Origin of the sequence: Pseudoxanthomonas yeongjuensis (assembly GCF_010093345.1) — a bacterium.
GTDB lineage: Bacteria > Pseudomonadota > Gammaproteobacteria > Xanthomonadales > Xanthomonadaceae > Pseudoxanthomonas_A > Pseudoxanthomonas_A yeongjuensis.
The window spans coordinates 1,323,777-1,381,447 of sequence record NZ_PDWT01000001.1; the positions used below are offsets into that span (position 1 = coordinate 1,323,777).

Annotated in this window: 49 protein-coding genes (2 of these 49 cut by a window edge); 17 read left to right on the plus strand and 32 right to left on the minus strand. The window is 64.7% G+C overall.

Annotated features, from left to right (window positions below):
* From CSC74_RS05920 to CSC74_RS05955, 8 genes are all read right to left on the minus strand, one after another.
* On the minus strand, positions 1-499 hold the 5' portion of the coding sequence (locus tag CSC74_RS05920) for an RNA polymerase sigma factor (protein WP_162313443.1). 167 nt of this gene lie to the left of the window's left edge; 499 of the gene's 666 nt are visible here — the first part of the coding sequence; the start codon lies at positions 497-499; its stop codon lies beyond the left edge, outside the window.
* 783 nt (positions 500-1,282) lie between these two features.
* On the minus strand, positions 1,283-3,418 hold the full coding sequence (locus tag CSC74_RS05925) for a prolyl oligopeptidase family serine peptidase (protein WP_162313444.1): 2,136 nt from the start codon (positions 3,416-3,418) through the stop codon (positions 1,283-1,285).
* A gap of 34 nt (positions 3,419-3,452) precedes the next feature.
* Positions 3,453-5,597 carry a TonB-dependent receptor gene (locus CSC74_RS05930; RefSeq protein ID WP_162313445.1) on the minus strand — a complete coding sequence of 715 codons (2,145 nt, stop codon included), beginning with the start codon at positions 5,595-5,597 and terminating at the stop codon, positions 3,453-3,455.
* 151 nt (positions 5,598-5,748) lie between these two features.
* On the minus strand, positions 5,749-8,067 hold the full coding sequence (locus CSC74_RS05935) for a TonB-dependent receptor (protein ID WP_162313446.1): 2,319 nt from the start codon (positions 8,065-8,067) through the stop codon (positions 5,749-5,751).
* 74 nt (positions 8,068-8,141) lie between these two features.
* The gene (locus CSC74_RS05940) at positions 8,142-9,215 is read right to left on the minus strand and encodes a FecR family protein (RefSeq protein ID WP_162313447.1); all 1,074 of its coding nucleotides are present in this window, start codon (positions 9,213-9,215) and stop codon (positions 8,142-8,144) included.
* On the minus strand, positions 9,208-9,792 hold the full coding sequence (locus tag CSC74_RS05945) for an RNA polymerase sigma factor (protein ID WP_162313448.1): 585 nt from the start codon (positions 9,790-9,792) through the stop codon (positions 9,208-9,210). Before CSC74_RS05945 ends, CSC74_RS05940 begins: the two co-directional genes overlap by 8 nt.
* A gap of 170 nt (positions 9,793-9,962) precedes the next feature.
* Positions 9,963-11,249, minus strand: coding sequence for a histidine-type phosphatase (locus tag CSC74_RS05950; protein ID WP_162313449.1), 1,287 nt, complete (start codon positions 11,247-11,249; stop codon positions 9,963-9,965).
* A gap of 327 nt (positions 11,250-11,576) precedes the next feature.
* Positions 11,577-13,937, minus strand: a complete 2,361-nt coding sequence (locus CSC74_RS05955; RefSeq protein WP_162313450.1) for a TonB-dependent receptor plug domain-containing protein — start codon at positions 13,935-13,937, stop codon at positions 11,577-11,579.
* Positions 13,938-14,182: 245 nt separating this feature from the next.
* Here CSC74_RS05955 and CSC74_RS05960 point away from each other — a divergent pair, with 245 nt between their 5' ends.
* The gene (locus tag CSC74_RS05960; protein ID WP_162313451.1) at positions 14,183-16,234 is read left to right on the plus strand and encodes a phytase; all 2,052 of its coding nucleotides are present in this window, start codon (positions 14,183-14,185) and stop codon (positions 16,232-16,234) included.
* A 276-nt stretch (positions 16,235-16,510) separates the two neighbouring features.
* Positions 16,511-17,044, plus strand: coding sequence for a GspH/FimT family pseudopilin (locus CSC74_RS05965; protein ID WP_162313736.1), 534 nt, complete (start codon positions 16,511-16,513; stop codon positions 17,042-17,044).
* Positions 17,045-17,211: 167 nt separating this feature from the next.
* On the opposite strand, the gene CSC74_RS05970 is transcribed toward CSC74_RS05965, so the two are convergent.
* From CSC74_RS05970 to CSC74_RS05995, 6 genes are read right to left on the minus strand one after another with little or no spacing between them, the layout of a single operon-like run.
* The gene (locus CSC74_RS05970; protein ID WP_162313452.1) at positions 17,212-17,622 is read right to left on the minus strand and encodes a type IV pilin protein; all 411 of its coding nucleotides are present in this window, start codon (positions 17,620-17,622) and stop codon (positions 17,212-17,214) included.
* A gap of 20 nt (positions 17,623-17,642) precedes the next feature.
* Positions 17,643-21,272, minus strand: coding sequence for a pilus assembly protein (locus tag CSC74_RS05975; protein WP_162313453.1), 3,630 nt, complete (start codon positions 21,270-21,272; stop codon positions 17,643-17,645).
* Positions 21,273-21,283: 11 nt separating this feature from the next.
* Positions 21,284-21,823: a pilus assembly PilX family protein gene (locus CSC74_RS05980; RefSeq protein WP_162313454.1), complete on the minus strand. Its 540-nt coding sequence runs from the start codon at positions 21,821-21,823 to the stop codon at positions 21,284-21,286.
* On the minus strand, positions 21,820-22,866 hold the full coding sequence (locus CSC74_RS05985) for a prepilin-type N-terminal cleavage/methylation domain-containing protein (RefSeq protein ID WP_162313455.1): 1,047 nt from the start codon (positions 22,864-22,866) through the stop codon (positions 21,820-21,822). Before CSC74_RS05985 ends, CSC74_RS05980 begins: the two co-directional genes overlap by 4 nt.
* A complete protein-coding gene (gene pilV / locus CSC74_RS05990) occupies positions 22,863-23,309 on the minus strand; it encodes a type IV pilus modification protein PilV (RefSeq protein WP_162313456.1) in 447 nt (148 codons plus the stop codon). Before pilV ends, CSC74_RS05985 begins: the two co-directional genes overlap by 4 nt.
* A 1-nt stretch (position 23,310) precedes the next feature.
* Entirely contained in the window at positions 23,311-23,874 is a 564-nt protein-coding gene (locus tag CSC74_RS05995) for a GspH/FimT family pseudopilin (protein ID WP_162313737.1), read from the minus strand.
* Positions 23,875-24,083: 209 nt separating this feature from the next.
* On the opposite strand from CSC74_RS05995, the gene CSC74_RS06000 reads away from it, so the two are divergent.
* Positions 24,084-25,094 (plus strand): sensor histidine kinase, encoded by a 1,011-nt coding sequence (locus CSC74_RS06000; protein ID WP_162313457.1) that lies wholly within the window; start codon positions 24,084-24,086, stop codon positions 25,092-25,094.
* 383 nt (positions 25,095-25,477) lie between these two features.
* Here CSC74_RS06000 and ppnN read toward each other — a convergent pair whose 3' ends face one another.
* The 5 genes from ppnN to grxD all read right to left on the minus strand — a co-directional run bounded on the left by ppnN (position 25,478) and on the right by grxD (position 32,184).
* Complete coding sequence (gene ppnN, locus CSC74_RS06005; RefSeq protein ID WP_162313458.1) at positions 25,478-26,860, minus strand: nucleotide 5'-monophosphate nucleosidase PpnN; 1,383 nt, start codon at positions 26,858-26,860, stop codon at positions 25,478-25,480.
* A gap of 219 nt (positions 26,861-27,079) precedes the next feature.
* Entirely contained in the window at positions 27,080-30,253 is a 3,174-nt protein-coding gene (locus tag CSC74_RS06010) for a TonB-dependent receptor (RefSeq protein WP_162313459.1), read from the minus strand.
* A 238-nt stretch (positions 30,254-30,491) separates the two neighbouring features.
* A complete protein-coding gene (locus CSC74_RS06015) occupies positions 30,492-31,094 on the minus strand; it encodes a YhgN family NAAT transporter (RefSeq protein WP_162313460.1) in 603 nt (200 codons plus the stop codon).
* Complete coding sequence (locus CSC74_RS06020) at positions 31,091-31,837, minus strand: SDR family NAD(P)-dependent oxidoreductase (protein ID WP_246192952.1); 747 nt, start codon at positions 31,835-31,837, stop codon at positions 31,091-31,093. The genes CSC74_RS06015 and CSC74_RS06020 overlap by 4 nt, the downstream gene beginning before the upstream one ends.
* Positions 31,834-32,184: a Grx4 family monothiol glutaredoxin gene (gene grxD, locus CSC74_RS06025; protein ID WP_162313461.1), complete on the minus strand. Its 351-nt coding sequence runs from the start codon at positions 32,182-32,184 to the stop codon at positions 31,834-31,836. Before grxD ends, CSC74_RS06020 begins: the two co-directional genes overlap by 4 nt.
* Before the next feature lie 141 nt (positions 32,185-32,325).
* Between grxD and CSC74_RS06030 the strand changes: the two genes are divergently transcribed.
* On the plus strand, positions 32,326-32,913 hold the full coding sequence (locus tag CSC74_RS06030) for a superoxide dismutase (protein WP_162313462.1): 588 nt from the start codon (positions 32,326-32,328) through the stop codon (positions 32,911-32,913).
* 160 nt (positions 32,914-33,073) lie between these two features.
* On the opposite strand, the gene CSC74_RS06035 is transcribed toward CSC74_RS06030, so the two are convergent.
* The 3 genes from CSC74_RS06035 to purE are packed head-to-tail and all read right to left on the minus strand — an operon-like array spanning position 33,074 to position 35,119.
* A complete protein-coding gene (locus CSC74_RS06035; protein ID WP_162313463.1) occupies positions 33,074-33,412 on the minus strand; it encodes a carboxymuconolactone decarboxylase family protein in 339 nt (112 codons plus the stop codon).
* A gap of 34 nt (positions 33,413-33,446) precedes the next feature.
* Positions 33,447-34,589: a 5-(carboxyamino)imidazole ribonucleotide synthase gene (locus tag CSC74_RS06040; protein WP_162313464.1), complete on the minus strand. Its 1,143-nt coding sequence runs from the start codon at positions 34,587-34,589 to the stop codon at positions 33,447-33,449.
* Entirely contained in the window at positions 34,586-35,119 is a 534-nt protein-coding gene (gene purE / locus CSC74_RS06045) for a 5-(carboxyamino)imidazole ribonucleotide mutase (RefSeq protein WP_162313465.1), read from the minus strand. The genes CSC74_RS06040 and purE overlap by 4 nt, the downstream gene beginning before the upstream one ends.
* Positions 35,120-35,208: 89 nt before the next feature.
* Here purE and CSC74_RS06050 point away from each other — a divergent pair, with 89 nt between their 5' ends.
* From CSC74_RS06050 to CSC74_RS06060, 3 genes are read left to right on the plus strand one after another with little or no spacing between them, the layout of a single operon-like run.
* On the plus strand, positions 35,209-35,478 hold the full coding sequence (locus CSC74_RS06050; RefSeq protein WP_162313466.1) for a Trm112 family protein: 270 nt from the start codon (positions 35,209-35,211) through the stop codon (positions 35,476-35,478).
* Complete coding sequence (gene nadC / locus CSC74_RS06055; RefSeq protein ID WP_162313467.1) at positions 35,475-36,329, plus strand: carboxylating nicotinate-nucleotide diphosphorylase; 855 nt, start codon at positions 35,475-35,477, stop codon at positions 36,327-36,329. Before CSC74_RS06050 ends, nadC begins: the two co-directional genes overlap by 4 nt.
* Positions 36,330-36,338: 9 nt before the next feature.
* The gene (locus CSC74_RS06060) at positions 36,339-36,668 is read left to right on the plus strand and encodes a DUF3301 domain-containing protein (RefSeq protein WP_162313468.1); all 330 of its coding nucleotides are present in this window, start codon (positions 36,339-36,341) and stop codon (positions 36,666-36,668) included.
* 97 nt (positions 36,669-36,765) lie between these two features.
* On the opposite strand, the gene CSC74_RS06065 is transcribed toward CSC74_RS06060, so the two are convergent.
* From CSC74_RS06065 to CSC74_RS06090, 6 genes are all read right to left on the minus strand, one after another.
* A complete protein-coding gene (locus CSC74_RS06065) occupies positions 36,766-37,206 on the minus strand; it encodes a ClpXP protease specificity-enhancing factor (protein WP_162313469.1) in 441 nt (146 codons plus the stop codon).
* A gap of 126 nt (positions 37,207-37,332) precedes the next feature.
* Positions 37,333-37,968, minus strand: coding sequence for a glutathione S-transferase N-terminal domain-containing protein (locus CSC74_RS06070; RefSeq protein ID WP_162313470.1), 636 nt, complete (start codon positions 37,966-37,968; stop codon positions 37,333-37,335).
* 151 nt (positions 37,969-38,119) lie between these two features.
* Positions 38,120-38,863 (minus strand): cytochrome c1, encoded by a 744-nt coding sequence (locus CSC74_RS06075; protein ID WP_162313471.1) that lies wholly within the window; start codon positions 38,861-38,863, stop codon positions 38,120-38,122.
* Positions 38,856-40,124, minus strand: coding sequence for a cytochrome b (locus CSC74_RS06080; protein ID WP_162313472.1), 1,269 nt, complete (start codon positions 40,122-40,124; stop codon positions 38,856-38,858). Before CSC74_RS06080 ends, CSC74_RS06075 begins: the two co-directional genes overlap by 8 nt.
* A 3-nt stretch (positions 40,125-40,127) precedes the next feature.
* Complete coding sequence (petA, locus tag CSC74_RS06085) at positions 40,128-40,748, minus strand: ubiquinol-cytochrome c reductase iron-sulfur subunit (RefSeq protein ID WP_162313473.1); 621 nt, start codon at positions 40,746-40,748, stop codon at positions 40,128-40,130.
* Between the two features lie 163 nt (positions 40,749-40,911).
* Entirely contained in the window at positions 40,912-41,895 is a 984-nt protein-coding gene (locus CSC74_RS06090) for a lytic transglycosylase domain-containing protein (protein ID WP_162313474.1), read from the minus strand.
* A gap of 196 nt (positions 41,896-42,091) precedes the next feature.
* On the opposite strand from CSC74_RS06090, the gene miaB reads away from it, so the two are divergent.
* Positions 42,092-43,495 carry a tRNA (N6-isopentenyl adenosine(37)-C2)-methylthiotransferase MiaB gene (gene miaB, locus CSC74_RS06095; RefSeq protein ID WP_162313475.1) on the plus strand — a complete coding sequence of 468 codons (1,404 nt, stop codon included), beginning with the start codon at positions 42,092-42,094 and terminating at the stop codon, positions 43,493-43,495.
* Positions 43,496-43,598: 103 nt separating this feature from the next.
* Here miaB and CSC74_RS06100 read toward each other — a convergent pair whose 3' ends face one another.
* The 4 genes from CSC74_RS06100 to CSC74_RS06115 all read right to left on the minus strand — a co-directional run bounded on the left by CSC74_RS06100 (position 43,599) and on the right by CSC74_RS06115 (position 47,596).
* The gene (locus CSC74_RS06100; RefSeq protein WP_162313476.1) at positions 43,599-44,684 is read right to left on the minus strand and encodes an ABC transporter permease; all 1,086 of its coding nucleotides are present in this window, start codon (positions 44,682-44,684) and stop codon (positions 43,599-43,601) included.
* A gap of 142 nt (positions 44,685-44,826) precedes the next feature.
* On the minus strand, positions 44,827-45,750 hold the full coding sequence (locus CSC74_RS06105) for an ABC transporter ATP-binding protein (protein ID WP_162313739.1): 924 nt from the start codon (positions 45,748-45,750) through the stop codon (positions 44,827-44,829).
* Between the two features lie 180 nt (positions 45,751-45,930).
* A complete protein-coding gene (locus CSC74_RS06110; RefSeq protein ID WP_162313477.1) occupies positions 45,931-46,902 on the minus strand; it encodes an HlyD family secretion protein in 972 nt (323 codons plus the stop codon).
* Positions 46,892-47,596, minus strand: a complete 705-nt coding sequence (locus CSC74_RS06115; RefSeq protein WP_162313478.1) for a TetR/AcrR family transcriptional regulator — start codon at positions 47,594-47,596, stop codon at positions 46,892-46,894. Before CSC74_RS06115 ends, CSC74_RS06110 begins: the two co-directional genes overlap by 11 nt.
* A gap of 139 nt (positions 47,597-47,735) precedes the next feature.
* Here CSC74_RS06115 and CSC74_RS06120 point away from each other — a divergent pair, with 139 nt between their 5' ends.
* The 9 genes from CSC74_RS06120 to CSC74_RS06160 form a co-directional block, all read left to right on the plus strand.
* Entirely contained in the window at positions 47,736-48,035 is a 300-nt protein-coding gene (locus CSC74_RS06120; protein ID WP_162313479.1) for a hypothetical protein, read from the plus strand.
* 9 nt (positions 48,036-48,044) lie between these two features.
* Positions 48,045-49,028 (plus strand): PhoH family protein, encoded by a 984-nt coding sequence (locus CSC74_RS06125; RefSeq protein ID WP_162313480.1) that lies wholly within the window; start codon positions 48,045-48,047, stop codon positions 49,026-49,028.
* A gap of 173 nt (positions 49,029-49,201) precedes the next feature.
* Positions 49,202-49,693 (plus strand): rRNA maturation RNase YbeY, encoded by a 492-nt coding sequence (gene ybeY, locus CSC74_RS06130; protein WP_162313481.1) that lies wholly within the window; start codon positions 49,202-49,204, stop codon positions 49,691-49,693.
* 2 nt (positions 49,694-49,695) lie between these two features.
* Positions 49,696-50,361: a hypothetical protein gene (locus tag CSC74_RS06135; protein ID WP_343037877.1), complete on the plus strand. Its 666-nt coding sequence runs from the start codon at positions 49,696-49,698 to the stop codon at positions 50,359-50,361.
* A 290-nt stretch (positions 50,362-50,651) separates the two neighbouring features.
* A complete protein-coding gene (locus CSC74_RS06140; protein ID WP_162313482.1) occupies positions 50,652-51,527 on the plus strand; it encodes a CorC family transporter in 876 nt (291 codons plus the stop codon).
* Entirely contained in the window at positions 51,502-52,749 is a 1,248-nt protein-coding gene (locus tag CSC74_RS06145) for a lipoprotein N-acyltransferase Lnb domain-containing protein (protein WP_425501419.1), read from the plus strand. Before CSC74_RS06140 ends, CSC74_RS06145 begins: the two co-directional genes overlap by 26 nt.
* Before the next feature lie 46 nt (positions 52,750-52,795).
* Positions 52,796-54,835, plus strand: coding sequence for a glycoside hydrolase family 97 protein (locus CSC74_RS06150; RefSeq protein WP_162313484.1), 2,040 nt, complete (start codon positions 52,796-52,798; stop codon positions 54,833-54,835).
* A gap of 67 nt (positions 54,836-54,902) precedes the next feature.
* The gene (locus tag CSC74_RS06155; RefSeq protein WP_162313485.1) at positions 54,903-55,904 is read left to right on the plus strand and encodes a magnesium and cobalt transport protein CorA; all 1,002 of its coding nucleotides are present in this window, start codon (positions 54,903-54,905) and stop codon (positions 55,902-55,904) included.
* 220 nt (positions 55,905-56,124) lie between these two features.
* Positions 56,125-57,671: the 5' portion of a carbon starvation CstA family protein gene (locus CSC74_RS06160; protein WP_162313486.1), read on the plus strand. The gene runs 520 nt beyond the window's last position; only the first 1,547 of its 2,067 coding nucleotides appear in the window; its start codon is at positions 56,125-56,127; its stop codon lies off the right edge, out of view.

A 57,671-nucleotide genomic window follows, 5' to 3' on the forward strand; every position in this document is an offset into this window, starting at 1 on the left:
CCGCCTGCGACAGCTTGTAGACTTTCCTCAGCACGAATACGCGACGACAGACAGGGGGCAAGCTGTCCACCGCGGCGCAGAATGCTTCGAATCTACGCCGGGCATCCAGTTGCTCTTCAAGCAACGGCATATTGGACGAGACGCCCAAGGCATCGAAATCCGCCACTGCATCGGTGGCGCGGCCCGCACGCCTGCGTCCCACCTCGATCGCCAGATTGTGCGCGATGGTAATGAGCATGGCCTTGGGAGATTCCACCAAGGCGAAATCCTTGATGGCGTAGATGCGCAGATACGCGTCCTGGATCACGTCCTCGATATCGTCTTCCGTATTCAGGTACTTCCGCAGGTAACGCTGCAGCATCGCCCGGTGGCAAAATACCTGATTGAGGAACCATTCGTGGCGGTCGTGCTCGCGCAACATGGCATTGACCCGGCGATTCGATTCGAGGAACTGCGCCGATTGCCGATTGATGCGGGCGAGGCTGGCGTCCAGCTGCATACAACGCCAACCCGCTCGATTTGTAAAGGCTCCAGGCCATTCCTTGTCTGCCTACCGATGGTGAATAGGGCAATTGCTGGAGGCAATGGCGGAAATCCGTTCTTCATCCGTCTTGCCATGGTTCGACTATCCATGGCAGTTGCAACCAGCTCGCTGGATACGCGGATCGGTCGGCGCGCTATGCAGCGCCGGTTGTGCGATGCGGATCTGATTACGTCGCGGACTGAATATCAGGCGTCGCCCGCTGACCGATACCTGCCCGCGCGATCCGCTCCGGACCTGCTGTATGCGAACCCGTTCCGGATCGAAAGCGGGCCCTGATAGGCATGCCCTTCAGGGCACGGTATTGCGGCGTACCGGCTCCGCGAGCCTCGAAAGCATAGTGGACGCTTCGGTCGGTTACGCCGATGGCGTGAACGCGTTGGCGCTGGCGGAAGCGGTGGCGGAATCGGTCAGGACCGGGGCGCCCGTGCGGTTTTGATCATCAGCCGCCACGGAAGGGCCGTAGGAGCGACGCCAGTCGCGATGAAATCCTGGCATTGTCGATTCCGCGACTGACGTCGCTCCCACGGGAGCTGTGTCTGGTGGGCAGCATCAGCTACGTTCTCTCCTGCGCATCGCCCGCGACAGCAAGTGTCCGTGCTATTGCATGATCGAGTGAACCTGGCCCGTTCTTCCCTATGGATGCCATGGCCTGTTTCGTTTCGACCTTGATGACCAGGGTGGAATGACTGGCATGTTGCCGGGAAGCGGGCGACGAACCGATTCGCCGCCCGCCGTTGGTCATGGCCTGGCCATCAAATTGGTCACGAGGAAACTCATCCGCAACGCCATCAGTTCGGGATTGCGGAACGCATCGCTAACCCCGTGACCGCCCTCTTCGTCTTCGTAGAAGTAGGTCGGCGCACCTGCTTGCTCCAATCGATACGCCAACTTGCGCGCATGGCCAGGACCAACCCGATTGTCTTCAGTGGAGATGGTGACCAGGAACGGCGGGTACCTGGTGCCCTTGCGCACGTTCTGGTACGGGGAATACGCCAGCATCGCGGCCGCCTGGACCGGATCGTCCGGGTTGCCGTACTCGTCCATCCACGCCGCGCCCATGCCCATGTGGCGCATGCGGATCAGATCGGTCAACGGCACGTCGCTGACCACTGCGCCGAACAGGTCGGGACGCTGCGTGCCCAGGGTGGCGGTGAGCAGTCCGCCATTGGACATGCCGAAGATGCCGATCCGATCGGGCGAGGTGAAGCCGGTCCTGACCAGATGTTCGGTGACCGCGATGAAGTCGTCATAGGAGTTCTGCCGCTTCTCGCGGATGGCGGCCATGTGCCAGGCCGAACCGCGTTCGCCGCCGCCGCGTATCGCCGGGATGGCGACCGAACCACCACGCTCCAGCCACAGCTTGAGCGCCGGTCCACCCATGACCGCATCGAAGTAGCCAGGGCGGAACGAGAGCCCGAAGGCTCCGTAACCCGTCATCAGCACGGGTTGCGGACCCGACGCCGGCTTGCGTGGTTTGAGCAGGAAGTAATCGATCGAAGTGCCGTCCTTGGACACGGCCGAACCGATCTCGGTGACGAAGCCGCTACCGTCCATGACCACCGGATCCTGCGCCAGCAACGACCGGCCGCCGTCTTCGCGGACCAGGTACTGGCTGCGAGGCGTGACGAAGCCGGCGATCGAGGCTACGAATTCGTTGTGATCGCGCTCATCGCCACGCAAGGTGATGGTTTCGCCTGGCGCGGCCTGCAACACCTGGCGATGCTTCCACTGCCCATCCGCGAACCTGGCGGCAACGACCCGCTGCCTGAGGTTCTGGTCGACCAGCATGAACACATCATCCCGCGTCGCCGCAAAGCCACCGAACGCCGCACCCACGAATTCGCCTTCAGCGGGCGCATACACCGCCGACAAGCGCTGGCCGTCCTGCGCATCGGCGCCGGTGTCGTAGGCCATGACAGTTTCGGCCTTGTAGGCCTTGCCTTCGATCACCGCATCCTGCGCCAGTTGCACGATGATGTGCCGCGAAGACGCGCCCTGCACGCCGAACGATTTCAGCGCGCGGGGAAATGGCAACAGCCGCGCATTCCCGGCGGCATCGATCAAGGCGACTTCGAAGGTGGAGTAATCGATGGCACGGGTGACCACGCCCTGCGTGGCCGCGCCGGTGCCGACGGTGGAGACCTGCAGGATGGCGTCGCTGGATTCGCCGCTGTAGGCAGGCTTCACGGCGTCCAGTGGTTGCCCGCGCGTCCACAGGCCGACCGTCGCCGGCCATCCGGCGATGGTCTTGGCCGCCTGGCCCAGGGTGTGCGCCACCAGCAGCTTGTCCGGCCCCATCCATTCGGCGAAGGCCCGCGACTTGCCCACCTTGAAGCCACCGGCGACGAACTCGCCCTTGGCGATATCGAACTCGCGGATCTCCACTTCGTCGCCGCCACCCGGCGACAGGCGCAGCAGGCAACGGGCGTATTCGGGCGCCAGGCAACTGCTGCCGAAGGTGTAGACCTGCAGTTCGAACGGAATGCCTTCGCGCTCGCGCAGTCCGGCCACGTCCAGCACCGTCTTCCAGCCCGTTGCCGTGCCCTTGGCATCGCGCGGCGCGGTCTGCAGCTGGCCATAGGGATGCGAGGCGTCGCGGAAGAAGCGCACCTTGCGCTCGCCCAGCAGGAACTGGTCGGGCTCGGCGGGCGCCTGCGCCAGCACCGAGGCCAGCTCCCTGGAGATCGCTGCCTTCGAGGGCAACGCACCGAGTCGCTGACGGGTCTTTTCCGTGGCCTCGCGCGCCCACGCCAACGCTTTCGCGTCGTGCGGGGATTCGAGCCATTGCAGGTCGTCGCCGGCCAATGCCCGACCATTGGCGAGGGTCATCGCCAGGACCAGCAGACTGGCGGAAGTACCGATGGATATCTTCATTATAGGTGTCCTGTGATTGGAGAAAGGCCGCGGCTCAGTAGTCGTAACGGAACAGCACGCCGTAGCTGCGCGGCTGGTAGCGATTGGCCGCGCCCAGGCGCAACAGGTTGCCGTCCGGATCGAACTGACTGGCGCTGCGCGCATCGATGGCGCCATCTTCATCGGTCAGGTTTTCGCCATACAGATACACGGCCCAGCCCGCTGGCGACTCCAGTCCGATGCGTGCGCCGAGGCGGGTGCGCGCATCGCCTGGCGTGCCGGCCGTCAGCGCGGTTTCGCGCGCGGACTCGTACTGGGCAAGGCCGGATGCGATGGCGCGCAGGTTTTCGCCCACATCCCAGCCATACGAAGCCGAGGCATTGAAGGTGGTCCTGGGCACGTTGTAGACCGGAGTGCCCTTGAACAGCGGTGTTCCCGGCACGTCGGCCGAATAGGTGGCGTCGATGTAGCTGCCGCCTGCCTGCAGGGTCAGGTTGCCGTTCGGGGTGTAGACGACGTTGAGCTCCACGCCCTTGTTCTTGGTGCCGTCCGAATTGGCCAGGCCGTTGATCTGCGGCGTGATCGGCACGCGCACCGCGACCCCTTCCCAGTCGCTGTAGAAGATGGCGCCTTCGAGCAGGACCTTGCCCTCGGCCAGGATCGACTTGGCACCCAGTTCGTAGGTCCAGATCGTGTCCGGATCGATGGTGGATGGCAATTCGACGCCATACATTTCCCCGAGCAGGATCGAGCTGATCGGCTGCAACTGGCCCGAACGGAAGCCCTTCGCCGCGCTGGCGTAGAAGGTGGTGTCCTCGGACGGCTTGTAGGACAGGCTCAGGCGTGGATTCCAGCTGTCGAAAGTGGCGTCCAGCGTGGACACGCTGCCGTCGCTGGCGATGTCGGCGCCATCCACCTCGTCCTTGAAGTAGCGCAGCCCACCGGTAAGCGCCCATTGCGTATTGAGGTTCAAGGTGGCTTCCCCGAAGAACGCGTAGGCGTCGTTCACCTGGCTCGAGGTACTGCTGAGGATGCCGGGGATATCCACCACATCCTCACGCACGGCCTTGCGCAGGTAGTAACCGGCCGTCCAGTCGAGCTTGCGTTCGCCGGTGGAAGCCCAGCGCAACTCATGGGTGCGCACGCCGATGTCGATGACCGCCGTCAACGGAAGGCCGGGGGCCAGATCGCCGAACTGACCGAAGGTCAGGTCGCCATCGGAGAACACATAAACCAGTTGCGAATTCTCGAAATCGTAGGTGCTGGTCAGGCTGGTGGAATCCCATTCGTTCTCGTTGGAGAGGAACGAATCGTTGGTCATGTCGTCGTAGGCGGCATTGGACGCGGCCTTGCTGTCCGACTTGTACTTCCAGTACGCCAGGTCGATGTTCCAGTCGGCGGTCGGCGCGAAGCGCAGCTTGGCGCGGTGGGTGCGGATGTCGTTGTCGTTGACGTTCTTCTCGCCGGTCGCGGCGTTGTCGATCCAGCCCGGCGTGGTTTCATCGGTGACCGCCACGCGCAGCGCCAGCTTGTCGTCGATCAGCGGCACGTTGGCGTAGGCCTTGGCGCCCCGGCCATCGCTGCCGCCGCTGACCCGCGAGGCATCCAGCTCCACGCCGGCCGCGAAGCGATCGAAATCGGGCTTGCGGGTGATGATGCGCACCGTGCCGCCCATCGAGCCTTCGCCGAACAGCGTGCCCTGCGGCCCCTTGAGGATTTCCACCCGGTCGATATCGAACGAGCGCGCATCCGGATACCACGGCACGGTCACGCCGGTGAACGGGGTTTCGTCGATGTAATAGCCATTGTCGTTGCCACCCAACGAGCTGGAAACGCCGCGGATCTGCACCTGGGTGAAGCCGCCGCCGGTATCGATGGACGAAGCGCCGGGGGTGATGTTGATGACGTCGGTGACGTTCAGCAGCCCCATCGCATCGATCTGTTCGCCGGTGACCGCGCTCATCGCGATCGGCACGTCGATCTGGCGCTCGTCGCGCTTGCGGGCGGTGACGACTACATTGCCCAGGGTGACCGCTTCCCGTGCCTGTCCGGTCGCCGGCGCTTCATCGGAAGCGGTCGCCGCTTCCTGCGCCTGCGCGCCAGGCGCAAGCATCAGGGCGACGACAATGCCCGTTGCCAGTCGGCCAAGCGCAGGAACACCGGCGCGGCGATGGGAGGTGAAGTTCTTGCAGGTGGACATGCGCATGGCTCCGTTGGCTGAGGGATAAGGGAACTGCCGGGGAGTCGGATACCGCCGACCTTGCCCTTTGATTCAGTCCCCATGACCCAGACGAAGCTGTGCCACAAAAGTGAAATGACTGGCCTGCCGCCCGCCGCCAGTGTCGCCATCGTCAGTACGAGTAGCGGAATTCGACTCCGAAGGTCCTGGGCCTGAGCCGGGTAGCGGTGCCGAAGGAAGTCCGGCCGTCCACGGCGCCATCTTCGCCGCCGAGGTTGTCGCCGTAGGCGTACCACGCCCAACCCCGGGGCGATTCGATGCCTATGCGCGCACTTGCCGACAGGATCGGATCGCCGCTGCTGCCGACGGTGAGCGAAGTGGATCGTCTGGAGTTGTAGAGGCCAGAGGCCGAGGCGACAGCGGTCAGATCCCCGCACACCGGCCATGCATAGCTGGCCGAGGCGGAAGCGGTGAACTTCGGAACGTTGTAGACCTTCGATCCCTTCACCAGCGGCGTGTCCGGCACGTCGGCGACATAGGCGGCATCCACCGCGCTTGCGCCCAGCTCCAGGCTCAGGTTCGAAGGTGCGGCGTAACGGATGCCCGCTTCCACTCCCCGGATCAGCGCGCCCTTGGAATTGGCGATGCCGTTGTTCAATTCGTCGATGGGGATACGTACCGGGAGTCCTTTCCAGCGGCTCTGGAAAACCGCTCCCTGCACCAGCACGCGCTTGTGCGCGAGCAATCGCTTGAAGCCGATTTCATACGACCGGATTTCGTCCGGCGCGATGGACAACGGCAGCTCGATGCCGGCCGCCTGGGCGGCGACCAGGGAGGTAACCGGCTGCAGTTGGCCCGAACGGAATCCGCTGGAAGCGGTCGCATACCAGAGATGGTCCGAAGACAGTTGGCGCGCGACCACCAATCGGGGATTGACGCTTTCGAAGGTGGAATCGATGGCTGAATTTCTTACGCCTTCAGTTGCCAGAGCGTTCACGTTGTCGATGAAATAGCGCAACCCGGCGGTCAGCGACCACGCGCCATCGCGGGTCCGCACGGTTCCTTCGCCATAGATCGTGTCGGCGCGATTGGACTGGGCAGCCGCCGATGCCGATCCGGCGACGACCAGGCGATCGGCCCGCGTCGCACGTCGGTGCGAGTAGCCGGCGACCCAGTCCAGACGGTCGTCGATGGAATAGCTCCAGCGGAACTCGTGCGCACTCACATCCACCCGGATCGAGCCGCTGCCGTCCGCACTGGGGGTGAGCTTGCCATCCAGCGTGTAATCCAGGCTGCTGTCGGAATACAGATAGGTGAAACGGGAAGTCGAAGTCAGGTAGCTGGAGACGAAACTGTCGCTCCGCCATTGCGAGCGCGTTCCCAGCAAGGCGGGCGCCTGGCCATCGTCGGCGGCGGCATAGCCGCCGCCCGGCGCATCCGAGATCGAACCAGCATGGTTGAAGTCGGTCAGCCAGTGATCGCCCGGCGACCAGCGCAGGCGCGCCCTTCGGGTGGCATCGTCCTGGCGGTTCACATCGCGTCTTCCGCTGGCTGGATCGTCGATCCAGCCCGGCAAGGTCTCCTGCGTGGCCACCACGCGCAGGGCGAGGCGATCGCGGACCAGCGGTACATTCGCCATCGCCTTGCTGCTGCTTCCCGCTTCGCCGCCCTGGGTGCTCGCATAGCCCAATTCCGCCTTCGCGGCGAAGCGGTCCAGTTCGGGGGCATGGGTGAGGATGCGGATCGTGCCGCCCAGCGAACCTTCGCCGAACAGCGTACCTTGCGGACCCTTGAGGATCTCGATGCGATCCAGGTCGAAGGCGCGCGTATCGGGATGCCAGGGCACGGTAAGGCCGGTGAACGCTACATCGTCCAGGTAGTAGCCGTTGTCGTTGCCGCCAATGGAACTGGAAACGCCGCGGATCTGCAACTGGGTGAAGCCGCCGCCCGCATCCACGCTGGCCACGCCCGGGGTGAGCCTGGCCACTTCCGCGGCGTTCTCCATCCCCAGCGTTTCCATTCGTTCGCCGCTGACCGCAGACAGCGCGAGCGGCACATCGATCAGGCGTTCGTCGCGCTTGCGCGCGGTCACCACCAGGGTCGCGAGGTTGGTGGTGGCGACCGCTGGCGACTCGTCGACCCGCACCGGCGCGCGAGGGACGGGTTCGATCCGCGCCCCCGCCGGCGACACGACGACCATGCCATCGGGCTGGATCGCGAACTCGAAAGGGCTGCCACCCAGCAATCGCCTCAACGCCGACGCCGGCGTCATGATCCCGCTCACGGCCGCACTGCGTCCTGCTTTTCCGAAGTCCCCCACCGCCGCCAGTTCCACTCCGGCCTGCTGCGAGAACGCGAGCAGCGCCTCGTCGAGCGGCTGCGGAGGTATATGGAATTCCCTGCGCGAGGCGCTGCGTTCGGCCGCGATCGCCGGGACCGAAGCAGCGAGCAGGAAAAGAGCGGCGGTTGCGCCGCGCAATCGACGGGTCATGCCGATCGCCCCCATCGAAGCGCCGGCTCCATTGCCATGGGCGACGACGACCGCTGCACCTTCAATCGGCCATGCTATGGCGTTTCCACCGGGGCCGATGGCGACTCCCGTCGCGGCGATCCGCCCTCGGCGGGGCGGCGGCGCGCCGCCCGCAGGGTCAGATCGCCCTGCCTGACCACTTGCAGGTGCAGCGCGCGCGCCAGACCTTCCACCCAGTTATCGATGCTGGCGCTGTCCCAGCGTCCGGTCACCAGCAACTTGCCCATCGAGGCATCCTCCAGCCGCAGCGGAATCCGCGAGTAGCGGTTCAAGTCTTCGATCACGCTGGCAAGGCTTTCGCTCTGATAGACCACGCTTCCCTCCCGCCAGGACATGGCCCGGTCCGCGTCGACCGGCTGCGGACCTTCGAGTCCACCCTCGGCGCTATACCTGATGCGCTCGTTCCTGCCCGCTTCGCGCGGCGCGGGCGGCGTCGAATCCAGGCCTTGTCGCTGGCTTACGCGGACACGCCCTTCATCGACCACGACGGCAATCCTGTCCGCCCCCCGGTAGCCCACGCTGAATCTCGTTCCGATCGCCAGGCCGACGATGCCGCCGGCCTGGACCCGGAACGGCCGCGAGGGATCGTGCGCCACTGCGAAATGGGCGCGGCCGCGCTCGAGCACCAGTTCGCGCCCCGCTCCCGCCAGGTCCACGGTCAGGCGGCTGTCCGCATCCAGATCGACCGCCGATCCATCGGCCAGCACGACATGGCGCCGCTCTCCCTTCTCGGTCGCCAGCACTTGCGGGACCGGCGGGGTCGTGGCCGGACGAAGCTTGACCAGTCCCACCGCGATAACGCCGCAGGCCGCCGCCATCGCGGCGGCGACCCACCAGCCTGTCCGGCGACGGGGATGCCGGGAAATCCGCCGGCTGGCGTTCGATCTGTTCCTGATGGCGTCGTCCAGGGATTCCGAAGTCACCGAGGCCGAGGCCTCCCACAGCGCACTGACGTCATCGAACGCGCGGGCGTTGGCGGGCGAGCGCGCCATCCAGTTGCCCCAGGCCTCCAGTTCCGTATCCGGAACATCGTCCTCCTGCAGCCGGAGCAACCACTCGCTGGCTTCCTGCAGTGCGATCTTCCGGCCGTTGTTGTCCGCTTTATTCATTTCCCTCTCCCGCAAGATCGTCCGTGATGCCGTCCAGGTGTTGCTGGCAGTAAGCCAGGGCCCTGGCCACATGGATCCTCACCATGCGTTCGGTCAGGCCCATCCGCGTAGCGGCTTCGGCGAAGCTGAGTTGTTTGATGCGCACCAGACGGAACGCCTCGGTGCAGTTGTAGGGAAGCTCGGCCAGGATGGCGGGAAGCCGGTCGACGATCTGCGCTACGCGCGCCGAGCGCTCCGGGTTCGCCGCAGGATCGCGCCACAAACCCAGATCGTCCGGCTCCGGCAATTCCATGTAGGCGCGCTTGCGGAGCAGGTCGGTGGCCAGGTTCTGGGCGATCCGGAACAGGTAGGCGCGATGATAGCTGACCACTTTGTCGTTACCCACGACCAGAAGCTTCGCATAGGCCTCCTGGGCGATCTCGCGCGCATCCTCGTAGGAGCCCAGTCGCAATTTCAACATGCGGACCAGCGCCTGGTTGAAGTCCTTCATCAGCTCTTCGGCGGAGACAGGATTCTCCGCCTGGCGCGCCTCCCCGCTAACGGACAGGCCTTCCGGGTTGTCTTTCGGGTTTGTCATGCCTGGAGAAGACGAATGATCGGGCCAAAATTGAAATTCGGGCCGATCGCCAAAAAACAGGACACCCAGGACACCGGGAATTACTCGCTCTTCAATGCCTGGCTTCTACAGGCTTCCTGGAATTGTAGCCATCGAATGACCGCTTCGGGTCGGAAGCCGGCCAGGATGCATCACGCTCCAGGCTTGCGGCGCATTGGCTCGACCAGCTTCGCGCGCACCATGCCTTCGAACTCGGACAGCGGGCACAGCGAAGCGCAACCGGGAATCGGCAGGTATTCGTAGGCAGGGGCATTGGCCGCGGAAAGCGGCTGCAGCTCGCGCACCTGGTCCATGGTCTGCGAACGATAGAACGCACGCACGAATCGGTTTCCTTGCGCGTCCGCCAACACCTCGAAACCCAATGCGCCTCCGGGCGGCGGATCGTCGCGCGGATAGCTGGGCACTTTCCAGTGCAGGTCGAGGAATCCGCCCAGGTCGGCGATGTTGGTGTCGTGCCCGGCCAGCACCGTCAGCTTCGGCCCGTCCAGCATCGCTTCCAGCATGCGCGAGGCGAGCGGCGACGCCGCGCGCGCGGCCACGTACGGCGCGCGGCCTTCGTAGTAGAACTTGAGCGAGTGGAATTCCAGCAGCTCCTCGATCTGCTGCCGGCTCAGCCGGCCCCAGGCCACGTCGGACATCGGCATGCCTTCCAGGTATTCCAGCAGGAAGGTCTGGCTGACGGTCGAGGCGATACCGAACGGATCGCCGACGTCGGGCCGGTCGTTTTCGTTGCGCACGATCGCCGCCGGCATCGCCGCGAGGCTGCAGCCCGATTGCGCACGCGTCCCGGTGCAGCCCAATGCCTGGTCCAGCAACGCGAGCCCCCTGGCATGCGCAACCCGTTCGGCCTGCATACCGCCCGGCGGCGACAGCGCCTGTACCGCGCGCAAGGCTTCATCCGCATCGATCGGCATGGCGCCGGCCTCCAGCGGATGGAATTCCACGTCGTCGTCGGGCGTTGCGGGGAAATCGACCTCCAGTCCGCATTCCGGCGCCATTCCTTCGAGCAGCGCGCGCGCGGTGTCCTGGGTGCGCGGTTTGGAACTGGCCGCGATTTCAATGTCGACCGCCGGCGGGCAACCGTTCATGGGCAGCAGGCCCCGCGCCGCCCAGTGACTGCGATCCCAGTGACCCAGCAACTTGACCGCGTCATAGCCGCGCGGCGTGAGTTGACCGTAGTCCACCGACCATTTCGGCCAGGGCTTGTCGTTCATTCCCGCAGGCACCACCTGAGCCTTGGTCGGTGGACGCACGCCGTGGCGCATCAGCATGACCACGCGCTGCAGCTTGAGCGTGTCGACTGCCGGTGCGGACTCCGTCGATGCAGAGACCGAGGACGCGGGCATCCCGGCACAACCGGGCAATAGCCACGTAGCCAGCATTACGACGACCGTGAGCGAACGCAGGACAGGAATCATTGCTTTTCCTCTTGGGTCGAAAAGAAAAAACGCTCCTCAAGAAATCCGTAGAGCGATGCCGGAGGATCGGATATCCCTTGAGTGTGCTTGCGCTGACGTAGGAGCGACGCAAGTCGCGACTGAAACCCTTCCTCTTGATCAGGCATTCGCCGAACCGTCGCCAAGTCGCGCGGTCCTGCTTCTGGATTTCCCCGAACTGTGCCGGAGCCGGGTGTGGATTCGGTCGCGACTTACGTCGCTCCTACATCGCTCCTACGCCAGCCTTCGTGCAGAAGCGATGGCATCCAGCGGACGCCATCGCTTCTGGTTGCAACCATCAGGACCCGATCAGAACACCGCCCGCAGTGTCAGCGTCCACTTCGGCGAGGATTTCTCGCGCTCGATCTCGTACGCATCCACGTCGTAGGCGGCCTGGTTGGCGAGGATCTCCGCGCCATTGTCGCCATCGAATCCGGCTTCGGCCTGCAGGCTTTCCGAATCCAGCAGATTGTTGCCGGTCAGGCGCAGCACCCAGCGATCGCCCAGGCGCCTCTCGACGAAGAACTCCAGGTTGCCGTCGTACAACTGGCTCTCGATTTCGCCGTAGGTGACGAAACGCGATTCCCCCTGCTTCTGGTAACTGAAACCGAAGCTCGCGTCCCAGCTGGGAAGGTTCTGGGTGATGCCGACGTTGTAGACGTAGTTGGGCTGGTAATCGATCGCGATCTTGCCGCCGCCGGCGGGATCGTCGCGGTCGGACCACATGCGCGTGTAGTTGGCGAACACGCCGGTTTCCTCCAGGCCCATGAATTCCAGCGGCGTGGACAGGTCGAACTCGATACCATGGGTCTTGGCATCGCCGATGTTCTGGTAGGTATAAACATTTCCCGGGAAATCCTCCGGGTCCAGGCCGATCTGGTCGACGCCGAGACCGGTGTTGACCAGCCCTATCAGGTCGGAGATCTGTCGCGTGAACACATTGACGCCGAATACGCCACGGCCGCCGAAGCGGCGCTCGTAGCCCACGTCCAGGCCCCACGAGGATTCGAAGGACAGATCGGGATTGCCGATGGTCACGTCCTCGTCCGCGGGGGATTCCAGTGCGTACGAAGGAATGACCTGGTCGATGCTGGGACGGCGCACCGTGCGCGCCACGCTGACCCGGAACTGATCATTGTCGGTCAGCTTCCACTGCAAGTGCGCGGACGGATTGAGCATGAACTCGCTGCTGTCGGCATCGCCGACGATGGTTTCATCCAGCACCCCGCCTTCGGACAGGTCGTTCTGGAAATTCTGTTCGGTCTTGGTGCTTTCCGCGCGCAGGCCGGTTTCCAGGGTTACCGCCTCGCTGAGCTTCCACTTGAACTGCGCGTAGGCATCCAGGCGCTTTTCCTTGTACTGGAAGCGCCCGTCGTTGCGGGTGTATTCCTCTTCGTCGTCCAGGTCGTCGTCGACGGTCAGGCGATAGTCGCGGTCCTTGATCTTGCCGGACACGCCGAGTTTCATTTCCACCCGGTCGCTCAGCTCGCGCGTGTACGAGGCGCTGCCGGACCATTCGGTGTCCTCGGCGTCGATGGTTTCCTTGCTGATCAGGTTGTCGTTGGTCTCCTCGAACTTGTCCTCCACGCTATCGTCGGTGAAGCTGGCGTAGGCCGCCTGCAGGCTGAACTTGCTCACGTCGCTCAGCTGCTTCTGGAACTCGGCGCCGAAACCGAAGCTGTCCTGCTGGATGTCGGTGTCCTCGAACTCCAGTTCCGGATTTTCCAGATCCAGGCCGCCGACGCTGCCGTCGCCTTCGTAGTTCCAAGTGTCCTGGTGTTCCTTGCGATCGGTGCTCAGGTAGAACGCATCCAGCCGCAGGCTGGAATCTTCCGACACATTCCAGGTCAGATCGCCGTTGAACGACAGGTCGCGCGAATCGCGGCTGTCCTGCTCCTCGGTGCGTTCGATCGCCGACGAATTGGCCGCATCGTCGAAACGGACGAGGCTGCGGCCGGAACCGTGGTTGGCCACTTCCTCGTCGAAACCGACCGAATCGCTTTCGAACACTTCCTGCACCACGTCCTTGTTGTTGTAGCGCTCCTGCGCATCCAGGGTCAGCGAATAGAAGACCGTCTCGGCCTCGTTGCGCCCGGACCACGAAACCGAACCATTGCCGCGGGTATTGCCCGCATCGGTGTTGTAGGTGGCGCCGACGCGCGCGATCACGCCCGGCGGCAGGCTCGCGCCGTCCTTGAGGATGATGTTGATGGTGCCGCCCACGCCCTGGCTGTCGATGTCGGCGCTGGGCGAGCGCACGATTTCGATGCGGTCGATGATTTCGGCCGGAATCCGGTCGACGAACACGGTGCGGTCGTTGCCCGCGCCCGGAATCGGCCGGCCGTTGACCAGCACCTGGGTGTAACCCTGGCCCAGGCCGCGCAATTGCGGGGAATCGGATTCGCCGATGTCGCTGGTGAAGGCCACGCCCGGCACCCGGCGCAGCTGGTCGCCGACCGAAACCGGCTCGAACTGGGCGAAGAACTCCTGCCCGTAGACGAGTTCCGGCGCGGTGGTCTCGGTCCGGTTGCGGTACTGGATCTCGCCGGTCACGACGATCGATTGCAGGTCGGTGACGTCTCCCTGCTGCTGCGCCTGCGCCTGTTCGGCAGGCGACGGCGGGACGTCCTGGGCCAGGGCATAGCCCGGCATGATGGCGAGATTGCTCAAAATCAGCGCCGTGAGCGCATTTCTGTGGAATTTCCGCATGTTCGAGTCCCTCCCGAGGACGTCCGCCAGCGTCCAGAAATGGTCTGGACCGCATGGGCTGGACAGGAGATTACGAACAAACATTCCAAAATGCAACACATTTGGAATTTATCTTGCAAAAACGTATCCGCTATGTGATCTTGCCTGCCACAAGTTGACGCCTGATGACAAAGCACCGCATCGGCACTCATAAAAGGGAGAAGAAAATGAAACCTGGACGCCTGTCCGCCCTGGCCCTGTCCGTAAGCCTTGCCCTGTCCTGCGGCATCGCCCATGCCCAGGAAGCGCCGCTGCTGGCAGCCCGCCTGCAGACCCAGCCGACCGCGAGCGGCGAAGCCAATGCCGCGGTCCTGGTGCGCAACGCGGCCCGTCCCGGGCGCGACCATATCGTGGCCACCGCCGCTCTGGGCGGCCTGGAGATCTACGACCTTGCCGGCAAGCGCATCGGCACCACGGCGTCCGGCGAAGTGGCCGCGCTGGACGTGGCCTACGACGTTCCGCTTGGAAACCGCAGCGCCACGGTGGTCGCCGCGATCGACACCACCACCAACCGCCTGCGCCTGTTCGGCATGGACGATTCGCGTCTGTCCGAAATCGGCGCGCGCGCCCTGCCCCTGGGTTTCGCCGCGGAAGGCATCTGCCTGTATCGCAACCCGCTGGACAGCGCCTTGTATGCGTTCATCGTCGGCGATGGCGGCGAAGTCGACCAGCAGATCCTGTATTCCACGCCCGACGGCAAACTCGATGCGCGGCAGATGCGCCGCATCAACGTGCCCTCGCCGCTCAAGCAATGCGCGGCCGACAGCAAGCATGTGTTCGCCTCGGAAGAAGGCGTGGGCCTGTGGCGCTTCAACGCCGATCCGGAAGCCGACGTCTCGGCCACCATCGTCGATGCGCCCAGGCTCGGCCACATCGAGGAAGAAAGCGGCGGCGTGGCGGTCTACGACGGTGTCGGCACGCAGTGGCTGATCGCTTCGGACACTTCCGCCGGCCAGGTCAACGTGTATGACCGCGCCAACAAGGATGCTTTCCTCGGCGCGTTCAAGGTAGCGGCGCCCGGCGGCACCGGGGCGATCAAGGAACCCGGCCCGCTGTTCGCGACCGGCGCTGCCCATGGCTCGTCCTTTCCGCATGGCTTGTTGCTGGTCGCCGACGAAGACGGCTCCAATTACAAGGCTTTGTCGATGGACGACATCGCCGCGGCGCTGAAACTGGAAATCGGCGATAAGGCTGCCGAAGGCGGCCCCGCCGGATCGAAGGCCGTGGCCGTCACCGCGCTGGTCGAAACGGCTCCGGCCAACAGCTACGGCGATGCGGCGGACGATCCCGCGATCTGGGCCAATCCGACCGATCCATCGAAGAGCCTGGTCATCGCCACCGACAAGAAGGCCGGCATGTATGTGTACGACATGCAGGGCAAGGTGGTGCAGTTCCTGCCCGACGGCAAGATGAACAACGTGGATCTGCGCGAGGATTTCGAACTCGGCGGAAAGAAAGTGGTTCTGGTCACCGCCAGCAACCGCACCGACAAGTCGATCGCCATCTACCGGCTGGACACGGAAAAGCGCGAACTGGTGAACGTGGCCGATGGCGTGCAACCCACCGGCCTGGGCGATCCCTATGGCCTGTGCATGTACCGCAGCGCGAATGACCAGCGCACCTACGTCTTCATCAATGGCGACGACACCCGCAAGCGCCAGTGGGAACTGGTCGCCGGCGCCAATGGCCGCGTGAAAGCCAAACTGGTGCGCGACATGAATTTCGATTCGCAGACCGAAGGCTGCGTCGCCGACGATGCTTCCGGCGCGCTGTACGTGAACGAGGAAGACGTGGGCCTGTGGCGCATGTCGGCCGAACCCGATGGCGGCGATGCCAAGACCATCGTGCAGAAGATCGCCGACAACCCGGCGGTGAAGGACGATTACGAAGGCCTGGGCATCTACGACCTGGGCGACGGCCGCGGCTACCTCGTGGTGTCGAGCCAGGGCAACGACACCTACGCGGTGTACCGGCGCGAAGGCAAGCAGGAGTACCTGGGTTCGTTCGCGGTGGTCGCCGATCCATTGCGCGGGATCGACGGAATTTCGGAAACGGATGGTCTGGAAATCACCAGCCGCAACCTGGGCCCGGGCTTCGAACACGGCGCGATGATCGCCCAGGACGGCCGCAACGTGATGCCGGTGGAGAACCAGAACTACAAGTACGTGCCGTGGGACTCCATCGCCAAGGCGCTGGGGCTGGAGATGCGGGGGAATTGATTCCCCCGTAGGAGCGGGCCTTGCCCGCGATGCTCTTGCGCGATCTGGCCGAAAAGCATCGCGCCCAAGGGGCGCTCCTACACCCGCATCGTAGGAGCGGGCCTTGCCCGCGATGCTCCTGCGCGATCTGGCCGAAGGGCATCGCGCCCAAGGGACGCTCCTACAACAACCCGATCCATCCCCGGGCTTTTCTTACCCATAGCGCCAACGATTCCCGATACCACCGCCAGTCGACCCTATCTACCTTGATGACTCCCCCAGCAAGGAGCCATCGCAATGAACGGCAAGGATGCGGGATTCACCCTGATCGAACTTCTGGTGACGCTGGCCGTCCTGGCGATCGCCTTGTGCCTGGGGGCGCCCGCTCTCTCAAGCCTCGTGCGACACGCTCGCGAATCGAATACCTACCATCTCCTCACCACTTCGCTTGCCGCAGCCCGACTCGCAGCCGTCAAGAACGGCACTCCCGTCACGGTGTGCCCAAGCAGCGACGGAATCACCTGCCGCAACGATGAGATATGGGAAACAGGCTGGCTCCTCTACATCGATCCCGGGCGTACCGACCAACCTGCAGATGCAAAGGCCATCCTGCAGAGCATCGACCGCAGGAGCGGCCACTTGGCCTTGCGCAGCACCCCGGGCCGGACACGGATACGGTTTTCACCCGATGGGTGGTCTTATGGCAGCAATCTCAGCATCCGGCTCTGCGCCTCTGATGGGCGGTTCCTGGGCCAGATCGTAGTCAACAATGCCGGCAGGCCCCGCACGGAGCACTACACCGTTCCCAGGCCCTGTCCTTTCCGGTCATGACGCAAAAAAGAAGGCCCGCATCGTTGCCGGCCTTCCCGGGAATATCGGGTGTGAAGTTGGGCTCGAACCAACACCCCTGATCAACAATCAAGTGCGCTAGCCAGCGGGGCTGTCCGCGCGGAATGCGCCTCACAATGCACATGCCACCCGCGTCGATCCGGACCAGGCTACCAGCACTCGGCGGCAGTGGCCGCCGATCCCGATTCACCCTTGGTTCCGGCCTGGTTGATCGATAGCGTCTTGCACAGGGTGTCGCGTGAGTCCTGCGAGCCCTTGGGCACGGCCTGCACGGTATAGGTCGTGTCGGTCTCGGCACCCGACAACTGGATCTTGTAGTTGTCGGCGGTGTCGTTCATGCATTGCGTTTGCGGCAATACGGCATTGAGATAGGTCATCTTGGTCGTGTAGTAGCGTTCCATGTAGTGCGCCGCCTCCATCGCACAGGCAGCTCCGGCCCCGCGCTTGGTCCTGGTGACGTAGCCGGTGTAGCTGGGATAGGCGATGGCCGCCAGGACGGCGATGACCACCACCACTATCATCAGCTCGATCAGGCTGAACCCTCGCATCTGTGTCTTCATCGTGCTTGCGCCTTCGGTCTTCAATTGTTCGGTACGACTTCGCGCCAGTTGACGCGGCTGGGGTTGCCACCAGGCGGCGCGTTCAGCTTGGTGCTGCCGGTGTTGCCTTCGCCGCCATTCTCGATGGAGAACGCACCCGTGCCGACGGTAGCAAGCCCGCTGGTCACGTTGGCCTCGGTCGGCATGCCACCGGTGACGCCCACGCTACCCAGGGTGCCCTTATTCCCGTCCGCGTCCGTGACTGTTCCGGTGCTGCCGAAATAGCCGCCCGATGCCGGACTGGTGCCCGTAAACAGGTTGAGGGCGTTCAGGAAACCGCTGCCGGTGGCGCCTGCGCAATCGCTGCCAGTGGCGGGGATGACGGAAGACAGGATCATCGCCGTGCCATAAATCGTGGGAGCCGAAATCACCCGCTCCGGCGTGGCCAGGTCGATGTACCAGCCTTTCTTGTCGGCACTCAGCGTCGAATAGTTCTCGAAGCCGCGGGCCTGTTCGCCCGCAGAGGTGGTGCCCTCGAACGGGATGGTACGTGCCTGCAGGTTGTCGCGGCTGGCGATCGTGGCATTCTCGTCCTTGAGGCCGTAGATGGACTGCACCTGCGAGGTGCCGACGCCAGGCATGTCGTTGCTCGAAATGAAGCGGCCGGTACCGAAGCCTACGAAGACGTTGCCGGAACTATCGCGACCCACGCCGATGCCGCCGGTGATGGGCTGCGCGGTACCACCGCTGTCCTTGGCCTGGAACAGCTTGACGGCACTGGCCGGCATGGCGGCGGTGCTGAAATCCCAGCGATATACATTGCCCTTCAGGTCGCCGCCATAGACCACGTCGACCACGCCATCGGCATTCAGGTCGGCCATGCCCAGCGACATCAGGCCGTTGCCGCCACCGGCATCCGCCACCAGCTCGGTAGGCGCGCCAACGATCGTGCCGCCCGCACCAAGCTCATAAACGAAAAGGGTGGCCGAGCCATTCGGGCTGTCGATGCCGTTGGGGACGAAGGCATAGGTCTTGCCTCCATTGCCCTTGCGGATACGCACCGCGCCCAGCACGTAGCCCATGTTCGTGTTGGTGGTGCTGTCCTGGGTGGTGTTGTCCCAAAGCACGTCGTTCACGTCCATCGAGCCGGGATTGGTCACGTCCAGCGCGAACACGCCACGGCCGCCGCGGCCCAGCGCGCCTACCAGGATGTTCTTGTTGCTGCCCTGGTTGCTCCGGCCGATCACCTCGATCTGGCCGTCCACGAAATAGCGGTGGTCGTAGGACGTGGCGCTCAGATTGGCCATGGCGGCGAAGTCGATGCCCTTGGGCACGTAGGAGAACAGCACCTTGCCGGTGTCGGTGTTGATGCCGTGCAGCATGCCGTCGTTGGCTCCGACATAGACGGTCTTGGTGTCTTCCACGTAGGCGGGCGAGGAGTCAACGATGTCGCCGATCGGCCAGGCACGCTTGCGCAAGGTTCCGCCTGTCTGCCCCTGTTCCTTGGTCTGGGTGCCCTTCAGGTAGGCGATGTTGTCTACCGCCGTCACCGCATCGGCCAGGCCGGTGCGCGCCGCGAAATCGGTCGCGCCGACCATGGTGTTGTCGAAGAGCGAAGCCGTTCCGCCCTTCATCGTCAGCACGGTGCGGCTGGCGAAATTCGCGTTGACATCGGGGTAGAGATTGCCGGTATCGGTGACACCGGGGAAGGTCTTGGACAGGATCCACTTCGGTGCGGTGGACACGCCCGTCAGCCCGGCATTGAAGGGGCTGGCGATCAGGTCGCCGGTCCAGTTGCCCGAGGTGAAACCGGCCACGAAAGTCAGCGTGGTGGTGTCGGTCTTGGTGGAACTGGACGCGATGTTGGAGCCGGACGCGCTGCGCGAATCGATGGCTGCCAGCGCATCGATCAGGGCCGAGGCGAACTTGTCGCTGTTGTTCGCCACCACGAACTTGCCGCGGCCATTGAGGGAGGCATGCCAGAGGTCGTCGATGCGCTTGGGGCCTTCCCCGCCGGTGGTCGGATCCACGTTCCACGGCGACGGCGCCGGATTGTCGGGATTGAGCGTGCCCCGCAGGCCGATGGACACGCCAAAGGTCACCATGTGCTGCCAGTCGGCCGGATCCGCCGCACTGGTCAGGACGTTGTTGGCCATGGCGGTGCGCAGGTCAGTGCTCCAATACCTGTAGGCCACGTCGGCAAGGGTGTCCGAATAGGCATCCGGGTACTGCGGAGCGTTGCCATCGACATCTTTTGCTGTTGCGGCATCGGCATTGCCCACCGCGGTATAGCCGGAATTGTCGTTCCAGTAGCCGTCAGTGGTGAGGATGGCGTAGTTCTGCCGGCAGGTCAGCAGGTCTCCGTTGGAATCCTTCCACGGATCGTCCGTCGAAAAATACCGCGCGGCGCGCTGCAGTGCACCCTTGAGCGGCGTACCACTGCTTGCGCCAGCAGCTTGCAGCCTGTCGTAGAAAGTCGTTCGGTTCGTGTCTACGAACAGACCGCCATTCGTTGCATATGGAATCGGATATGCGGGCGTGGAACCTGCTGTGTTGGCACTGCCGCCGCCACGATTCCAGATGGTGTCGAAACCCACCCGATAGTTCTCGCCCAACCGTCCGAACGCCTCCGAGGCGCCGGCCTTGGCCATCTTGTTGCGCGTGCGGTGGTACTGGTACCAGTTGGCGAAGTTCTGCAGCTCCGCCTGTTGCAGCGCGCTGGTGTTGCCGCTCGGGGTCATGTCGACCCAGCTCGTCCCGACCGCCGCATACACAGGTCCGTTGACGTTTCCTCCATCGGCATTGACACGGATGTAGACGTTTGTTGCCCCGCCGTTCGGCGTGATTGTCAGGCTCTTCGGGTTTCCATTGCCGTCGTCGCTGTCGTAAAGACCATTACCCCGCCAGTCGGTCGAGCAATCGCTTGTGCTGTAGACATACAGGTCGGCGCGTGTGCTCCCGCTGACGGTGATCGTCACCTGACCGATGCCGGACACAGGTACCGCAATGCAAGCGGACCAATTCCCATCCCTGATGTTGGGCAACGTGGCGGAAGCGATGGCAGTACTTGTCAGTTTCTGGACGATGCCACCGCCGTAGCTGGTGGTCGAACTGGAACCGGTGATCCGGTACTTGTCGTAGTTGCTCGCGCTCGTACCCGGACTGGAAACACCCGACTTCGGGACATAGAAATACGACTCCTGGATGTTTCCGCTTATTGCCGTCCTGAGATCGACCTTGGAGTCGGTGTAGTTGGTCGGACTGCTCGCGGCATTCGTGAAATCGGCAGCCGCGAGCCGATCGTTCAGATCAGTGCTCGACGTTCGCCATGGCAAATAGTCCGTGCGCGGATCGTAGTAAAGCGTGTTGTTGATGTAGGAACGGTCGGTGGGATTGTCGTTCAGCCCATTCTGCGCGTTGAAACTAGCGCCGCGAATTTGAATATCCGTCGGCATTGCGATGAAGTTCATGGACCCCGAATCGTCCAGGATCATCATGATGTTGGGTGGGATGGCGTTGCCGCCGGTCAGCAGCGGATAGTTCGGGAACGACGTGGTGGCGGCATGCACCGGCAACCCGCCCAGCGTTACCAATGCGCTAATCCCGACCACGGCCATGGTTTGCAGCAGGGTGGGCTTCCGGGACGGCAGAGCAGTTTTTTTCGTCTTCATGATGCGCTCCATTAGCGCCGGTACAGCGACTGCAGGACCACCTCGGCGCCGTTGGGCGTCTTGGCGTAGGAGGTGATGCGATACACGCTCTGGGAAGTGCTGTTGATGCAGGGCTTGGACAGGTCGATGCAACTGGTCGCGCCCAGCACGGAAGTCGTGCCGAAATCCTCGATGATGAACCTGGGCCTGAGCGATGTTTCCCCGATCGAAACCTGGGTGCCTGTTTCGTAGCCGGTTTGCCCGTCATTCCAGAAATTATTATTGGTATCCCACGCCGACGCCTTCGCGCAGCGGCCTGCCGCGCAGCCTGAGGCCGGGAAGGTAACGGTGCCGTCGCGCGCGATGAGTTCCCCCTGGCGCAGGCCGGCTTCCGCCACCTGGAACGACATGCTGCGCGTGGCGATGTTGGCCGCCATGCGTTCCTGCATGATGCCCATGCGCAGGGAAGAGATGCCCAGCAAAGTCAGGATAAGCAGCACTATCAACACGACCAGCAGCGCCGCGCCCTGCTGGTTGTTGCGTGGACCGCCGAGGAAAGGAGTCGGCTTCATTGGATCTCCTGGTGGTTCCGGAGCAGGATGTAATCGTCCAGCGAACGGGTAAGGACGGCTTTGTCCGTCCCCTCGACATCGCCCTTCGTCAACGCGCCACGCACCGCCTGGAAAGTGAGTTGCGCATGCACCGCCGTGACGTCCCTCCATGCCAGGCCCGCGGCGGCATCGACGTAATTGGACGAGGTACCGACCTTGTAGGTGATCTGCATGCCGGTGACGCCTTCGGCGATTTCGGCGGGCGTTTCAGACGTTGCGCCACCATTGGTGACCACCTGCCGGTACAGCGAGGTGCCGTTGCGCCCGTTGGCTGCCAGGTACCACTTCACGGCGAACGGCTTGACCACCTGTGTCGGCGAATTGCTCGGGTCATTCAGGCAATTGGAATTCTTGGGGGTTTCCGGAAGAAAGCAGTAACCCGGCGCATTGGTACCGCCCACCGAAGCATCGTACGTCTTCTGGTCGATCTGGAAGGGCTTCATCAAGTTGCCGGGATCGCCCTCGCCGCTGTTGTGCTGGATGGAGGTGCCGGAGGGAAGTCCTGTCGCCTGGAAAATCGCGGCCACCTCGGCATTGCAGACCATGAGGATGTCGTTGACGGCCAGGCCCGTCGTGTTGCTGACCTCGATATTGGCGCTCGGGGTCTCATTCTTGGTGACATCGATGGAAGCGCCATTGGCCAGGCTCAGGGTGATGTCGTCGGAGCTGTTGGGGCCGGCCCCTTCGTTGCCGGACAAGCCATTGGCCCAGCCCGTGAAGTAGTTGCCACCGGACTTGGAGGTATCCAGCATGTTGACGATGTTGCGGGTGCAGGGATTGCCGCCCGCTTCGCGGATGTCGCGCGCCAGCATCTCGAATGCGATGCGCTGGTTTTCCTGGATGCGGTTGATGGAGGAAGTGGTTCCATAGACCCTGCGATTCGACAGGAACAGGCTGCCGGCGGCAGCCACCACCAGCAGGCCCAGCATCAGGGCGACCATCAATTCGATCAGCGTGAAACCACGCTGCGCGGCCTTCGTCGTGGCTGGCGAATACGTCGTCATAGCTGGCTCGTGATGTTGATATCGGACGGCGTGCTGGTGCCACCGGTGGCGCGCTCATCGCTCCACTGCACGCCCACGCTGCAGGTCATGGTGTCGGCAATGCAGACGACCTTGCCCTTGGCATCCGGCGCGACCGACTTCTTCAGCCCGTCCAGCCAGCCCATGAGAGTGCCGGCTTCGCCGGTGCCATCGCCCTCGGTATAGATGTTGGTGTTGTAGATGCCGATGTTGTCGCGATTGGCCCGGATGATGTCCATCATCGAATAGGTCTGGATGGCGGCCTGGGTGCGGCTGGCGGAGCCGCCCGAGTTCTTCAGCGCCACGGCCTGCAGGGCGGCGATGCCCAGCACCCCGATCGCCAGGATCAGCACGGATATCATCACCTCGATCAGGCTGACGCCCTGCTGGGATTTGCCTGCCGCGGACGGCGTGTGCCTAGTCATGTCAATTGTCTCCCGGTCCGGTACAGGCAGCGGTGGCTGCACGCGGGAGAGTGCTGACCCGCCCGGCGCTCGCACTGACGTCGATGCCATTGTCGCCAGACAGATTTTGCACGCACAGGCCCAGTGAGCCGCTGGCCTTGGCCCCCACGGCGGAAAATCCGATCGGCGTGAACGTGAACTTGTTGCCGCCACCCGCAAGGTTGGCGCTGGCCTTGACCACGATGGACGGAGGCAAGGTGGCCTCTCGCAGGACCGTGTCGACGCCATTCTTCGTCATCAGGGCGATCCAGTGATTACCCAGCGCCGCTGCGCAGCTGGCGCCATCGGTGCTGGGGCAGACCGAACTGCTGGCGCGGTTGCTGACGGCGGCGGTGCGCGCGGTCTGCAGCAGGGCCACCATCTCGTTGGCCGACGCGGTCAGCCGGTTGCTACGCACCAGATTCGTGAAACTCGGCATGGCCATCGCCGCGATGACGGCGAGGACCGCCACGGTGATCATCAGCTCGACCAGGGTGAACCCCGGCACGGCGGAAGGCCCCGCGATTGTTCGGCTGCGCTGTAGCATGGCACCCCCCGGAATTTGGCAACCGAACCTTAATGGACGCCTGCAGCGACCACCATCTGCGTCCGACGGGCGGACGGTTGCCGGGGGCGTGCGGCGTTTCCCTGGGCACTACCCTGTCGATCGCGCCCGGGATGCCTCCCGGAAACGGGAGAATCATGACGTGCCTATGATCGCAAGAGGAACGACCGCGCCATTTCCGGGAAATCGACATGCCTGACCACCACCCTCTCGACACCCTGTTCCGCCCGCCCGCACTGATCACCGTGGTGCTGGCTGGCGAGGCGCTGGCGCTGATGCTTGCGCTGGCCTCGGGGCAGCCTGGCGCGCGGATGCTGCAATTCGGGCTGGCGTCTCTGGGCATCCAATGGATCGCGGTGGGCACGCTGTGCACGCTGTACCTGTTGCGCCGTCCGCTGTCGCGCCTGCCGCCCTCCGTACTCGCCTGGGCCTGCCTGGGCCTGCTGCTGGCGATGACCCTGCTGGTGGCATCGGCGGCGTGGGCGCTGCTCGACCTGGGCACAGAGCCGGAACAGGGCGCCCTGCCCTTCATGTTGCGCATGCTGGGCATCGCCCTGGTGGTGGGCCTGCTGGCGCTGCTGGCGTTCCAGAACTATTCCGAGGCCACGCGGCTTGCGGTGCGCACCAAGCAGCTGGAACTGGAATCGCTGCGCGCGCGGGTGCGGCCGCATTTCCTGTTCAACACCTTGAACAGCGGGGTGGCGCTGGTCCGCCAGCAACCGGAACAGGCGGAGCAGTTGCTGCTGGGGTTGTCGGATCTTTTCCGCGCGGCGTTGGCCAATCCGCACGACATCGAACTGGCCGAGGAGCTTGCGTTGACGCGACGTTACCTGGAGATCGAGGCGATCCGATTCGGCCCGAGACTGCAAACGACCTGGGACCTGCCCGAGCCGCTTCCTTCCGTGAAGGTACCTGCACTGTCGATCCAGCCATTGGTCGAGAACGCGGTGAGGCATGGCATCGAACGGCTCCCCGGCGGCGGCAGGATCGACATCGCCGTAGCGGTGCGCGACAACGCGGCGCTGGTGACGATCCGCAACCGGGTCCCCGCGGGCGACCTGGATGGCGCGGCGCGACACGGCCATTCCATCGGAATCAAAGCGACGCAGGCGCGCCTGCAAGCCAGCACGGGAGGGCGAGGCAGCCTGACAACGTCGCAAAGCGGCGGTGATTATGTCGTTGAGATGAGGCTGCCGTTGTAGATGGGCGGACTTTATCGAGACGCATGATTTCCGGCTGTCGGAGAGCCGGCACGACCAGGACATCCGGGCACCGGGTCGGTGTTTCGTCCGTAAGCGCGCGCATCGAAGCGCTCGCCCAAGGCGAGGGCCGCCTTGAAACGTACCGGGACGACGAGCGTCTGTAGCGCAACTGCTGTTGCCGATTGCCTGACTCCTCCCTTGCCCGCATAGCTGGGAAGAGAGGCTGGGAGGGGTATTTTCGGCGGGGTGCGTGGTGATGCGAAAGGCACAGCAAGATCAAGAGCACCGCTCCCCCTCAGCCGCCGGAAGGCGGCTTCGAGCTCCCCTGCTGCGCAAGGGAGGGGCACTTCATCCCGCGATTGCAGACGCTGCGGCTGCCGCCATCACGCCATCACCCGATAACACGGACGGTATTCCCCCGCGATCTTCATGCGCCGCTGTTCGACGAAGGCGCGCAGCAATCCGTCCAGGGCCTGCATCATGTCCGGATCGCCGTGGATCTCGAACGGGCCGAACTGCTCGATGCGGCGCATGCCGTCTTCCTTGACGTTGCCGGCGACGATGCCGGAAAACGCGCGGCGCAGGTCAGCGGCCAAAGCGGGCGCGGGGCGGCCGTGGTGCAGGTCCAGCGCGGCCATCGCCTCGTGCGTGGGCACGAACGGCTGCTGGTATTCCAGCGGCACTTCGATCGCCCAGTTGAAGAAGAACGAATCCTTGTGCTCGATGCGGCTCTCGCGCACGCGCTTGATGCCGGTGGTCATCTTCCTGGCGACGGCGACCGGATCGCCGGTGATGATCTCGTAACGCGCCGCGGCGGCATCGCCCAGGGTCAGGCGGATGAACTTGTCGATCTGCTCGAAATACGGCGCGGCGAGGGTCGGCCCGGTGAGGATCAGCGGGAACGGAAGACCCGCGTTTTCCTCGCGCAACAGGATCCCCAGCAGGTACAGGATTTCTTCCGCCGTACCCACGCCGCCCGGGAACACCAGGATGCCGTGGCCGAGGCGCACGAACGCCTCGAGCCGCTTCTCGATGTCCGGCATGATCACCAGGTGATTGACGATGGGATTCGGCGACTCGGCGGCGATGATCCCGGGTTCGGTGACGCCGATGTAGCGCGTGGTCCGGCGCCGTTGCTTGGCGTGCGCGATCGTCGCGCCCTTCATCGGTCCCTTCATCGCACCCGGGCCGCAGCCGGTGCAGATGTCCAGGCCGCGCAGGCCCAGCTCATAGCCGACCTGCTTGGTGTAGATGTATTCCTCGCGGGAAATGGAATGGCCGCCCCAGCACACCACCAGGTTGGGATCGGCGGGCTTGAGGATGCGCGCATTGCGCAACAGGCCGAACACCGCGTTGGTGATGCCGGCGGAAGATTCCAGTTCGTGCTCATGCTCCGGGCCCAGCTCGATCGCGGTATAGGCCAGGTCGCGCACGACCGCGAACAGCAATTCGGCCACGCCGCGGATGATCTCGCCATCGACGAAGGCCATCGCCGGGGCATTGACCAGGTCGATGCGCACGCCACGATCCTGCTGCAGCACCTGGATGTCGAAATCCGGATACAGGTCGCGGGCCGCGCGCGGGTCGTCCGACGCGCTGCCGCTGGTCAGCACCGCCAGCGCGCAGCGCCGCAGCAGCTCATGCATGCCGCCGCTGGACGCGTCGCGTAGCCGCGCCACCTCCGCGCGGGACAACACATCCAGGCCGCCGCGCGGGTAGATCCGCGCGTCCTGTACCGGCAACGCCCTCGGTGCCGTTTCGCTCATTGATACTCTCGCTTGTCTGTATTCGTTGGCGGAACTTTAGCGCAGACACAGGCATGCCGCGAGGCACGCACGTCCAAGGCATCGCGGAACCCGTAGGAGCGGGCCTTGCCCGCGATGCTTTTGTGCGCCCCGCGAAAAGCATCGCGGGCAAGGCCCGCTCCTACAAAAAAAAACGGCCGGGTCGCCCCGGCCGTTTTCCTGTTGCGAACCCCTTGTGGATCAGAACTCGTAACGCAGGGTCATCTGCAACGACCAGCGCGACACGAGACGGGACGGATAGCTCGGGTTGGAGTCATACGGCCTGAGGCTCTGCCACGACGGGTTGCTGGCGGTGCCCAGATCGTAGACGTAGCCGCCATCGGCGGTAACGCTGCCCAGGCGCGCCAGGTAACGGCTGTCGAAGCCGCCGATTTCCTTGGTCACGCCCCAATCTTCGTTGAGCAGGTTCAGGAAGTTGTAGACATCCAGGCGAACGATTGCCTTGTGCTCCTTGAAGAAGCCCGGGATTTCCTGCTGGATGCCCAGGTCGAGCTGGTTGACCCACGGCAACCGGGTGGCATTGCGGCCGGCAACCTGGCCACGATTGGCTTGCAGGTACGGATTGTTAGAAATGAATTCCTGGAAGGCCTGGATCTGCGCGGGCGTGGCGGAGCCATAGCTCACGTTCGGATCGTTGAGCAACGGGATGTAGGCCGGATCCTGGAAGATGCCGTCGCCATTCGGATCGCCATTGATCAGCCACGTGTAAGGCAGGCCGTCATGACCGTTGTAGTAGGCGGAAATGCTGGTCTTGTAGTCGCCGAAGAAGGCATGTTCCCAGCCCAGCGAGGCCTTCAGCGAGTTGGGGACCTCGCGGCTGGCGGTGCTGGTGATTTCCTCGTTCGGGTTCAGACGCGACACGAACTGGTAGCTGGACCACGCATTCGAACTGGCGTCGGAACCCACCTCGGTCGCCCGGGTGTAGGTATAGCTGATGTTGCCGTACCAGTTGTTGGACAAGGGCTTGCTCAGGGCGAAGGTCACTGCCGTCGAGGCGCCCTTGTCGGTGTTGCCGAGCAGGGTGGACTGGTTGCTGAAGGCGGGGTTCCGGTCGCAGTTCTTGTTGGAACCGGACGTCGAGCCGCCGAGCGTGCACCAGTAGCTGTTACGGCCATCGGCCAGGGTTCCCTGCACTTCGCCGATGTTGAGGGCCTGGTAGAAGGCCGCATCCTTGGCGCGGATCGTCTGGATCTCGACCGAGCCGATCAGGCCGTACCACGGCAATTCGGCGTCATAGGCCAGGCTGGCCTTCCACACGGTCGGCAGCTTGAAGTCCGGGTCGATGACGTCGATCAGGTTGGAGGGAGCACCGCTCGCCGGGACGTTCTGGTTGAACGGGTCGGCGCTGAACGGCGCGTCGGCCGGATCGAACACGGTGTAGTTCAGTGCCGTCACGCCACCGTTGTTCTGGTACGGATTGGCCAGCCACACGAACGGCGGCACGCTCTGGAACGCGCCGATGCCACCGCGCAACTGCGAATAGCGCGGAGTGTCGAAGTTGTAGTTGAAGGAGATGCGCGGCAGGACGACCTTGTTGTCCGATCCCAGCTTGTAGTCGTTGGGGAAACCGAAAGCCTCCTCGAAGCCCGGCGCCCGCTCAGGCGCCTTGTCCGCCTTCGGGATGTTGACGCGCACGCCATAGGTCAGCGACAGCTTGTCGTTGACCTGCCAGGTGTCCTGGAGAAACGGGCTGATCTGGCTGTACACCAGCGCGGCAGCCGTATCCTCGACCCCGAAACCGGGCGCCGGCAGGCGCAGGTTGTACCTGTTGTACTCGCCGGCCGCGAAATCCTCGAGGCTGCCGAACCGGTACGCGCCATGCATGGCCTTGCCGTACAGGTTGAACACATCATGGCGCATATAGTCGAAGCCGCCCTTGATGGTGTGGTCGCCGGCGTAATAGGTGCCGGAGATCGAGGCGGCGAACCGCTTGGTGTTGATCTGGTTCTCGTGGCGGTTGTCGTCCTCGCCCAGGAAGATGGAGCCGCCGTTGGCGGTCTCGATTTCCACTTCCGGCTGGTTGATCGGATTGCCGTTGACCTGGTCGAATTTCTGCTGGCTCAGCTTGATCTCGGTGGAGAAGTTCTCGGTCCAGTCGCTGAACAGCTGCAGCGAGGTGTTCTTGGTGATGTTGTCGATGTTGTACCAGTGGCTGGTCAACACCACGTTCTCGGGGAAATTGTCGTACGGCGAGGGGCGGAACTCCTCGGTCTGCTGGTAGGTCAGGCTGGCGCGATGGAAATCGTTGATGTTCCAGTCCAGCTTGGCCAGGTAGCGCTTGTTGTCCAGGTTGACGCCGGTGGCGCCATAGACGCCCGGGAACAGGCCCAGGCCAGTGGCGATGTCGATCGCCTCGTCGATTTCGGCCTGGGTGACGTTGCCGTTGGCCACGCCGTCGGAGGAGGAAGCGCCGCCGAAGTTCTTGATGGTCTGCTCTTCATACGAAGCGAAGAAGAACAACTTGTCCTTGAGGATGGGACCGCCGATGGTCATGCCCTTGGTCGTGTCCGTGTCGAACAAGGCGTATTCCTCGCCGTCGCGCTTGCCGACCATGTTGCTGGCGTCCTTGAGCGCGTAATACACCGAGCCGTGGAACTCGTTGGTGCCCGACTTGGTCACCGCGTTGATGCTGGCACCCACCGTGTCCGAGGCGACGTCGTAATCGCTGACCTTGAGGTCGTAGGCGGCGATGGTGTCCACCGAGATCGGGGAACCGACATAGGGCATGCCGTTGGCGTTCAGGCCGAAGGGATCGCCTTGCGACAGGCCATCGACGGAAATGTTGTTGTAGCGGTTGTTCACGCCGGCGACGGAGATGGCGCCCGAGCCCTGGTCGGTCACCTGGATGCGCGGATCAAGGCGCGCGATATCGTCCAGCGAACGGTTGCCCTGCGGCGTCAGTTCCAGCTGGCGGCCGCTGACCGAGGTGCCCATGCCCTTGTTGTCCGGATTGAAGGTATCCAGCAGGCGCGAGGCCGTGACCGTGACCGCGCCGAGATCGGTCGCCGCCGCGGCTCCGACCTGGGCGTTGACGGCATTGACCTTGTTCAGATCGAGGTACACGCCTTCTTCGGTCTTGCTGCCTGCAGCCGAGGTGATGGTGACGGTGTACGGGCCGCCGACACGCAGGCCGCGCGCGTTGTAGCGGCCGCTGGCGTCGGTGGAGGCGCGGCTCACCGTGCCCGATTCGACGTGGGTGATGACTACTTCAGCGCCCGAGACCGGCTGGCCGCTGGTGTCCGTGACCAGGCCACCCACGCCTGCCGACGTGCTCTGGGCGAAGGAAGGAGCCGCTGCGAGCGCGACCACGAGACCAAGGGCGATCTTGGACATCCGGAAACGGGTTTGATTCATTTGGTAAGCCTCAATGCAAGGTTTTGGCGATGGCGAAACGGATTGACTAAAAGCAGGCTCGAGCTGGCCCTGGAAGGCTGGCTGGCGGGGACGATCGGGGTTCCCTGTGACCTGCGCGGCCGGGCTGCGAAGGTTAATAAGAGGTTAACACGATAGGCCGGATTTGTGACCGGCAAGTGACAATTTCCCGTGCTCGCGCAGGGCAAAACAGGACATCGACAAGCCAACCTGAAGCCAATCAAATGTTGGGTGGCGAGAGTTTCAGGTAAGTCCCTATTCCATCTAGGAACATCTGCACCGAAATGGCCACCAGCAGCATGCCCATCAGGCGCTCGATCGCGATCAGGGCGCTGCGGCCCATCCATTTGTAAAGCACCGTGGCCGAAAACAGGATCACCGCGGTGGCGCCCCAGGCGATCATCAGGGCCAGGCTCCAGTCCCACAGCCGGCCGGGCTCGTTGCTGCCCATGAGCATCACCGCGGCCATGCCGGAAGGACCGGCCACCAGCGGAATGGCCAGGGGCACGATGAAGGGCTCACCGCCGGGAAGCTCGCCCATCAGTCCTTCAGGACGCGGGAAGATCATGCGGATGCCGATCAGGAACAGGACGATGCCACCGGCGATCTGCACCGATTCCTGGCGCAGGTGCATCATTTCCAGGACGTACTTGCCGGCCCACAGGAAACCCATCAGCACCCCCAGCGCGATCAGCAACTCGCGGACCAGCACCGCGCGCTGGCGTTTGGGCGCCAGCGGCTTGAGCACGCTCAGGAACACCGGGATGTTGCCCAGCGGATCCAGGATCAGGAACAGCAGCAGCGCCGCGGAAAGCACGGTCACGCGCGCACGCTCCAGACCTGGCCGCGATGTTCCGCGCCGGCCGGCGACAACAGGGTCACGCAGGCCTCGGCATAATCGGCCGGGTCCCGCGCCTGCAGGTCTTCGTCCTCTGCATAGGCCTTGGCCCGCAGGGAAGTCCGCATCGGCCCCGGTTGCAGCGCCGCGACCCGCACGCTGGAATTGGCCAGCTCCGCATGCAGCATCCCGACCAGCGCTCCCAGGCCGTGCTGGGCCAGGCCGTAGCCGCCCCAATAGGCCTGTCCTACCCGGCTGATGTCGTCCAGCGCGAATACCAGCGCCGCATCCGGCGATTGCTTGAGCAACGGCAGGCAGGCCTGGGACAGCCACCAGGGCGCGGTCAGGTTGACATGCACGGCGCGGGCGAAATTGGCCGGGTCGGTATGTTCCAGCGGGGTGAGCCCGCGGAATTCGGCCGCGCAGTGCAGCACTCCGTCCAGGCGCCCGAGTTCGCGATGGATACGATCGGCCATCTCCGCGTAGTCGTCCGGAGCCGCGCCCTCCAGGTCCAGCGGATAAAGCAGCGGTTCCGGCCCGAGTCTGGCGCAGGCGTCGTAGACCCGGTTCAATTTCGGCGGCCTGCGCCCCAGCAGTACCATCGTGGCCCCCGCCTGCGCGCAGGCTTGCGCCGCGGCACCGCCCAGTCCGCCCTGCGCGCCACTGACCAGGACCACGCGATCGCGCAACGCTCCCGCATCGCGGGTCGGCAAGGCGAACAGGGTCACGGCGCCAGCGCCTCGGACACGATGCGCTGCAGCTCCCCCGATTCGAACAGTTCCAGGGTGATGTCGCAGCCGCCGATCAGCTCGCCATGGATGAAAAGCTGCGGAAACGTCGGCCAGTTGGAGAAACGCGGCAGGTTGGCGCGGATCTCCGGCTCCTGCAGCACGTTGATGGTGTGGACATGCTCAGCACCAGCAGGCTCGGCGCCAGCGGTGCCGGCCCTGGCGGACATCAACGCCTGCACCGCACGGCTGGAGAAACCGCACATGGGAAATTGCGGCGTTCCCTTCATGAAAAGCACGACCGGATGGGTATCGACTTCGGCCTGGATGCGTTCCATCACCAGCATGGTGTTTTCTCCTGCGTTGACGGCCTGCAAACCGTGGTCGGGTAAACTCCCATTGTAAGCCCTCGCGCGGCATCGCCGTTGCGCCGAACCCTCCGCGAGCGTACCCACGCTCCACCCGCCTAGCACTGCAAAGGAAAAGCCATGGCCATCGAACTCCCCCCGCTTCCCTACGATCGCACCGCACTGGAGCCGCACATCTCCGGCGAGACCATCGATTTCCACTACGGCAAGCACCACAAGGCCTACGTGGACAACCTCAACAAGCTGATCGAAGGCACCGAATTCGCCAACCTGCCGCTGGAAGAGATCATCCGCAAGTCGCAGGGCGGCATGTTCAACAATGCCGCGCAGATCTGGAACCACACCTTCTACTGGAACGGCCTGAAGCCGGCTTCCGACGGCGGCGGCGGCGAACCCGGCGGCAAGCTCGGCGAACTGATCAACCAGGCCTTCGGCGACTTCGCCAAGTTCAAGGAAGAGTTCACCAAGACCGCCATCGGCACCTTCGGTTCGGGCTGGGGCTGGCTGGTGCAGCGTCCCGACGGTTCGCTGGGACTGGTGAGCACCTCCAACGCCGCCACCCCGCTGACCGGTGAAGACACCCCGCTGCTGACCATCGACGTGTGGGAACACGCCTACTACATCGACTACCGCAACGCGCGGCCGAAGTACGTGGAATCGTTCTGGGCGCTGGTCAACTGGGACTTCGTGGCTTCCAACCTGCGCTGAGTTCCGCAGTCGCGCGAAAAGAAATGGCCGGGGCAATCCCGGCCATCTTCATTCTGTAGGAGCGGGCCTTGCCCGCGATGCTCTTCCGCGATCCGGCCGAAGGGCATCGCGCCCAAGGGGCGCTCCTACGCCCCGAAGGAAGTCCCGTTGGGGGATAGGGTTATGGACCGTGGGCGGCGACCGCGTCCATCACCCGTGCGGAATAGACCAGGGCGGCGCCCGCATTCAGTGCGACCGCCATGCCCAGGGCTTCGGCGATTTCCTCGCGGCTGGCGCCCTGCTTGAGCGCGGCATCGACATGCACAGTGATGCAGCCATCGCAACGCGTGGTCACCGCCACCGCCAATGCGATCAGTTCGCGGGTCTTGCCATCCAGATGGTTGGTTTTCTCACCAGCGCCGCTCAGGGCCAGATAGCCCTTCAAGGTATCGGGCGAAAGTTTCCCGATCTCGCCGATACGCGGACCCAATTCCTTGCGGTATTCGTTCCAGTCGAGCATGACGCTTTCTCCTGTTGGCCGGGAGTGAGCCCAGTCAGTCGCACAGGGCGGCAATGGCCGGAGCGACCTGCGCTTCACGACCCAATGCTACGCCGATCCGTTGCAGCGAAGCGGCCAGTGCGGCGCGGTCGTCCTCGCGCAAGGTGGCGTGTCCGACCTTGCGCCCGGCGCGCGGCAGCTTGCCGTAGTCGTGCCAGTGGCCGGCGGGTTCGGCCAGCACCGCATCGCGATCCGGCATGTCGCCGATCCAGTTGAGCATGCAGGCATGGCCAAGCATGCGCGTATCGCCCAGGGGCAGTCCGAGCACGGCGCGCAGGTGGTTCTCGAATTGCGAGACCTCAGCGCCTTCGATGGTCCAGTGGCCCGAGTTGTGCACGCGCGGGGCGATTTCGTTGGCCAGCAGTTCGCCGTCCGTGCAGAACAGCTCCAGCGCGAACACGCCGACGTAATCCAGTGCTTCGGCCAGCTTGCGCGCATGGGCGAATGCCTGCGCCTGCAAGCCCGCATCGACCGTGGCCGGGGCCAGGCTGGCCGACAGCACGCCATCGACATGCCAGTTCTCGGTCAGCGGCCAGGTGCGGAACTCGCCATCGCGACCGCGCACCGCCACCACCGACAGTTCGCGCTGGAACGGAATGAAGGCTTCGACGATCAACCCCACCGTTTGCGCCTGCGCGCCCAACGCCTGCCAGGCCGCGTCGATGTCGGCCGGCGACTTGATCCGGAACTGGCCCTTGCCGTCGTATCCCAGGCGCCGGGTCTTGAGGATGCAACGACCGCCGATATGCGCGACCCGCGCCTCCAGTTCGTCGCGGGTGGAGATCGCGGCGTACTCGCCGACCGGGATGCCCAGGCTGCGGAACAGGTTTTTTTCCACCAGCCGGTCCTGGGTCACGGCCAGTGCGCGTGGATTGGGGAACACCGGCACGCGCGCGGCCAGCCACTCGGCGCTTTCGGCGGGCACGTTCTCGAAATCGAAGGTGGTCACATCCACTTTCGACGCGAATTCGGCCAGCGCCGCCTCATCCCGGTAGTCGCCCACCAGCAACGGCGCGCACTGGCCGGCGCAGGCGTCGGTTTCGGTATCCATCACCAGGAAACGCAAACCCAGCGGCGCGCCGGAAAGCGCCAGCATGCGGGCCAGTTGCCCGCCCCCGAGGATCCCGACGGTGGTCACGGCGCCGCTGGTCCGGGGCTGGCGACGGGAAGGCGGGGATCGTCGTTGGCCGACACTTCCTCCGTCTGCCGCTTGCGGAATGCTTCCAGCGCGGCGGCGATGCCGGGATGATGCGGCGCGAGCATGGCGGCGGCGAACAGCGCGGCATTGGCGGCTCCGGCGACGCCGATGGCGAAGGTGGCCACCGGAATGCCGGCCGGCATCTGCACGATCGACAACAGCGAATCCATGCCGTTCAGCGCCTTCGACTGCACCGGCACGCCGAGCACCGGCACCGCGGTTTTCGACGCCAGCATGCCCGGCAGGTGCGCCGCGCCCCCGGCCCCGGCGACGATCGCGCGCAGACCGCGCGCGGCCGCGCCATCGGCATACGAGAACAGCACGTCCGGGGTGCGATGTGCGGACACCACTTTCACTTCGTAAGGCACGCCGAGCGCGTCGAGTTTCTGCGCGGCATGCTGCATGGTTTCCCAATCCGAACGGGAGCCCATCACGATCCCCACCAGCGGGCTTGAAGCAGTGGCGGTCATTGCCGTCCTCTCTGGAGTGAGGCAGGCCTTTGACTGCCTGCGGTCGCAAAGGCTTATTCTAGCCGTCTTCCCAGCCCGACGATGGACCAATGGACCGCAAATTGCTCGATATCCTCTGCTGCCCCACCACGCGCCAGCCGCTGGCCTTGCTCGAAGCGCAAGCGCTGGATGCGTTGAACCGCGCGATCGCCTCCGGCGGCGTCAAGCGCGCCGACGACACGGTGCAAGTCGAAGCCCTGCGCGAAGCCCTGCTGACCCGCGACCGCAAGACCGTGTACCGGGTCGATGACGGCATCCCGGTGCTGCTGGCCGAGGAAGCCATCGCCACCGCGCAGGTCGAAGGCTTTCCCAGCAAATGAACCGCGATCTTTCCCCGCCGCCAGCGGATGTGATCGCCAGCGACGTGGCGCGCGCGCTGGCCGAAGACCTGGGCAGCGGCGACGTGACCGCGGCGTTGCTGCCGGACACGGCCGATATCGCCTACCTGTTGTGCAAGGAAAACGCAGTGATCGCCGGGCGACCGTGGTTCGATGCCTGCCACCGTGCACTGGATCCGGATGTCGTCATCGAATGGCGTGTCGCCGAAGGCGAGCGTGTGCAAGCAGGCACCGTGCTGGCGACGCTGGCCGGACGCAGCCGCGCACTGGTCAGCGCCGAACGCACCAGCCTGAATTTCATGCAGACCCTGTCCGGCACCGCGACCGCGACCGCCGCCCATGTCGAAGCCGTGCGCGGTACCCGCGCGAAGATCCTCGACACACGCAAGACCCTTCCGGGCCTGCGCCTGGCGCAGAAATACGCGGTGCGCTGCGGCGGCGGCGGCAACCATCGCATCGGCCTGTTCGACGCGGTGATGCTGAAGGAAAACCATGTCCGCGCAGCCGGCTCGATCGACGCGGCCGTGCGTTCGGCACGCACCGCCCAGCCGGACCTGCCGCTGATCGTCGAAGTCGAAACGCTGGTGCAACTGGAGGAAGTCCTGGCCGTGGGTTGCGACCGCATCCTGATCGATGATTTCGATGCCGTCGCGCGGCGCGAGGCGGTACGGATCGCCAACGGACGCATCCCGCTGGAAGTCTCGGGCGGCGTCGACCTGGGAACGCTGCGCGGCATCGCCGAGGACGGCGTGGATTGCATTTCGATCGGCGGACTGACCAAGCATGTCCATGCGATCGACCTGTCGATGAAACTCGGCCCCGCGCCACGCTGACTGCCGCCGATGCCTACCCTGATCCTGCTGATGATCGTCGGCGCCGCCGGTTTCGCCTACTGGAATGCGGCGCGCGCGGCGGCCGAACACGCCAAGCAACTCGGCCGCAATGCGTGCAGCGCCGCGCAGGTGATCTGGCTGGACGAATCGGTGCACGCTTCCGGGATCCGGATGCGCCGCAACGAGGACGGACGCCTGGGCTTCGAACGCAGTTTCCGTTTCGAATATTCCTACGACGGCGTGGATCGCCATGTCGGCAGGATGGTCTTGCGCGGCGACAGGCTGGTGTCGTTCATCGGCCCGGTCAGACCCTCGGTAACGCCCATCGACCTGCATTGACACGATTTGTAGGAGCGGGCCTTGCCCGCGATGCTCTTCATCGGGAACCGCGCAAAGGCATCGCGGGCAAGGCCCGCTCCTACGACAGGGAATCCTGCTACTTCACCACGCGCAGATGCGGACGCTTGGTGGCGGCAGGCGCGTCTTCCGGGGTCGGCGTGGAAGGCGCAGGCGGCTCGTCGTCGCCCTCCGGTCCGGTCGCCCCGGCAATGTCGTCCGGCAGGGCCATGCCCTGCCCGGTTTCCCTGGCATAGATCGCCAGAACCGCCGAGATCGGCACCATCACCGGATAGCTGACTCCGCCGAAGCGTGCACTGAAACTGACCGAAGCGTTGTCGATCTGCAGGCGCACCACCGCGCGCTCGGCGATGTTCAGCACCACCTTGCCTTCCTTGACCGCGCTCGAAGGCACCTGCACGCCGGGCTGGGTCGCATCGACCAGCAGGTGCGGGGTCATGTCGTTGTCGGCGATCCATTCGGACAGCGCCCGCAACAGGTACGGGCGATGGCTGGTCATGCGCTGCGTTTCGTCGGTCATTTATCAGGGGTCAAGTCGCCCGCTACGCGGGCTGGAAAGTCGGCGGCCGAGCCGCCTGCAAAGGGTAAAGCAATGCGTTCCTCTTCACCATTTACAGCGCCGCAGGCGCGACTTCACCCTTCACCCCTACGCCGGGATCTCGCGCAGCCGCTTTTCCTGGTCGGTCAGGCTGCGCAGGAAACCAGGGTTGCGGAAAATGCGGTTGCCGTAGTCCTCGATGGACTTGCCATCCTTGGGCAAAGGGATGTCCAGCGAAGGCAGGCGCCAGATGATCGGGGCCATGGCGCAGTCGGCCAGGCTCATTTCCGGATTGAGGAAGAACTTGCTGGCCTTGAACAACGGCACCGAGGCGGTCAGCAATTCCTTCAACCGCTTGCGTCCCGCTTCGGCCTGGGCCTTGTTGCCCATCTGGATGGCCTGCACCTGCGGCACCCAGTCGTGCTCGATGCGCAGCATGGCCAGGCGCAGGCGGGCCCGGGAAAGCGGATCCACCGGCATCAGCGGCGGATGCGGATAACGCTCGTCCAGATACTCGCTGACCACCGACGCGGCGTACAGGACCAGGTCGCGCTCCACCAGCGTGGGCACCGAGTGGTAGGGATTGAGATCGATCAGGTCTTCGGGCGGGTTCTGCGCATCCACCGGCACCAGGTCGTAGGTCACGCCCTTGGCCGCCAGCACCAGCCGCACGCGGTGGCACAGCACGTCGTCCACGGAAGAAAACAGGGTCAAGGTATTTCGCATACGCGGACTCGCAGCCATCAGGCTCTCCGACGACCGGAACCGCCGGTCGCATCGACGCCGCCAGCCCTCTGCTGACGGTCGCCACGGCCCCGAGCGCGAATCGTCCCGGGAAAGCCGACTCCTGCTTTCCCGCTGCCGCGCGGTCAGGCGCGACGTTGGAAGATACGCCTTAGTGCACGTCCTTCCAGTATTCCTGCTTCAGCAGGAAGGCCAGGAAGGTGAGCGCCACCAGGAACAGGATGACCCAGACGCCCATGCTCTGGCGCTTGAGTGCGGCCGGTTCGCCGACGTACTCGAGGAAGTTGGTGATGTCGCGCGCGGTCTGGTCGAACTGCACCGGGGTCTGGGTTCCCGGCTGGGTCACCTTCAACGCCTCGACATGGCGTTCGCCGATCGCGTCCGGCTCGCTCATTTCCGCGTGCTGCAGGCCTTGCAGCTGCCACAGCGGATTGGGCATGGACGCATTCGGGAACAGCTTGTTGTTCCAGCCCAGCGGACGGCTTTCGTCCAGGTAGAACGACTTCAGGTAGGTGTAGATCCAGTCGCTGCCGCGCACGCGTGCGATCAGGCTGAGGTCGGGCGGCATCTTGCCGAACCACTTGCTGGCCGGATCGTGCGGCATCGAGACTTTCACCTGCTCGCCGAACTTGGCCCCGGTGAAGTTGAGGTTGTCCATCACCTCCTGCTCGCTCAGGCCCAGGTCCTCGGCGATGCGCGAATAGCGCATGTACTTGAGCGAATGGCAGCCCGAGCAATAGTTCATGTACAGCTGGGCGCCGCGCTGCAGCGAAGCCTGGTCGGTCAGGTCGTTGCCGGCCTGCAGGGTATTGCCGCCCCCGCTGGCGAAGGCGGAAAACGCCAGCAGCAGGGTGCCCGCGAAAACGGCGAGGCGCGAGGTCAATTTCTTAGTCATGCGTCGTCACCCGTTCCGGCACCGGCTTGGTTTTTTCTAAACCGAAGTATGTGTAGACCCAGAGGAAAATGAAGAAGCCGAAATAGCAGACGGTGAGCACGCGGCCGATGATGGTCTCGACCGGATCGGTGCCGGGGCCGGCGCCGATCTTGCCCAGGTAGACGAAGCTGATGGCGAAGATGGCGATGGCGATCTTGTAGGCCAGGCCGCGGAACTTGATCGACTTGACCTTGCCGCGATCCAGCCAGGGCACGAAGAACAGCACCGCGATGGCCGAGAACATCACCAGCACGCCGCTGAGCTTGTGCGGAATGACCCGCAGCATCGCGTAGTAAGGCGTGTAGTACCAGACCGGCTTGATGTGTTCCGGGGTCACCAGGCGGTTGGCCTCGGTGAAGTTGTCGTGTTCCAGGAACCAGCCGCCCACCGCCGGGATGAAGAAGATGATGAAGGCGGCGAGGATCAGCAGGAAACCGACGCCGACCAGGTCCTTGACCGTGTAGTACGGATGGAACGGGATGGCGTCCTTGGGCGCGGTTGGCGACCAGCGGTTGCCCTTGGGGCCGTGCTTGACGTCGACGCCTTCGGGGTTGTTGGAGCCGACCTCGTGCAACGCGCCCAGGTGCAGGACCACCAGCAGCAGCAATACCAGCGGCAGCGCGATCACGTGCAGGGCGAAGAAGCGGTTGAGGGTGGCGTCGCCGGGCAGGTAGTCGCCCATGATCCATTCGGTCAGGCCGTTGCCGATCACCGGAATGGCGCCGAACAGCGAGATGATCACCTTGGCGCCCCAGAACGACATCTGGCCCCACGGCAGCACGTAGCCCATGAAGGCTTCGGCCATCAGCACCAGGTAGATCAGCATGCCCAGGATCCAGACCAGCTCGCGCGGCTTCTGGTAGCTGCCGTAGATCAGGCCGCGGAACATGTGCAGGTACACGACGATGAAGAACAGCGAGGCGCCGGTGCTGTGCATGTAGCGGATCAGCCAGCCCCACTCCACGTCGCGCATGATGTATTCGACCGACGAGAACGCCTCGGCCGCGGACGGCTTGAAGTGCATCGTCAGGAAGATGCCGGTGACGATCTGGTTGACCAGCACCAGCAGGGCCAGCGAGCCCATGTAGTACCAGAAGTTGAAGTTCTTCGGCGCGTAGTACTCGGTCATGTGCTTGCGATAGACCGGCAGCAGGCCCGGCGTGCGCGCGTTGAACCATTCCACGACGTTGCCGGCGGTACGGGTGATGATGTTGTTCGCCATGGCTTACGCAGTCCCCTTCGGATCGAGGCCGATCACCAGCGTGGTGTCGTTTTCGTAGTAGTGCGGCGGCACCAGCAGGTTGATCGGTGCGGGCACGCCCTGGAAGACGCGGCCGGACATGTCGAAACGCGACTTGTGGCAGGGGCAGAAATAACCGCCCTTCCAGTCCGGGTCGTACGGCTCGGGCTTGATCTCGGCGACCATTTCCGGCGAGCAACCCAGGTGGGTGCACAGGCCGACCAGGACCGAGATTTCCGGCTTGACCGAACGGAACTCCGGATTGCCCTTCAACACGTAGGCCGGCTGCTGGTCCACATTGGTGGACTCCGGATCGCGCAGACGGCTGTCCAGAGTCGGCAACGCGTCCAGGATGGCCTTGGAGCGCTTCACGATCCAGATCGGCTGACCGCGCCATTCCAGGACCAGGCGCTGGCCTTCCTGCAAACCGGTCAGGTCGGCGGTGACCGGCGCACCGGCCAATTTGGCCTGTGCGCTCGGGTTCCACGACTTGATGAACGGTACTGCTACAAACCCGGCCCCCACCGCGCCGACCACAGCCGTGGTCGCGGTAAGGAACCGGCGTCGGCCCGTATTCACAGGCTCATTGACCCCATCATTGGCCATCCGGCACTCCGCAAAACATTCAGGTAGCTAAAGGGCTGCCAAAGCCGACGCCATAACCGGCGTGGGCCGCAAAAGACGGCAAAGTGTAACGGAAGCCTTAATCGACCGACAACGTTGGCCGCCAAATCAATGACTTGCAGCGCCCGATGGCGCCGACCAGCGGTCAGCGCGCGCCGACCGTGCCCCGATAGCGGTCGGCAAGCACGCCGACGCGGGCGACGTAACGTTGGGTTTCCTGATAGGGCGGCACGCCCCCGTGGCGATCCACCGCACCCTCGCCCGCGTTGTAGCCGGCGGCGGCCAGGGTGAGGTTGCCGTTGAAGCGCTTCAACAACCACGCCAGGTACTGGACGCCGCCACGGATGTTCTGGCCAGCGTCGTAGGAGTCGGTGACGCCGAACCGGCGCGCCGTGGCGGGCATCAGCTGCATCAAGCCCTGGGCGCCCGCATGGGACAGCGCCATCGGATTGAAAGACGACTCGGCGTGGATGATGGCGCGCACCACCGCTTCCTCGACCCCGTACTGGCGGGCGGCGGCGGCGATCTCGGCCTGGTAGGCGGCCGTATTCAAACGCAGGGTGCCGAAATTGACCCCCGGATTGGCTGCGCAGGCGAAGCAGGTCTCGATGAAGCTGTATTTGATGGTGCGGATGCTGGCCACGCTGTCCGCGCCCTTGGGCCGCGCGCTGGTGTAATGGCGCACGCCATCCTTGATGAAGGAATACACCTGCCCGCTGACCACGCGACGGGTATTTCCCGACTTCGCGACCTTGGGTGCGGTGGTGGCGACAGCCGGGATCGAAGCAGGCACTACCGAGTTGGCCGAGGCCGAAACAGGCATGGTGATCACCGCCCCGGTACTGGCCGCCCCCAGGGTCGTCGTTGGGGTAGCCGGCGTGGAAACAGCACCGCCGGCACCGGAAGGCCGCGAGATGCCGGAGCGGCTGCGATTGTCGGGCGTGTAGCGGCTGATGACCTCGCAACTGGCCCCGCCGACACGCTTGCTGACGTAGTTGGGCACGCCATCGGCACCGGTGCACTTGTACAGGGTGCCCGCAGCGGCCGGCAGCGCGGTCGACGCGATCAGCGCCACCAGCAACGGCAGCGCGCGCTTCCGAAGCGCATGTTTCAGAGAAGCCCCCTTCATGCCGGGGAGTGTCCCAACTTCATCAGCGATTGCCAAGTCCTTGTCCGACAAAAGGATTTCCTCGGGAAGCGGAGGGTGACCCACTTCTCATTGCATGGGCCGGTATGCGGCGGATTTCCTCATCCAACGGCGGTCGTGGGTGATTCCGGCCGTTAAACTGTCGCCCTCTTCCGCCAACCCGCCTGGATTACCCACCATGCCCGGGATCGCCACCCCCTCCCCGTCCACCCCGGACAAGCCGGCCGTGCCTGCGTCTCCGACCGATATTCCGGTACGCGGCAAGCTCTATATCAAAACCCACGGTTGCCAGATGAACGAGTACGACTCGTCCAAGATGGCCGACGTGCTGGCCGATTCCGACGGCCTGGAGCTGACCGACAACCCTGAAGACGCCGACGTCATCCTGATCAACACCTGCTCGATCCGCGAGAAGGCCCAGGAAAAGGTCTTCAGCCAGCTCGGCCGCTGGAAGTCGCTGAAGAAGGACGGCAAGCCGGTGCTGATCGGCGTCGGCGGTTGCGTCGCCTCGCAGGAAGGCGCGGCCATCGTCAAGCGCGCGCCGTACGTGGACCTGGTGTTCGGCCCGCAAACGTTGCACCGCTTGCCGGAACTGATCCGCGCCCGCCGCGAATCCGGCAAGCCGCAGGTGGACATCAGCTTCCCGGAGATCGAGAAGTTCGATCGCCTGCCCGAACCGCGCGCCGAAGGCCCGACCGCGTTCGTCTCGATCATGGAGGGCTGCAGCAAGTACTGCAGTTTCTGCGTGGTGCCGTACACGCGTGGCGAGGAAGTCAGCCGGCCGTTCGAGGACTTGCTGGTGGAAATCGCGCAACTGGCCGCGCAGGGCGTGCGCGAGATCAACCTGCTGGGGCAGAACGTCAATGCCTATCGCGGGCCTTATGGCGATGGCGAGATGGCTGATCTTGGGCTGCTGATCCGGACCATGGCCGAGATCGACGGCATCGACCGGATCCGCTTCACCACCTCGCACCCGCTCGAATTCTCCGACTCGCTGATCGAGGCCTATCGCGACGTGCCGCAACTGGCCGATTACCTGCATCTTCCGGTGCAGGCCGGCAGCGACCGCATCCTCGCGGCGATGAAACGCGGCTACACCACGCTGGAGTTCAAGCAGAAGATCCGCAAGCTGCGCGCGGTGCGGCCGGACATCTCGATCTCATCCGATTTCATCGTCGGCTTCCCGGGCGAGACCGATGCCGATTTCGACAAGACCATGAAGCTGATCGAGGACGTGGGCTTCGACCAGTCCTATTCCTTCATCTATTCGCGCCGCCCCGGCACGCCCGCGGCGGACCTGGAAGACGACACTCCCGAATCGGCGAAGCACGAACGCCTGGCCCGGCTGCAGGCGGCGATCAACGCCAACTCGACCCGGATCTCGCAGACCATGCTCGGCAGCGTGCAGCGCGTGCTGGTGGAGCGCCACAGCACCCGCGATGCTTCCGAGCTGACCGGCCGCACCGAGAACATGCGCTACGTGAACTTCCCCGGCAATGCGCGACTGATAGGGCAATTCGTGGACGTGGAGATCACCGAGGTGATGGCCAATTCATTGCGCGGAAATCTTAGAGTCGGTTGATGCTGTGGAAGCGACGTAGGAGCGACGTAAGTCGCGAAACCATGCGCTCTCGCCCAATCGGCAATTCGCGACTCACCTCGCTCCCACGCCAGGCCGTTGCTGCTTAATCCAGACGCTTGCGGAAACGCAATATCGCCAGCGACATCATCACCACGGTGAAGGCGAGCAGGGCCAGCACGTCGGGCCACAACTCCAACAGGTTGGCGCCGCGCAGGACCACGCCGCGGATCAGGCGCATGAAGTGGGTGAGCGGCAGCGCTTCGGCGATCCATTGCGCCGCCTTGGGCATGCCGTCGAACGGGAACATGAAGCCCGACAACAGGATCGACGGCAGGAACAGGAAGAACGCCATCTGCATGGCCTGGAACTGGGTCTGGGCGCGGGTCGATACCAGCAGGCCCAGGGTCAGGTTGGCGACGATCAGCAGCATCGCTGCGCCGTACACGCCCCACAGGCTGCCGTTGATGGGCACCTTGAACAGCCACATGCCCAGCAACAGGACGACCGTGGTCTGCACCAGGCCCACGCCGATGTAGGGCAGGACCTTGCCGACCATCAGTTCGCCGCTGGACACCGGCGTGGTGATCAGCAGCTCGAGATTACCGCGCTCGCGTTCGCGGACGATGGCCATGGCGGTGAACATAACCAGGGTCATGGTCAGGATCACGCCGATCAGCCCCGGCACCACGTTCACCGCCGAGCGCCGCTCTGGGTTGTACAGCGGCAACACGCTGATCTGTCCCTGCAGCGCGCTGAAGCTGCGTCCGTCGAGCGGCATCTGCGCCAGTTGCCGCGCCGTGGCCTGGACCGAGGTATCGCTGCCGTCGACGATCGCCTGCATCGCCTCGCGCCCGTCGATCCGGCGACGCTCGAAGTCCGGCGGGATCACGATGCCGATCTTGATCTTGCCCTGGCGCAGCAACAGTTGCAGCTCCTGCGGCGTACGCGCACCGGCGACCGGCCGGACCACGCCGGTGGAGAAAATATCCTGGACCAGCGCGCGCGAACCGCCGCTATCGGCCATGTCCGCCACCGCCGCCGGCAGGTTGCGCACGTCCAGGTTGATCGCATAACCGAACAGCAGCAACTGCAGGGTGGGAATGCCGAGCATCATCGCCACGGTCATCCTGTCGCGCGCCATCTGCCGCATTTCCTTGACCATCACCGCGAAGATCTGCTGCGCCTTCATGCAATTTCTCCGAGGCCCGGCCACTCGTGTAGGAGCGCCGTCCCGGCGCGAGCCGTTGATCTTGAATGTCGTGTGCCGCCGCGATAGAGCTCGCGCCGGGACGGCGCTCCCACGGAGGGGAGATTGATGGATGCGAGCGCGTTCATGCGGCGCGCGCCTTGGGTCCGGCCTGGGTGGCCGAGACGAATACGTCCTCGAGGTTCGGTTCGATCGGCTCGACCTCCGCTTCGATGCCGCGATCGCGCAGAAACGCCTGCAGACGCTCACCGGGCCCATCGCCGGCCGTGGTCAGCACGCGCAGCTCGTTGCCGATCTGGGCCACGCTGATCACGCCCTGCGCAGCGTGCAAGGCCGCCTGGGCCTTGCGCGGTTCGCTGGCGCGTATGCCCACGGTGCGTCCGGCCAGCGCCCGGGTGAGTTCGTCCGGCGTGCCGTCGGCGACCAGACGGCCGGTGTCGAGGATGGCGATGCGATGGCAGCGTTCGGCTTCATCCATGTAGTGGGTCGAGACGAGAATGGTGGTGCCGGCATCGGCCAGGTCGAAGAGTTTTTCCCAGAAATCCCGGCGCGATTCGGGATCGACCGCACTGGTCGGTTCGTCCAGGAACAGCAGCTCCGGCTTGTGCACGGTAGCCCCGGCCAACGCCAGCCGCTGTTTCTGCCCACCACTCAGGGTCCCGGCCAGTTGCCTGGCGCGGTCGGCCAGGTTGTAGGCGTCGAGCAGTTCGTCTAGGCGGCCGCGGCGCTGTTCGCGCGACAGGCCCTGCACTGTCGCAAGGAACTCCAGGTTCTCGCGCACCGTAAGGTCTTCATACAAGGCGAATTTCTGGGTCATGTAACCGATGCGCTTGCGCAGCGCCTCGGCCTGTTCCGGGATCTTCAATCCCAGCACCTCGATCTCGCCGGCGGTGGGCGTGAGCAAGCCGCACAGCATGCGGATGGTGGTGGATTTCCCCGACCCGTTCGGACCGAGGAAGCCGTACACGCTGGCGCGCGGCACGGTGAGATCAACGCCATCGACGGCCAGCAGCGTGCCGAAGCGCTTGCTCAGGCCGCGCGCGCGGATGGCGATGTCGTGGGATGGATCCGCGGCCATCACGCACACTCGATAAAAATTAACCTCGTCATTCCCGCGAAGGCGGGAACCCAGCGACTTTCGCTTTCCACCCAAGAACTCGATGAAAGCAGAGGCACTGGGTTCCCGCCTTCGCGGGAATGACGAATCAAAGTAACAGTGCGACTCGTGTTAGTTCCCATCGTCTTCTCCCATAAATTCCACCCGCACCGGCACGCCCGCGGGTAGATCGTCCGCGGCCTTGTCCAGGGCGATTTCCGCCAGGTAACTCAGGCGCTCGGCATCGCGACCGGACAGCGCGTAGTACGGGGTGAAGCTGGGCTCGCTGCGGATCATGCGCACATGGCCATCGAACGCCGCTTCGCGGCCATCGACGAACACCCGCGCGGCCTGTCCCACCTTGACGTTGGCGCGCATCGGTTCCGGAACGTACACGCGCGCGTACGGCGCATCGCCGACCAGCAGGATCGCCAACGGCGAACCCACCGGCGCCTGGTCGCCCAGCTTGTACGGCAAGCTGTCGATGCGTCCGGCACGCGGTGCGATCACGCTCAATTTTTCCAGCGAGACCGATTGAGTCGCGGCCTGCGCTTCGGCCGCGGCCACCGCCGAGCGACCTTGTGCGACCTGTTCGCTACGGGTGCCGCGCTCCAGTTCCAGCAAGGCCGCCTGCGCTGCGCGCACCTGCGCTTCCGCATTGCCGGCGGCGGCGCGCGCGCGATCGACATCGGCCGCGGCGACCAGCTTCTGCCGGCCCAGCGGTTGCAGGCGGTTGTAGTAGGCGCGCGCATCGACCGCCTGCGCCTGAGTCGCGGCGACGTTGGCGCGGGCCTGGGCGATGTCTTCGCTGCGCGGGCCGGCTTCGAGTTCGGACAAGGCTTCGCGGCTCTGCTGCGCCTGTGCCTGTACCGCCGCAAGTTGCGATTGGGTGCGGACCGGCTCCAGCTGCAGCAAGGGGGTACCGATGGCGACCTGCTGGCCTTCGCGCACGTCGATGCGCACGATCTTCTCGGCCACCGGCGCAGGCAGGGTGATGCGGTCCCATTCCAGCGTACCGAGCACCTGTGGCGCGGAATCCCTGCACGCGGACAACGCCAGCGCGCAGACGGCGACCAGGATCAGTAGCGTTCTCTCATTTCGCATGGTCCAGCTCCAGTCCGCGGTCCAGCAGCGAAAGCGTATGCAGGCGCACGGTGTCGAAATCCAGGTCGTCGGCATCCAACAGGCGGCGCCAGATCGGCGCGCCCGCGGCCGGGAACAGGGTCAGCCCGACCAATGACACCATCAACAGGCGCGGATCCAGGTCGGGATTGATGCGTCCCTGCGCCTGCGCCTCGGCGAAACGCCTGGCCATCATCTGCGGCAGTTGCGGCCCGATCCGGTCGAACAGCAGGTCGCGCAGCGCGCCGCCTTCGCACAGCACCTCGCGTACCCACAGCGGCGGCAACCACGGATGTTCGGCCACGATCCTGCCGATGCCGGTCACGAAGCCCGCGATCAACGCGGCGATGTCGTCGCCGGCCTGCAGCAACGGTTCGCGCAGGGCGGCGAACACGGGAAGGATCTTCTGCGCGATCACCTCCTGCTGCAGCTGGCCCTTGTCGCCGAAGTAGTAGTGCAGCAGAGCCGGGGTCACACCCGCCTCGGTGGCGATATCCCGCAACGATGTCGCCGCGATGCCCTTGCGCACGAAGCAGGCCAGCGCCGCCTCCAGCAGGCGGCCGCGCAGGTCGGGGGAATCCGCCGAAGGACGACCCGGCGCGCGTTTGCGCACGGGCCGGGACGGTCGTTTCGCCGGCAGGGGACCGGCATTGGAAGCAGAGGGGGAATCGATCATCGATTATATTTAATTCATTGGTTAATTAACTGCAACCCCATGCCGATGGGCGGTGGCTTGTCTGGCCCTTGCAACACGGTCGCGATACCCTGCACCGCCCCGTCCCGGCCCGCTTGCCATCCCCCAGACCGCCCCCAAGTTGTGGGTCTTCGTAGTAGAAGCCGAACCCCTGCCCGACGCCCCGGATTTCCAGGAGTTCGGCGGCGCCTACGTGCTCTGCTACCAGATGCCGGGGCTGGCCGAAGACCCGATCCGCCACGCCAGCGACTTCCTGCGCGGCGCCGGTTGGCAGGTGACCGGGGTGCAGGACGAGCCCAGGCAGATCGAACGCGACGAAGCCCCCGAAGCCGAGCACTTCGACCAGGCGCTGATCGACGACGAGGCCTACGTATTCCACCAATGGCGTGTCGAAGACGCCGACGACCAGACCAGGCACTGAAACCCTTCCATGACCGCCCCCGACAAGCGCGAATTCACCCTCGAACCCGACAACGCCGAGCGATTGGCCAACCTGGCCGGGCCGTTCGATGCGCACCTGCGCCAGATCGAACTGCGCCTGGGCGTGGAAATCGCCAACCGCGGCAACATCTTCAAGGTCACCGGTCCCGCGGCCGAAGTGAAAGCGACCGAAAAGCTGCTGCGCGCGCTGTACGCCGAAGCCGGCGAGGAAACCTTCGACAGCGAAGCGATCCACCTGCGCCTCAACGCGGCCAACGTCGAGCACCTGGCCGCCGGTGGTTTCCAGCCGCAGGACGTGGCGATCAAGGTCAAGCGCGGCACCGTGCGCGGCCGCGGCCCCAACCAGGCCGCCTACCTGCACGCCATCGCCACCCACGACATCAATTTCGGCATCGGCCCGGCCGGTACCGGCAAGACCTTCCTCGCCGTCGCCAGCGCGGTGGAAGCGCTCAACGAATCGCGCGTGCAGCGCCTCATCCTGGTGCGGCCCGCGGTGGAAGCCGGCGAAAAGCTCGGTTTCCTGCCCGGCGACCTGAGCCAGAAGGTCGATCCGTACCTGCGCCCGCTGTACGACGCGCTGTATGAAATGCTCGGCGTGGAAAAGGTCCTCAAGCTGCTGGAGAAGAACGTCATCGAGATCGCGCCGCTGGCCTACATGCGCGGCCGCACGCTCAACGACGCGTTCGTGATCCTCGACGAGGCGCAGAACACCACCATCGAGCAGATGAAGATGTTCCTGACCCGGATCGGCTACGGCAGCACCGCCGTGGTCACCGGCGACCTGACCCAGATCGACCTGCCCAAGCACGTGAAATCGGGGTTGAAGGACGGCCTGGAAGTGCTGCGCGGCGTCGACGGCATCAGCTTCACCTTCTTCACCAGCCGCGACGTGGTCCGGCATCCGCTGGTGGCGAAGATCGTGCGGGCTTACGATGAGCGCGATGGCAAGGATGCGGAAACGGGGCCGGCGTGATTCTTCAGTTCGTCGTTCCCGCGAAGGCGGGAATCGCTCTTAGCCTCCTTCAAGGAGGTCGAGTGGGAATAATGTTGCTTGAAATCGAAAGGCTTGAAATCGAAAGGCAGCCGAGCAAGCTCGGCTCTACGAAGCAGGAGCGATTCCCGCCTTCGCGGGAATGACGAACCCCAATGACCCAAGGCCCCGTCCATCTCGAAGTTTCCGTCAGCTACGCCCTGCCCCGCGCGGGCTTGCCTTCGTCGGTGAGTTTCCGCAAGTGGGTGGCGGCCGCGCTGCACGGGCGCATCCGCGAAGCCGACCTGGCGGTGCGCATCGTCGATACCAAGGAAGGCCGCGCCCTCAACCGCCACTACCGCGGCAAGGACTACGCGACCAACGTGCTCAGTTTCCCGGCGGAAATGGCCGAGGGCGTGAAAATGCCGAAAGGCTTCAAGATGCCGCTGCTGGGCGATCTGGTGATCTGCGCCCCGGTGGTCGCGCGCGAGGCCAGGGAACAGAAGAAGAAACTGGCCGCGCACTACGCGCACCTGACCGTGCATGGCGCGCTGCACCTGCTGGGCTGGAACCACGAGGACGACCGCGAGGCCGAAGCCATGGAACAGCTGGAGCGCGAAATCCTGGCCGAGCTCGGCATCGACGACCCTTACGCATTCGAGGAATAGGCATGCGCCGTTTTTTGCTTCCGCTGGCGGCATTGCTGCCGCTTCCGTTGTTCGCGCAGACGCCTGCCGCATCGCCGGAAATATCCGCCACCGCCACTTCGGGCACGGACGTTGCCGAGAAAACTGCGGGAAAGCCCGCCGAACCGCTCGATCCGGCCCGCATCGACCTGGCCGGCCTGATCGAATGCAGGCGCGAGCTGGCCGACTTCCACTACCTGGCCCCGGCCCTGATCGAACCCTTGCAGGCGGTCGCACTGGGCTGGCGCCCGCTGCCGCAGGCCAATCTGTTCATGACCGAGTTCATGCTCAACACGCCGATCAGCGTGTTCGGGCATAGCACCGACCATATCGCCTTCACCGGCGACAGCATCATCGCCATCCTCGACCTGGCCGACCCGCGCCCGCTGGCGAAACAACTGGAACTGGAAACGGCGGTCGACACGCCGGCCAAGGCGATGTTCGGCAAGGAACTGCGCAGCCATGAGCAGCGCGACGAGGCCAGCGGAATCACCCTGATCGATTCGGTGGTGCTCAACGTGTCCAACGTCTCCTCGCATCCGGGCAAGACCCTAGTCGGTTGCAGCTACATCATGGACACGCTGGAAGAGGAGCCGGAAGCGGCGCCCGCACAGGAACCGGCGCTGCCAACCGGCGCCGCATCGCCGTAGCTCCGTGCGGGAGGGAGTCCGACCCGACGCTTCCCTGCTTGTTGTGAATTCTGCTTGTTGCGGATCGCAGTACGCCAGTCGCCACATGTCGCGGGCGCCCAGGTCGTGGGAGCGGCGGGGATCAAGACGCGTTGCTGGCCGCAATGCCCGAGAAAGTACCGGACAACCTGCGGAAGGGACTTCAGCCCCGACCCGGTATAGACGGGGCCTGCCGGGACTGAAGCCCCTCCCGCACGCATCCTGATAGACTGCCGCCGTCGCCCTCCACAGGGCTGCCTGTTACCCAACAAATGTCAGAAGACGACAGTACCCCCGCGCCGGAAGCCTCCGAGAAACACCCGGAGAAGCGGCGCACCTGGCTGGACCGCATCAGTTCCGCGTTCTCCGGCGAACCCTCCTCACGCGACGACCTGATCGCGCTGTTGCGCGATGCGCAGGGCGACGGGCTGATCGCCAGCGACACGCTGCGGATGATGGAAGGCGCCATCGCCGTGGCCGAGCTGACCGTCGGCGACGTGATGGTGTCGCGCTCGCAGATGGTGTCGCTGCCCATCGCCTCGCGCTTCCTCGACCTGATGAAGGAAGTGGTGGAGTCGGGCCACTCGCGCTTCCCCGTGCATGGCGAGAACAAGGACGAGATCCTCGGCATCCTGCTGGCCAAGGACCTGCTGCGCGGCGTGGTCGCCGACAACGGCCCCGGCAACGTGCGCGAACTGCTGCGCCCGGCGGTGCTGATCCCGGAATCGAAGAAGCTCAACCTGCTGCTCAAGGAATTCCGCCTGTCGCGCAACCACATGGCGATCGTCGTGGACGAATACGGCGGCGTGGCCGGCCTGGTCACCATCGAGGACGTGCTGGAACAGATCGTCGGCGAGATCGACGACGAGCACGACGAGGCCGAGGAAGGCGCCGACCTGATCGCGGTGCATGCCGACGGGCAGTACGTGGTCGACGCGCTGACCCCGATCGCCGATTTCAACGAACGCTTCGGCGCCGACTTCCCCGACGACGAGTACGACACCGTCGGCGGCCTGGTCACCGCGGCCATCGGCCACCTGCCGGATACCGACGAGGAACTGACCCTGGGAAGGTTCGAGTTCCGCGTGGCCAAGGCCGATGCCCGCCGCGTGCATGCGTTCCATGTCGGCGTGCTTTCCGATAACTAGCATGCCGATAAACCGGATGTCCGCCCGTTTGATGTTCGCGCGCCTGATCGTGCTGGGACTGCTGTCGCTGCTGGCGGCTTCGGCCTGGGCGGCATCGCCGCCCACGACTGCCCCGCGCATCGGGGTGATGACCATGCAGCCGGGCGAGATCTTCTTCGAGCGCTTCGGCCACGACGCCATCGTCGTCGTCGATCCGCGGACCGGCGAGGCGACTTCGTACAACTTCGGCTTCTTCGACATGGATGAGCCCGGCTTCGCCGGCCGCTTCGCCCTGGGCGACATGCAGTACTACTTGGTCGCGCTGCCGCTGCAGCAGGACCTTTCCTATTACCGGGAGGTCGGACGCGGCGTGAAACTGCAATGGCTGGACTTGCCGCCGGAACAGGCGCGATCCCTGGCCGACGCATTGGCCGAGCGCGCCAAGCCCGAAAACGCGCGCTACCGCTACGACTATTTCACTTCGAACTGTTCCACCCAGGTCCGCGATGCGCTCGACCGCGCCATGGGCGGCGCGCTGAAGTCGCAGATGGTCGGGCGCTCGCGCGGCAATACCTTCCGCAGCGAGGCGGTGCGCCTGGCGTCGCCTGCGTTGTGGATGTGGCTGGGTTTCGACATAGGCCTGGGCCCGTACGCCGATGTGCCGATGTCGCGCTGGGAGGAAGCCTACGTGCCGATGCGCCTGGCCGACAGCCTCGACGAGGCCAGCAACAGCGCCGGTCGCCCGCTGGTGCAGTCGGAACAGGTGCTGGTGCCGCACCGGATCGCACCGGAACCACCGGAGCGTCCGCGCCGCTGGTGGCCGTGGCTGCTGGCGGGCCTGTTCGTCGCAACCGCGATCCTGCTTGCCGCGCCGCGCAAACCGCGCCTGGTCGCGGCGCTCGCCTTGCCGCTGTGGCTGGTCTGCGGCGTGGTCGGTGCGTTGCTGGTGTTCCTGTGGGGCTTCACCGAACACCACGCCGCCTGGGCCAACCGCAACCTGCTGTTGTTCAATCCCTTGTGCCTGCTGTTGATCCCGGGCGCGGTGACGCTGTTGCGCAAGCGCACGCCCGCGGCGTGGTTCCGCTGGCTGCTGTCGATCGTGGCCGCCGCCGCCGCAAGCGCGTGGATGGTGCTGTGGCTGTCGACGAATCCGCAGGTCAACCACGCCTGGGTCGCGCTGCTGCTGCCCGTGCATGCGGCGCTTGCATACGTATTCGTGCGCCGGCGCGGCTCGTTGCACTGAGAAGACTGGCAGGATGCGGCTTACTGGCCGCCTTCCGGAATTCCGCATGTCCTTCCGCCCGCTCGCGCTGATCGCACTGCTTTTCTCCAGCCACGCATTCGCCGCACCCACGCTCCCGCTCCCGCCCAAGGTCGGCATCGCTTCGCCCGACGGCAATCTGTCGGTGGAAGTGACCACCGACAACGACGGGCGCCCGAGTTACGCGGTGCTGCGCGATGGCAAGCCGGTGATTTCGCCTTCGCGGCTGGGCTTCCTGTTCCTCGACGTACCCAAGTTCGAGCGCAATTTCGTCATCGCCGGACACCAGGCCCGTAGCTTCGACGAAACCTGGGAACAACCCTGGGGCGAGCGCCGCAGCATCCGCAACCACTACAACGAACTGCGCGTCGTCCTGACCGAGAAGAACGCGCTGAAGCGCAGCATCGACGTGGTGTTCCGCGTCTACGACGACGGGCTTGGGTTCCGTTATGAATTCCCGGACCAGGCCTCGTTGAAGGAAGTGAAGATCGGCGAGGAATTGACCGAATTCGATATCGCCGAACCCGCCACCGCCTGGTGGATTCCCGCCGGCGAGTGGAACCGCGAGGAATACCTCTACCACCGCACCCCGGTGCAGGAAGTCGGCGACGCGCAGACGCCGATCACGCTGCGCACCGACAACGGCCTGCATATCTCCATCCATGAAGCCGAACTGATCGACTACGCCGGCATGAACCTGACCCGCGTGGAGGATCGCAAATTCCGCGCCATGCTCACGCCCGGCATCGGCGACGGCAAGGTCGTGCGCACCGCGCCGTTCAACACCCCGTGGCGCACGCTGCAGATCGCCGACAATGCGGGCGACCTGGTCACTTCCAGCCTGATCCTCAACCTCAACGAACCCAACAAGCTGGGCGATGTGTCGTGGGTCAAGCCGATGAAGTACGTCGGCGTGTGGTGGGAGATGCATCTGGACAGGAAGACCTGGGCGTCCGGCCCGAAGCATGGCGCCACCGACGAGAACGTGATGCGCCACATCGACTTCGCCGCCAAGCATGGCCTGGGCGGCGTGCTGGTCGAAGGCTGGAACGTGGGCTGGGACGGCGACTGGTTCGGCAACGGCGAGGATTTCAGCTTCACCCGGCCGTATCCGGATTTCGATATCGAAAAACTCGCCGCCTATGCGAAATCGAAGCACGTTAGGCTGATCGGCCACCATGAGACCTCGGGCAACGCCGCGCATTACGAATCGCAGATGGGCGCGGGCTTCGACCTGTACCAGCGGCTCGGCATCGATGCGGTCAAGACCGGCTATGTCGCCGATGCCGGCCAGGCCAAGGTCACGGGCCTCGACGGCAAGGTGCATTACGCCTGGCACGAAGGCCAGGACATGGCGCGGCACCACCTGAAGGTGGTGGCCGAGGCGGCCAAGCGCCATATTTCGGTCAACCCGCACGAACCGATCAAGGACACCGGCCTGCGCCGCACCTACCCGAACTGGATCACCCGCGAAGGCGCGCGCGGCATGGAATTCAGCGCCTGGGGCGTGCCCGGCAATCCGCCCGAGCACGAAGCCAACCTGGTGTTCACCCGCCTGCTGGCCGGGCCGATGGACTACACCCCCGGCATCTTCGGCATGAAGACGCGCGCACCCGATGGCGTCGCCACCACCTGGGCCAAGCAGTTGGCGCTGTACGTGGTGATCTACAGCCCCCTGCAGATGGCCGCCGACCTGCTGGAGAACTATGAGGCGAATCCGAAGCCGTTCAAGTTCATCGAGGACGTGCCGGTGGATTGGGAGGACACCCGCGTGCTCAATGGCGAGATCGGCGACTTCGTCACCATCGTGCGCAAGGATCGCAACAGCGACGACTGGTACCTGGGCGCGATCTCCGACGAGGAAGGCCGCGAGCTGAAGGCGCCGCTGTCGTTCCTCGATCCCGGCCGCAAGTACCTCGCGCAGATCTATCGCGATGGCGAGCACGCCGACTGGAAGCGCGCGCCGCAGGACATCGTGATCGAGCAGCGTGAAGTCACCAGCTCCGACACGCTTACCCTGCGCCTGGCGCCGGGTGGCGGCCAGGCGATCCGCTTCGTAGCGCAATAACCCGTAGGAGCGCCCCTACAAGGTCATCGGCTTGCCGCATTACCCCGGCTGCCTCACCATGCGCGGCATGAACGACACCGCCAAGCCCGCATTGCCTTCCTGCGTCATCAACTGCGTGGTCTACGACAAGGCCGGCAAGCGCCACGACATCACCCTGGACGAGATCAGCGATGTACTGGCCCGGGACGACGGCAGCTTCGTCTGGGTCGGCCTGTACGAGCCGGCCGACGAAATCCTGGACAAACTGCAGGAGGAGTTCGGTCTGCACGACCTGGCGGTGGAAGACGCGCAGAACGCGCACCAGCGGCCGAAACTGGAAGCCTATGGCAATTCGATGTTCGTGGTCATCCACACCGCGCAGGTTGTCGACGAAAGAATCGTCTACGGCGAAACCCATGCGTTCGTCGGACCACGCTACCTGATCACCGTCCGCCACGGCGCCTCGCTCTCGTACTCCCCGGTGCGCGAGCGCGTGGAAAGGGAGCCGGAACTGCTGGTCCTCGGTCCGTCCTACGGCCTGTACGCGGTGCTGGATTTCATCGTCGACAACTACCGCCCGATCATCGACGAGTTCCGCGATACCGCCGACTCGCTGGAGCAGGCGATCTTCGCCGACACCTACAGCCGCGACACCGTGGTGCGGCTGTACGAACTGAAGCGCGAACTGAGCAAGATGCGCCTGGCCGTCGGTCCGCTGCAGGATGTGCTGTCGCAGCTGAGCCGCACCCAGAGCCCGCTGGTACCGGAAGAAGTACGCCTGTATTTCCGCGACGTCTACGACCATGCGCTGCGGGTCAACGAATCCATCGATACCCTGCGCGAGATGCTGACCACGGCGCTGAGCGTGAACCTCTCGCTGGTGACGCTGGGCCAGGGCGAAGTGGTGAAGCGACTCGGCGCGTGGGCCGCGCTGCTGGCCGCGCCGACCCTGATCACCAGTTGGTACGGCATGAATTTCCACCGGATGCCCGAACTCGACAAGGCCTATGCCTACCCGGCGCTGATCGGCGGCGTAGCGCTGGTGTGCGGCACCCTGTACTGGCTGTTCAAGCGCGCCAAATGGCTTTGAATCCGTAGGAGCGCCCCTTGGGCGCGATGCTCTTCGGTCGCATTGCGCAAGAGCATCGCGGGCAAGGCCCGCTCCTACCGGTGGTCGACATGACCGCGCTGCAGCGCACAAACCAGCGCTTCTTGCATTAAGACCAAAGTCGCAGTCTGAATCGGCGATTACGCATTGACCCGTCTGGCGCTTGGGAGGACTCTAGCCGCAGTCTCTCGGGAGGTGTTGCATGAAGGGTTTCTCCAAGCTTGCCTGGGCCGCGCTCGCGCTGCTCGGTGCGTTCTGCCTGGGCACCATCGCCCTGCGCCGCGGCGAACAGATCAATGCGCTGTGGATCGTGGCGGCGGCGGTATCGATCTACCTGGTCGCCTACCGTTACTACGGACTGTTCATCGCCAACAAGGTGCTCGGCGTCGATCCCACCCGCGCCACTCCCGCGTTCATCAACAACGACGGCCTGGACTACGTGCCGACCAACAAGCACGTGTTGTTCGGCCACCACTTCGCCGCCATCGCCGGCGCCGGCCCGCTGGTCGGACCGGTGCTGGCCGCGCAGATGGGCTATCTGCCCGGCGTGCTGTGGCTGATCGCCGGCGTGGTGCTCGCAGGCGCGGTGCAGGACTTCATGGTCCTGTTCATTTCCAGCCGCCGCAACGGCCGCTCGCTGGGCGACCTGGTGCGCGAGGAAATGGGCCCGGTGCCCGGCACCATCGCCCTGTTCGGCGTATTCCTGATCATGATCATCATCCTGGCGGTGCTGGCGATGATCGTGGTGAAGGCGCTGCAAGGCAGCCCGTGGGGCATGTTCACGGTGATCGCGACGATCCCGATCGCGATCCTGATGGGCATCTACATGCGCTTCATCCGCCCCGGCAAGATCGGCGAGATCTCGGTGGTCGGCCTGGTCCTGCTGCTGGCGGCGATCTGGTACGGCGGCCAGGTCGCGACGCATCCGGTCTGGGGCCCGGCGTTCACCTTCACCGGCGTGCAGATCACCTGGATGCTGATCGGTTACGGCTTCGTCGCCGCGGTATTGCCGATATGGCTGCTGCTGGCGCCGCGCGATTACCTTTCCACCTTCCTCAAGATCGGCACCATCGTCGGCCTGGCGATCGGCATCCTGATCGTGATGCCGGAATTGAAGATGCCGGCGCTGACCCAGTTCACCGACGGCACCGGCCCGGTGTGGAAGGGCGGCATGTTCCCGTTCCTGTTCATCACCATCGCCTGCGGCGCGGTATCGGGTTTCCATGCGCTGATCAGCTCGGGCACCACGCCCAAGCTGCTGGCCAACGAAGGCCACGCCCGCTACATCGGCTATGGCGGCATGCTGATGGAATCGTTCGTGGCGATCATGGCCATGGTCGCGGCCTCGATCATCGACCCGGGCATCTACTTCGCCATGAACAGCCCGGCCGCGATCATCGGCACCGACGTCAACAACGCCGCCCAGGTCGTGTCTAGCTGGGGCTTCGTGATCAGCCCGGACGTGCTGCTGGCGACCGCGAAAGATATCGGCGAGAGCAGCATCCTGTCGCGCGCCGGCGGCGCCCCGACCCTGGCCGTGGGCATCGCCCAGATCCTGCATGCGGTGCTGCCGGGCGAAGGCATGATGGCGTTCTGGTACCACTTCGCGATCCTGTTCGAAGCGTTGTTCATCCTCACAGCGGTCGATGCCGGCACCCGCGCGGGCCGCTTCATGCTGCAGGACCTGCTCGGCAACTTCGTGCCGGCATTGCGCCGCACCGAATCGTGGACCGCCAACTTCATCGCCAC

Bases quoted from the DNA above. Each gene is read 5' to 3' on its own strand.
- CSC74_RS06000 (WP_162313457.1), top strand. From the start codon at position 24,084: ATGCCTGACCACCACCCTCTCGACACCCTGTTCCGCCCGCCCGCACTG.
- nadC (WP_162313467.1), top strand. From the start codon at position 35,475: ATGAACCGCGATCTTTCCCCGCCGCCAGCGGATGTGATCGCCAGCGAC.
- CSC74_RS05950 (WP_162313449.1), bottom strand. From the start codon at position 11,249: ATGATTCCTGTCCTGCGTTCGCTCACGGTCGTCGTAATGCTGGCTACG.
- CSC74_RS06030 (WP_162313462.1), top strand. From the start codon at position 32,326: ATGGCCATCGAACTCCCCCCGCTTCCCTACGATCGCACCGCACTGGAG.
- CSC74_RS05980 (WP_162313454.1), bottom strand. From the start codon at position 21,823: ATGAAGCCGACTCCTTTCCTCGGCGGTCCACGCAACAACCAGCAGGGC.
- CSC74_RS06140 (WP_162313482.1), top strand. From the start codon at position 50,652: ATGTCAGAAGACGACAGTACCCCCGCGCCGGAAGCCTCCGAGAAACAC.
- CSC74_RS06080 (WP_162313472.1), bottom strand. From the start codon at position 40,124: ATGGCGAACAACATCATCACCCGTACCGCCGGCAACGTCGTGGAATGG.
- CSC74_RS06010 (WP_162313459.1), bottom strand. From the start codon at position 30,253: ATGAATCAAACCCGTTTCCGGATGTCCAAGATCGCCCTTGGTCTCGTG.
- CSC74_RS06090 (WP_162313474.1), bottom strand. From the start codon at position 41,895: ATGAAGGGGGCTTCTCTGAAACATGCGCTTCGGAAGCGCGCGCTGCCG.
- CSC74_RS05930 (WP_162313445.1), bottom strand. From the start codon at position 5,597: ATGTCCACCTGCAAGAACTTCACCTCCCATCGCCGCGCCGGTGTTCCT.
- CSC74_RS05985 (WP_162313455.1), bottom strand. From the start codon at position 22,866: ATGACGACGTATTCGCCAGCCACGACGAAGGCCGCGCAGCGTGGTTTC.
- CSC74_RS05995 (WP_162313737.1), bottom strand. From the start codon at position 23,874: ATGCTACAGCGCAGCCGAACAATCGCGGGGCCTTCCGCCGTGCCGGGG.
- CSC74_RS06115 (WP_162313478.1), bottom strand. From the start codon at position 47,596: ATGATCGATTCCCCCTCTGCTTCCAATGCCGGTCCCCTGCCGGCGAAA.
- CSC74_RS06150 (WP_162313484.1), top strand. From the start codon at position 52,796: ATGTCCTTCCGCCCGCTCGCGCTGATCGCACTGCTTTTCTCCAGCCAC.
- CSC74_RS06060 (WP_162313468.1), top strand. From the start codon at position 36,339: ATGCCTACCCTGATCCTGCTGATGATCGTCGGCGCCGCCGGTTTCGCC.
- CSC74_RS05975 (WP_162313453.1), bottom strand. From the start codon at position 21,272: ATGAAGACGAAAAAAACTGCTCTGCCGTCCCGGAAGCCCACCCTGCTG.
- CSC74_RS06135 (WP_343037877.1), top strand. From the start codon at position 49,696: ATGCGCCGTTTTTTGCTTCCGCTGGCGGCATTGCTGCCGCTTCCGTTG.
- CSC74_RS06100 (WP_162313476.1), bottom strand. From the start codon at position 44,684: ATGAAGGCGCAGCAGATCTTCGCGGTGATGGTCAAGGAAATGCGGCAG.
- CSC74_RS06050 (WP_162313466.1), top strand. From the start codon at position 35,209: ATGGACCGCAAATTGCTCGATATCCTCTGCTGCCCCACCACGCGCCAG.
- ybeY (WP_162313481.1), top strand. From the start codon at position 49,202: ATGACCCAAGGCCCCGTCCATCTCGAAGTTTCCGTCAGCTACGCCCTG.
- CSC74_RS05965 (WP_162313736.1), top strand. From the start codon at position 16,511: ATGAACGGCAAGGATGCGGGATTCACCCTGATCGAACTTCTGGTGACG.
- miaB (WP_162313475.1), top strand. From the start codon at position 42,092: ATGCCCGGGATCGCCACCCCCTCCCCGTCCACCCCGGACAAGCCGGCC.
- CSC74_RS06155 (WP_162313485.1), top strand. From the start codon at position 54,903: ATGAACGACACCGCCAAGCCCGCATTGCCTTCCTGCGTCATCAACTGC.
- purE (WP_162313465.1), bottom strand. From the start codon at position 35,119: ATGACCGCCACTGCTTCAAGCCCGCTGGTGGGGATCGTGATGGGCTCC.
- CSC74_RS06070 (WP_162313470.1), bottom strand. From the start codon at position 37,968: ATGGCTGCGAGTCCGCGTATGCGAAATACCTTGACCCTGTTTTCTTCC.
- CSC74_RS05935 (WP_162313446.1), bottom strand. From the start codon at position 8,067: ATGACCCGTCGATTGCGCGGCGCAACCGCCGCTCTTTTCCTGCTCGCT.
- pilV (WP_162313456.1), bottom strand. From the start codon at position 23,309: ATGACTAGGCACACGCCGTCCGCGGCAGGCAAATCCCAGCAGGGCGTC.
- CSC74_RS05970 (WP_162313452.1), bottom strand. From the start codon at position 17,622: ATGAAGACACAGATGCGAGGGTTCAGCCTGATCGAGCTGATGATAGTG.
- CSC74_RS06145 (WP_425501419.1), top strand. From the start codon at position 51,502: ATGTCGGCGTGCTTTCCGATAACTAGCATGCCGATAAACCGGATGTCC.
- grxD (WP_162313461.1), bottom strand. From the start codon at position 32,184: ATGCTGGTGATGGAACGCATCCAGGCCGAAGTCGATACCCATCCGGTC.
- CSC74_RS05960 (WP_162313451.1), top strand. From the start codon at position 14,183: ATGAAACCTGGACGCCTGTCCGCCCTGGCCCTGTCCGTAAGCCTTGCC.
- CSC74_RS05925 (WP_162313444.1), bottom strand. From the start codon at position 3,418: ATGAAGATATCCATCGGTACTTCCGCCAGTCTGCTGGTCCTGGCGATG.
- CSC74_RS06075 (WP_162313471.1), bottom strand. From the start codon at position 38,863: ATGACTAAGAAATTGACCTCGCGCCTCGCCGTTTTCGCGGGCACCCTG.
- ppnN (WP_162313458.1), bottom strand. From the start codon at position 26,860: ATGAGCGAAACGGCACCGAGGGCGTTGCCGGTACAGGACGCGCGGATC.
- CSC74_RS06035 (WP_162313463.1), bottom strand. From the start codon at position 33,412: ATGCTCGACTGGAACGAATACCGCAAGGAATTGGGTCCGCGTATCGGC.
- CSC74_RS06125 (WP_162313480.1), top strand. From the start codon at position 48,045: ATGACCGCCCCCGACAAGCGCGAATTCACCCTCGAACCCGACAACGCC.
- CSC74_RS05940 (WP_162313447.1), bottom strand. From the start codon at position 9,215: ATGAATAAAGCGGACAACAACGGCCGGAAGATCGCACTGCAGGAAGCC.
- CSC74_RS06110 (WP_162313477.1), bottom strand. From the start codon at position 46,902: ATGCGAAATGAGAGAACGCTACTGATCCTGGTCGCCGTCTGCGCGCTG.
- CSC74_RS06065 (WP_162313469.1), bottom strand. From the start codon at position 37,206: ATGACCGACGAAACGCAGCGCATGACCAGCCATCGCCCGTACCTGTTG.
- CSC74_RS05945 (WP_162313448.1), bottom strand. From the start codon at position 9,792: ATGACAAACCCGAAAGACAACCCGGAAGGCCTGTCCGTTAGCGGGGAG.
- petA (WP_162313473.1), bottom strand. From the start codon at position 40,748: ATGGCCAATGATGGGGTCAATGAGCCTGTGAATACGGGCCGACGCCGG.